Origin of the sequence: Cohnella sp. (assembly GCF_041640265.1) — a bacterium.
In the GTDB taxonomy this organism is placed as follows: domain Bacteria; phylum Bacillota; class Bacilli; order Paenibacillales; family Paenibacillaceae; genus Cohnella.
The window spans coordinates 1-57671 of record NZ_JBEQAP010000025.1 but is presented as its reverse complement, the minus strand read 5'-3'; the positions used below and the strand labels follow the sequence as shown (position 1 = coordinate 57671).

Below are 57671 nucleotides of genomic sequence, written 5' to 3'. Positions count from 1 at the left end.
ATTGGGTTGCTTTCGGACTTGCCCGTTCGGGCCAATCTGTGGGGAGTCGGTACTTGCCGCAAGCAAATAAAAGCGTGGGAGACGGAAGTCTCCGCTTGGTAACGGATTTAGCCAGGGTTGCGCTGGCCGTTAATGCGAGTGGCGGCAATGCCAGTGAGGTAGGACCGGGGAAAAGCAATTTACTTGCCAAAATCGCCAACTTCGAGAAGATTACTGCGCAAGGACCTAACGCGCCAGCTTATGCATTGCTTGCATTAGATGCAGCTGGTTATGTTTCAGCAGCTAACGATCGTTGGTCGCGTGATGACTTGATCGAGTGGCTGGTGAATCAGCGGAATTCGGATGGAGGCTGGTCGTTAACAGCAGGTAAAAGCGATGTGGATATTACGGCGATCGTACTAACTGCGTTAGCCCCATATAAAGCTCGCGAGGATATTCAAGGCGTGACAGACCTAAACGCCGTTATCGATGGAGCAATAGCTTGGTTATCCGGCGTACAGCGGGAGACTGCAGGGTTCGGTTACGGGGCGGAATCCAGCGAGAGCTCCGTACAGGTGCTGATTGCACTCACTTCTCTAGGTATTGATCCGGTAAACGATACGCGTTTCGTTAAGAATGGTAAATCGACATTAACTCGCTTGTTGGAATATCGTCTGCAGGATGGTCAATTCTCGCATCTAGCATCCGGCAAAGCCGATGGTATGGCTACCTTCTATGCTCTGCTTGGCCTAACGGCGGTAGAGCGGTGGATGGACGGGTTGCCGGGGCTATACTCAGGCGTTGCGGCGTCGGCAAAGACAAAAGTTACGGTCTACGGGGTATCCGGTCAATTAACTACTGGCACGGCAACGGGTAAAACTGCGTTAGAAGCACTTATTCATGTACTCAGGAATGCTAATATCTCTTACGGAGTAGATCGTCATCCACAGTTCGGTGCGCTGCTAAAGTCTGTAGCTGGCGTGGAGAACGGGAAGTTCGGCGGCTACGACGGCTGGCAATATGCGGTTAAACGCGATGGCGCATGGGTTATGATCACAGAGGGAATGGGTACCTTCTCGGTTAAAGCTGGAGATGAACTATCCGTTTATTACGGCGGAGGCGAAACAACGCTTATCCATTCCGTGAAAATGGAGCCGGCAGCTCCCCGCGAGGGACAACCCGTAACGGTGACAGTAGAGAAGGAAATGCTAGATTGGGATACAGGCAAGCTTGTGGTAACCCCGGCAGAAGGCGCGCAAGTGAAGGCGGGCATTCAGACTGTCCTAACGGACAAGGACGGGAAAGCACAGCTTAAAGCGCTAAAAGCAGGCGAATACGTCTTGGCGGTAAATGGCTATCGCAAGGACAATGCTCCGTTATATGTAGAGGCGAAGACAAAGCTTCAAGTCGCCTCTTATGTCAAGAAAGTATCCGTAAGTCTGGAAGGCGATGCTGGAGCGCTTGCTTCCGGTTCTGCACAAGGAGGAACGGCTTTGGAGGCGGTGGAGCACCTTCTGAAGACGAGCGGAGTGGCTAGCGATATAAAGGATTCAACTTATGGAAAGTACATTAGCTCTATCGGAGGAATTACGGCTGGCAAATATGGCGGATATGATGGTTGGTTATTCGCGGTCATGCGCGGGGGCAGTTGGATCATTCCAGCTGAGGGCGCCAGCACCTTCTTATTGGAAGAAGGAGATGAGGTAGTCGTTTATTACAGCGGGGATGCGACTAAGCTGGCAGATCCGATCGTTGTCTCTCCGGCACAACCTAAACCCGGTTCGGAATTTACGGTAACGTTGACTAATCGGGCATGGGACTGGGAAACGAACCAATTCGGCACGGCTCAACCCCTCGTTGGCGCTAAGGTTAAAGTCGGTGAGGTAGAAGCGATTACGGATGACAAGGGCCAAGCGAAACTTCACGGAATGATTGAAGGGCTGTATACAGTAGAAGTAACGGGTTATGTGAAGGACGGAGCGCCGAATATTGTTCGTTCGGTTACCTCATTGCCCATCGCGGGCAGCTATCAAGACCAAAGCTCGATTGCTGCGTGGGCGCTGGAAGCGGCAACCGCCTCGAGGGCCGCTGGACTTCTGCGCGGTATTAGCGATGGAACAACGACATTCAAGCCGAAGCAAGCCGTTACCCGTGCGGAGTTCGTGTCTGCGCTCGTTAGAAGCTTGGGCTTGGCAGGCAGCTTGAATAAGACCTTCAAAGATATTCCTGTTGCAGCATGGTACGCTAAGGATGTTGAAGCGGCTGCCGCTGCGGGACTTGTCAGCGGAGTTGGTGGAGGCAAGTTCGCTCCAAACGCAACTTTAACAAGAGAACAAGCGGCGATACTGCTTGCGCGTGCGCTTAAGCTTAAAGCCGCGGCAACAACTGTTTTGACAGATGAGAAGCAGATTAGTGCCGGTGCGGTTACAGCTGTTCAGGCCGTATTACAGCAAGGCTGGATGACTGCTTACGAAGGCAGGTTCTCGCCGAAGGCTTCCCTCTCGCGCGAGCAAGCGGCTGTCATTGCGGTGAGAATTCACAAGGCAAAAGGAACGGTAGCTCGATAAGCACATCGGCCTGACGAAACTGGTGAGATAACGGAAGCTAGAAGGAAGGAGGAAGCAGCTGTGAAGATGTGGGGATTAGTCCTGCTCGTTGTGTTTATGCTTTTGACACTCATAGGATGCTCGGGGGGGAAAGAAAATGTTAGCACCCCATCCAAGGCTCCTTCTAGTTCAGCTACTACAAATAGTGAGACATCACAAGCTTCGGCAACACCAACCGATGAAGGCACAAAGGAACAAGTGCCGGCACCATCGTCTTTCGCTGCTTCCTCTTCCGAAGCTGCGGAGTCCACAGAAGACAAGGATGTTAGCAAAGCAGAGACGTCTCAGCCTTCATCGCCTTCGGTGAAGCCATCCGTTAAGCCTCAAACTGAACCCTCTGCGCCCGTCGTGGATACGATCACCATAAAGATAATTGGGAATGCAGATTGGGGCACGGTGCTTGCTGAGGAAAAGGTTGAATTGAGCAAAGGGGATACGCCTGCGGATGTGCTCATCCGTGCTGCCAAAGCTCATCGGTTTTCCTATGAGATTCGGGGGAGCGGTGCGTTGACCTATGTCGAAGGGATCGACGGGCTCTATGAATTCGATGACGGGCCGACCAGCGGCTGGAAATATCGAGTGAATGGCAAGGTTGCCGGTATCGGAGCAGGCGCCTATGAGTTAAAGCCCGGAGACCATTTGGAGTGGTTCTACGGCTATGAGGATATCGAAGCAGAGGAAGACAAGGAGCCCGCATCATGAACGAGGGCTTTGGGATCCGTTCGCTGCATCCGATTGTTATATTGATCTATTATGCCGGAGGGATAACCTTCGGCATGTTGCTGTTTCATCCCCTTATTCTGCTGGCGGGCTGGGGAACGGCCGTAGTCGTTAACCTTCATCTGGACGGAGGCCGGGAATGGCGGAGATGGAGCCTGCCTATGCTTATCGGAGTAGTCCTCATCGTGGTGATGAACCCGATTCTGTCGCACAGAGGCCGGACGGTATTGTATTATTTAGGGGATATCCCTATCACTTTGGAATCTGTTATCTATGGAATCACATTAGCGATTTCTATGCTTAACTTGTTGACCTTCTTCGTGACGTATCGCCTCGTCATGACAGAGCAGAAGTTTCTTTTTCTATTTACACGTGTTTCACCTAAGGCGGCGTTGGTCGCGATGATGGCGATGGGGCTAGTGCCAAGATTGCGTCGGCGAATGCAGGAGCTCATGCTGATTCAGCGTACTCGGGGTGTAACGGTACTGGAGGGTTCCCTTGCTCAAAGAGCCAAAAGCGGAGCCCGTCTGGTCGGAACTTTGCTGTCGTGGACGCTGGAGGATGCCCTGCAGACGGCGGACTCCATGCAAGCTCGCGGTTATGGAACTGGGACGCGAAGTACTTATTTGGGCTTCCAGTTTCGCGGACGGGATAGATTAATGGCCGGCGGATTAATAGGGTGTGCCATTATCCTATTGACAGTGTGGGGGACGGGACATGGCTATTTGATGATCTATCCCCGACTGGGATCCTTCGCGTTGTCCATGGGGGATGGATTGGCACTTGCCGCTTATATCGCATATTTATTACTGCCGCTAGGCATGGAATGGAGGGATCGCAGAGCATGGCGCATATTGAATTACAGAGGGTAACCTTTACGTATCCGAATGAAGCTTTGCCTGCGCTCTCCGAGCTCTCCTTGTCCGTGAAGCCCGGAGAATTCGTCGTGTTATGCGGTCCATCCGGGAGCGGCAAATCGACGCTTCTTCGGCTGTTGAAGCGGGAAGTCTCTCCGGGCGGCCGAATAAGCGGCTCGATTCTGCTCGATCAAGTGCCGCTTCAGGAATGGCCGGCGCGCGAAGCCGCAGCAAAGGTGGGCCTTGTCATGCAGAATCCGGACAATCAGCTGGTCGTGGATACGGTTGAGCATGAGCTGGCGTTCGGGATGGAGAATTTCGGAATACAGCGGGATATCATGCGGCGCCGGATGGCCGAGCTCGCGGGGTTCTTCGGTCTTGAGCCGCTGCTTGCACGCAAGACTGATGAGCTGTCCGGCGGGCAGAAGCAGACGGTTAATCTGGCGGCGGTGCTTATGATGCAGCCGCGTGTGCTGCTGCTCGACGAGCCGCTCGCCCAGCTTGATCCCATGGCTGCTCGAGAGTTGCTCGGCATGATTAAGAGGCTTAACGAGGAATGGGGCATTACGGTCATCATGAGCGAGCATCGGATCGATGACTTGCTGCCGCTCACGGATCGAGTTGTTCGGTTAGAGCAAGGCATGGTTACCTTTAACGGGAATGCAAGAGATTTTGTATTGGAGGCATGGAACCGGCAAGAGGAGAGCTGGAAGAGCGCTCTTCCTGCGATTACGCAGTGGGCTCTCGCGCAGGCACCGCCCGAATCCCATCCGCTGCCTGCAGAGCCTCCGCTTTCGGTTAAGGAAACGAGGAGATGGCTGGAGCTTGCATGCAAGACCTCGAAGTCTGCTGCTGCCATGACTCATTGGGAGCGTAATTCCTCGAGCTTAACTCAACCCTTGCTTACGGCGAACGGGTTATTTTTTGCTTATGACAAACACTCGCCCGCTGTGCTTAAAGGATTGGAATGGCAAATCGGGAGCGGGGATTGGGTCGTTCTGTTCGGGGGAAACGGGAGCGGCAAGTCGACCCTGCTGCAGCTGCTGGCCGGACTCCGGCCTCCGCAGAGAGGTCATGTGAAGTGGGAGGGAGTTCTCTACTCTCGCATGACGTCGAAGGAGCGAATGTCCGTTATCGGATATTTGGCTCAGAATCCATTGCTTCATTATGCCTATGACAGCTTGCTCGAGGATTTGCTTCAGGCTGCAAGCCGAGCAGGGGCGGGCGACCCAGCTCAGGAAGCTGGAGAAATGGCTGAGCGATTCGGACTGTCGCATCTGTTAGCTCGCCATCCACATGATATGAGCGGAGGAGAGCAGCAGTTAGGGGCATTGGCTCTTACCCTGCTGGGCAAGCCGCAGCTGCTCCTATTGGATGAGCCGACCAAGGGGCTGGACCCGCAGGCGAAGCGTAAGCTGGGGGAGCATCTGCAGCGTATCCACGAGCAAGGAACGACCTTGTTAATGGCAACCCACGATGTCGAGTTTGCCGCAGCCTATGCAAATCGTTGCTCGTTGCTCTTCCACGGGGAGATCGTGGCGGACGGTGAGCCGGAACCGTTCTTTCAAGGAAATCTGTTCTATGCGACGCCCCTTCATCGCTTGCTGGCGCAAGGAGGCATGCCTACATGATGAGCACGGATAAGAAGAAGCGCTTTACAACCAAGCTTATCATCGTTCCTATTGCCCTTGCGTACATTGCGTTATCTTATCTATCGCTTCAGCGGGGTAACTCGCTGCTCATCGGAATCGTGCTTGTCCTCTTATCGATGATTCCGTTCCTGCTCCGCTTCGAGCGCCGTGAGCGCAAGGCGCGTGAGCTCATGCTCATAGCGGTCATGGCTGCGGTCGCTACGGTGAGCCGGATTCCTTTTGCCACGCTGCTGCCTGGATTTACGCCTGTTACGTTCGTCGTTATCGTGTCCGGAGTCGTATTCGGCGCGGAAGCGGGTTGGATGGTCGGCGCGGCGACGGCCTTGGTATCTAACTTCTTCTTAGGACAAGGAGCTTGGACGCCCTGGCAAATGTTCGCCTGGGGGATGGTCGGTTATACGGCAGGCTTGTTCGCCCACAAGAGCGTTTGGCGTCAAAAACGGCTTCCATTAGCTCTATTCGGAGCCGCGTGGGGATTTCTGTACGGGTGGATCATGAACCTCACGTTAGCGCTGGACCAATGGGTTCAAACCCGATCGTGGGAAGCGGTGCTGGGTAAATACCTAACCGGCTTGCCGTTCGAATTCATTCATGCGTTGGCTAACGTTTTTTTCATTCTCGTGTTTAGTAACTCTTGGATTGCATTATTAGAAAGATACAGGCGTAAATATGGAATGCTTGAACGTTTGGAGACCGTCGAGGAAGAGATAGCTATTCTAAACCCCAAGCAGGGAGGATGATTGCCATGGACCGACTACCGCTCTTAAATGAAGAGGAGCAGCAAGCCGCGTTAAAGGAGCTGTCCGGTTGGACGATTGAGGATGAGAAATGGTTGACCCGCAAGCGGATGTTTCCGAGCTTTCCCGATGCGATTGCTTTCGTTAATCATGTGGCGGACATCGCGGAGAGGATGAACCACCATCCTTTTATCGCCATCGACTACCGCAAAGTAACGATTCGAATCACCAGTTGGAATTCCGGCGGCTTAACCGTGCTGGACATAGACTCGGCGAAGGCGTACGATCAATTATAAATGAATGCAGTATGCTCTATGGAGGTACGCCCATGCTTCGCCGTTTTTTAAACTATTATCGGCCTTATACTAGATTGTTCACGCTCGACTTCTCCTGTGCCGTTGTTGTCGCTCTGCTCGAGCTTGGATTCCCGATGGGCGTCCAATGGATGATCGATACCTTGCTCCCGACCGGCAACTGGGGTCTTATCGCTTGGGTTTGCGTCGGCTTATTGGCACTCTATCTGATCAGCATGGGTTTGCAGTTTGTCGTCAATTACTGGGGGCATAAGCTCGGTATTAACATTGAGACAGACATGCGCAAGCAGCTTTTCCAGCATGTGCAGAAGCTTAGCTTCCGTTTCTTCGACAATACCAAAACCGGACAGATCATGAGCCGGATGACAAACGACTTATTCGATCTCGGGGAAATGGCGCATCACGGTCCCGAGGATATGTTTATTGCGCTCATGACCTTGGCCGGCGCATTCGGAATCATGTCGATGGTGAACTGGGAGCTTGCCAGCATTACCTTTATCATCGTTCCTTTCTTGGCTTGGCTCATTGTTTATTTCAATAAGAAGCTGAATCATGCCGCTACGCATATGTTCGAGAGGATTGCGGACGTGAATGCGCGCGTGGAGGACAGCATCTCGGGAATCCGCGTTGTGAAGTCCTTCGGCAATGAGTCCTTTGAGCTGGACCGTTTCACGAAGAACAACCAAGGCTTCCGCCTGGCGAAGCTGCGTTCTTATTTGACGATTTCCTTCAGCTCGTCCGGCATCTATATGCTGACGCGTTTAATAACACTTGTTGTGCTCGTCTTCGGCGCATGGTACGCCTATCAAGGAAAGCTTTCCTATGGCGAGCTGGTTGGTTTCTTGCTGTATGTGAATATTTTCCTCAAGCCGATTGAGAAAATCAATGCGTTGCTGGAGCTATATCCCAAGGGAATGGCCGGCTTCAAAAGATACTGCGAGCTAATGGATACAGAGCCCGACGTAAAGGATGCAGACGATGCGATTGAGGCTCCTCGGTTAAAGGGAGATATCGAATTCCGGAATGTGACTTTCGGATATGAGAATTACGCCCATGTACTTAAAGAAATCAACCTGCAGATCAGAGCGGGCGAGACGATCGCGCTAGTCGGACCATCTGGGGCGGGGAAATCGACGTTATGCAGTCTGATTCCGCGTTTCTACGAGATTGACGACGGCGAGCTGACCATAGACGGGATCGATATCCGCCATATGACGCAGCATTCGTTGCGCAATCAGATCGGGATCGTGCAGCAGGACGTTTTCCTATTCAATGGAACGATTCGCGAAAATATTGCTTACGGACGGCTGGAAGCGACGGAAGAGCAGATCTGGCAGGCGGCGCGACAGGCACACTTGGAGGCGATGCTCGTTGCTTTGCCGGACGGACTCGATACATTTATCGGCGAGCGGGGGCTCAAGCTGTCCGGCGGCCAGCGCCAGCGCTTGTCCATTGCCCGCATCTTCCTGAAGAATCCGACCATCCTCATTCTGGACGAGGCGACCTCGGCCCTTGATACCGAGACGGAGTCGATGATCCAGCAGGCGTTGGAGCAGCTTGCGCACAATCGTACGACCTTGATCATCGCCCACCGCCTGGCAACCGTGCGGCATGCCGACCGGATTGTCGTCGTAACTGAGGATGGGATTGCGGAGCAGGGGCGTCATGAGGAGCTAATGGCCGCAGGCGGGACTTATTCGCGCTTAAATGCGGCTCAGATCGGCGTTGTGCCGTCAATGTGAGGAGTATAAAAATTAGGGTTCCTTTTGAGCAACTAATAGCAAGAGTACCTTAATGTTGTCTCTAAAAGCCGAAACAGAGGTACTGTAGCTGTAGTTTTTATTGCTGCAGCCCCAACGGCGAGGTGCTAGAGGCACTCAAGTGGCTCATTTCGGAGCTGTAGGTACGGATTCGAGGCTGTCGGTTAATAGTTCATAACTTAGGAAATCTACGGGAGACCACAAAATGTATGCGAAAAATCATACAAAATGAGCAGCACACACATCGAATCAGTCGATTCTATGCGAAATTTCATACATAAAACGCGATTTGAGCCCGGATTCTGTATATGTATGTGAGAAATCATATACATTCTCTGCATGTGTACGTTCACATTAAAACTGTCCACAATTAATCGACAGAATCGATAAAGGCTATTCTCAAAATGCCTTTTTTTGTGCGTTTTCCGAAGTTTGATGCAGGTCAGATCGTTTCCTCATCGGATGCAGTTAGAAAGTTTGGTGAGCTGCGCAAAAAAGCGAAAGTGGAACCCCAAAAAAGCGGAGATCCTTGTGAGGGGCTCCGCTGTATCTGCTAAAGAATAGTCATTAATTGCTCGCGTCTAGGCCCTACTGAAACAATTGTGATTTTTACATGGATCTCCGATTCAATGAAACGGACATATTGCTGAGCTGCTTCTGGTAATTCCTCGAAGGAACGAACATGTGAGATGTCACATTGCCAACCCGGAAGCAGCTGCAGCAGCGGTTTAGCCGAAGCTAGCTTAGCCGTCACAGGGAATTGATCCGCCACCGTCCCATCGTCCAGCTCATAGCCGACACACAACGGAATTTGATCTAGATAACCCAGTACGTCAAGGTTCGTCAATGCAACCTCGGTTGCCCCTTGTAATAAGCATCCGTAACGAGTGGCGACTGTATCGAACCAGCCCATGCGGCGCGGGCGGCCCGTGGTTGCACCATACTCTCCCGCATCGCCCCCGCGCCGTCTCAATTCGTCTGCTTCTGTTCCTTCCAATTCTGAGACAAACGGTCCGGTGCCCACGCAGCTCGAATAGGCTTTGACTACCGCCAACACGTTAGTGATCGCATATGGAGGAAGCCCGGCCCCGACCGATGCAAAACCCGCTAAAGTGGAAGAGGATGTGGAGTACGGATAAATACCGTGGTCTGGGTCGCGAAGCGCACCAAGCTGACCTTCTAGTAATATCGCTTCCCCATTGGTATAGGCATCGTGCAGCATGGTTGTCGTATCACAGATAAACGGACGAAGCTTCTCAGCATGGTTAAGCAGCTCGGGGATCAGGGATTCCGGTTGAAGCGGCTGTCGTCCGTACAAATGCTGAAGCAGCACATTTTTGGCCTCAAGGGATTGTTCTAGACGTTTCCAAAGTAGCGCTTCATCGTACAAATCTGCAGCCTGAATACCTAGCTTGGCATACTTGTCAGCATAGAAGGGTGCAATTCCCCGTTTCGTCGATCCAAAGCTGCGAGCACCTAATCGTTCCTCTTCGAGTTCATCGAATAGTCGGTGTATAGGCAGTACGATCTGCGCACGCTCCGAGATGCTCAATCGGGGCTGTGGCACACCTCTCGCTAATAGCTCTTCCATTTCCCCTAGCATAACGTCGACATCAAGCGCGGTTCCTGGTCCGATCACGTTCATAACGTTAGGGTAGAAAACTCCCGAAGGCAGCATGTGCAGCGCGAATTTTCCGTAGCTGTTAATGATCGTATGCCCCGCGTTACTTCCGCCCTGGTATCTGACTACGTAAGAAGAATCTGCGGATAAGACATCTGTCATTTTCCCCTTTCCCTCGTCTCCCCAATTTGCACCAACAATCGCAGTTACCGTCATATTTTCCGCCTCCCAAGGCTTGATATGCTTTACAGTGGCTATTATAATCCTATTTGTAGGTATTAGAATAATTGATATTAATAATAGGACATATAAGATGGAGTAATGCCAAATGGAAATCAATATGGAATGGTACCGCGTGTTTTATTGGACTGCCCGAACAGGAAGTATGTCGAGGGCCTCGGAAAAGCTTCATATCACACAGCCAGCGGTCAGCCATACCCTTAAGCAGCTGGAAGGGAAGCTTGGCGGGAAGCTGTTTTTTCGTACGGCAAAAGGGGTTCATCTAACGACCGAGGGAGAGGTATTGTTCAGCTATGTAGAGCAGGCTTTCAGCTTCATGGAGGCCGGTGAGAAGAAAATGGCTGATATGCACAATCTGTTTCACGGGGAAATTAACATTGGTGCGAGCGACACGCTGTGCAAGTACTACCTGCTGCCGCATCTGGAGCATTACCATAAGCAGCATCCAGACATTCGGATCCGCGTGACGAATCGGACGACTCCTGAGACAATCGAGCTCTTGAAGGAAGGTAAAATTGATTTTGGAATTGTGAATTTACCCGCTGCAGATGCTAAAATCGAATTCCGCGAGAGCTCTCCCCAGCAGGACTGTCTAGTAGGCAGCGAGGTATACGGGGCTTTGGCGGGAAGACCATTAAGCTTGGATGATATGGCTCAATACCCCTTGCTTATGCTTGAACCAGGGGGCAGCACGCGGCAATTTCTTGATGAGTATGCCCTGTCCCACGGCAGCCGTCTTAAGCCTGAGTTCGAGCTTGGAAGTATCGACCTGTTAGCGCAGTTTGCACGCAGCGGCTTGGGTCTTGCCTTTGTTATACGCAACTATGTAGCTGAAGAGCTGGCTGCCGGTCAGCTTATTGAAATCCCATTAACACCCCCGATTCCGGTGCGTCATGTTGGGATTGCAACTCTCAGGGGTGTCCCGCTCTCGGCTGCATCCAAACGTTTTCTGGAGCTGCTGCCTTAATCCTGTTGAGTGAACAAGTTACGAAGACAAAAAGAAGCGGAAGCCTCGGTAGAGAGCGCCGCTGAGCGGGCATAATATGTCGTTCACGCAGTAAAAAGCCGAGACTAATTGCTTCTATAGCAATAAATCTCGGCTTGGCATTTCTAGGGCCGATTTAGTTTGGAATGGAGCAATTAAAAGGTTGCCATTTTACTGAAAGTAGAGCTTTCTCAGCTATCCTCTGCCACCTTGGGAAAAAGCGCCAGTGCATAAAGCGCGGCAATACCGACGACGGTATACACGATTCGCGAGCCTACCTCTGTTGTCCCCCCGAAAATTTCGCTGACCACATCGTACTCGAACAAGCCGACCAAAAGCCAGTTCAGACCACCAATGATGACGAGAATTAGGCTAACAACATTTAGCGCCTTCATTCAGAAACAGCCTCCTTATGGGGTTGTAACACCCTTATCTGGTGAAACTGCCTGACAGAAGCTTACTGATTCTTGGTTGTTCACTATAGATGTATGAAGAGCCTTCATCGGTTATGCTTCACTTGTTATTCCAGACCATGCAGAAGACGCTAACCGTGCCGTGAGTCGCTTGGCGGTCATATTCGTCCGTGATGATAAACCCAGCTTTCTCATAGGCTCTAATGGCGCGTTTGTTCCACTGCTCGACCTCTAGATCGATCTCTGCACCGGGCAGTCTGCGACTCGCCTCTTCTACCGCAAGAGCGGTTAAAGCGCTGCCCCATCCCTGATCACAGCAATCTGGCCTAAGTCCCATACCGATCCTCATCGTTTGGCCCATGGGAAAGAGCTGAATATAACCAACGAGCCGATGAGTATGCTTGTCATGAACAGCCTGATACTGAGCTTGGCGAATAGAGGGATCTCCGAATTCAAGGCCGTGCTCCACCATCGTCTCCCACACAGGCCATCGGTAGCGATCATAAGGGGCTGGGTAACGCCACTGAGAGATGGCATTGCCCTCTTCCTCGGTCATAGCATTCTTGGATAGAGATAGTTCCATTAAAGGGGCTCCTTTTTCTGGGCATAAAACTCTGTTGCAGCTATTATAATGGATCAAAAGGTAGGATAAAAATGGATTGTAAATAAACGACATCTGAAGTAATATTGTGTAGAATCATAGGGTAAAAAGTATTTTATTATACCAAAAGGTGGAATTAGTCGGATGCCAACAAGTGCTGAGATTCGCGCAAGTGCAAGAGAAAGTTTGTCTGGAAATTGGACGAGTGCAGTGCTTCATTTTCTGCTGTATTACGTCATCATTGGTGCATGCGGAATGCTATCGGCTATTCCGATTATCGGCTGGATCGGAGTTTGGATCGTAACGGGGGCTTTGACTTTCGGCGTGTTGAATTTCTATTTGTCCATCTCGCGCAGGGAGAATCCACAGACGGCAGATTTGTTCAGCGGCTTTGGCAGATTCGTTGATACGTTCCTCTTATATTTGCTTAGCACTATTTTTGTTCTCCTGTGGTCTCTACTGCTTATCATACCTGGCATTATCGCGGCCTTCCGTTACTCACAAGCCTACTACATATTAAAGGATAACCCGGGAATTAGCGCTTTAGAGGCTATCAACCGCAGCAAGGAAATGATGGTCGGGCATAAAGGAAGACTGTTCGTACTTGGGCTTACTTTTATCGGATGGTTCTTACTGAGTTGTGTTACGTTCGGAATCGGGCTGCTATGGCTGGCTCCCTATTTCTACACAGCTTTAGGGCATTTCTATAATGACTTGCTTACCCGTTCAGCCTCGGCACCTCTGCCGACTCCGCCAAGTCCCTACAAGGAAGCTGCTATTTAAGCGGTATTTACATCAATTGATCTGACTATGCCGGACCTCTTGGGGTTCGGCTTTTCTATTCACGATTCAGAAAGTATATAATTAGCTATACTTGTCCTGAATCGTCTCCGACATAAGCGTTGTACGCCGTGAAAGGACGGCGTCAGCCGTTTATACTTGGTACGAATGTTAAAGTGGTATGATGTTCAAGTGAAAAACTTAGGTGTTTGAAGGGGAAAATGAACCATGGCTCGGCTAGTCTTCTTAGGTTGTATCGCATATTTAGCAGTGGGATTGGGTCAATTAGTCATCGGTACAGTTATGGAACCGATGGTTACCGCATATGGCATTCAGTACGGCGATGGAGGCCAGCTCGTTATGAATCAATTCCTAGGCGGCATGGTCGGCATCATGCTTGCGCCTTGGCTGATTGGACGTATAGGGAAGAAGATTTTGTTATTATCGGCACTGGCCATCATGGTTGTTGCTCAGACGATATATGTACTCGGGCCTTCGTGGGAAACCATGCTGGCTACGGCGCCTTTCGCCGGCTTAGGATTCGGAACGGAAGCCGTTGTAGGCTCCTTCATTATCGGGGCGGCGGTCGGTAATGCTAATGTGGCTATGAGCCGAGTGGAAGTGTTCTTCGGCGTAGGCGCTTTACTCATGCCATTCGCGGGCGCTGCTTTAATATCTAGCGGTCATTGGGCGGCGGCTTTTGGAGTTGTTGGCGTCACGACGGCGGCTGCGTTATTGTTATGGGTTCTTTATTGGCCGAAAATATTGGACCGCTCGGGAGGACATGCAGCCGATGAGGCCGAGCGGAAAACGCCTGCCGGGAATCGATCGCGGGCGCAAGCTTGGACGGTGCTTGCAGCTTGTGCGCTATTTTTCGCGATCTATGTGGGCTTTGAAATGAGCTTTGTTCACTACCTGCCTTCTTTGCTTGTCCACAATAATGGTTTATCGGATTCTACGGCTGCGTTGTCTCTGAGTATTTACTGGGGGGCGATGGTTATCGGCAGATTGGTATCCGGCCATGCGGCAGACCGATGGGGCGGCGGGGTCTATATGCTGGTCACGTGTATCGCCACGGCGGTTTTATTCATCCTGATGGGCGGGCTGGAAAGCGTGTGGGCGACGTTTGTGTTGACCTTCTGCGCGGGACTCTCGATGTCTGGGATGTTCGCGATTGCACTTGTATTCGCTAACCGGGCGGCTCCCGGAATGACGGAGAGAACGACGAGTCTCATGATGGCATTCGGCGGAATTGGCGGTGCGTTAATGCCAAGGCTGACAGGCTGGTTCCTGGACGAGAATGGCGCCGATGCGACTCGCTGGCTGTTTGCAGGTTTTGCGGTGGTTATGCTGGCGGTGATCTTATGGGCTCTTATGGCGGCTAAGCCTGAGCGGAAGCTCACACAATCTCCATCACCATTGTCACCCTAAAAAATTATAAAAGACGGTTATCTAAGTATGCAGCAGCTTGTCCAAGCGAGAGACTAAACAAGTTCCATCAACATCGACATCCTAAAAATTCTAAAAAGGTGGTTATCCAAGTATGCAGCAGCTTGTTTCCGTCAGGTGGTTGTTGGCGCGATTGTATGAGCCGGATTTGGTTATTGTAGATTGCAGATTTCAATTAGGCAAGCCTGACGCGGGACGTCAAGCCTATGAAGAAGCGCATATTCCAGGCGCTGTGTATTTGGATTTGGAGAAGGATCTTTCCGCGCCTGTGGGCGAGCATGGGGGACGTCATCCGTTGCCGGACGTTGCCGAATTAGCAAAGAGGCTGGGGCAAGCAGGGATTAGCAACGATAGTCGAGTCGTTGCTTATGACGATCAAGGCGGGGCGATGACCTCGCGATTGTGGTGGCTGCTGACCTATCTGGGTCATTCCTCCGTCTATGTGCTGGAGGAAGGCTTCACCGCTGCATGGCTGAAGGCGGGGCTGATTGTTTCTTCGGAGGAGAAGGTTATATTTCCGAAGAATTTTGTGGCTGAAGTGAAGCCGGACATGCTGGCTGATATGCAGGAAGTGAAGGCGAAGCTGGGCGCGCCGGGTGTGAGGTTGATTGATTCGCGCGAGGCCCCGCGTTATCGCGGGGAGGTCGAGCCGATCGATCGCGTCGCCGGGCATATCCCGGGCGCGATCAATCTGTTCTGGGGCGAGGCCAAGCGGGCCGATGGCACATGGAAGAACGCGGACGAGCAGCGCGAGCGGTTCGCGGGGGCGGGGTTGGATGTGGCGCAGGACGATGATGAGATCATCGTGTACTGCGGCTCCGGGGTTACCGCGACGCCGAACGTGCTGGCGCTGCGGGCGGCGGGGTTTAAACGCGTGAAGCTGTATGCGGGCAGCTGGAGCGATTGGATTAGCTATGCGGGTAATCCGGTGACGACAGGAGACGAAGAAGAGGCGAAAGACATATAGTAGTATACGGTGGTTGTATACATTACCGCGCAAAGTAAATACCTTGGCGATATATCTCAGGGTTTTTGAGTCAACAAGGTGTCAACACTCATTCGTTGTATACTTGCGGCAAGTCGTTGAACCAAGAAAGTGTTCTTACAATCTGTATAGGCAAGCAGTAGGCTGGGAGCCCCTCACTTTGTTAGGTTAGGTTTTTACAATCGAATCAACAAGAAGTCAACAGAAAAGAGAATTCCTAAGTAATTGTCTTACCCGAGCCCATATGCTAATATGACAGTAGAAAGACCGAGTGCTGGTAACACTCGGCCTATACAATTGGCTTGGATGGGATGTCCCTTCAAGTTCAGCGACAAAAACCCACCTTTGGCAGCTAACCTTGGGGTGGGTTTTTACTTTCTCTTGTAGTTATTTGCGATGTAGGATAAAAGAGCAATAACAAATGTAGAGAATCCGATCATGATGAGAATTGCGTCTTTTACTTCCATAGCTTCACCTCCTTTCGAAGGGAAACTATGCCCACCCAAGGTATTCAATTGTACAAGCTAATTGTACCTTTTTCCAGATATGCGATCAAGTGTTCTCGTTTCGTGATAACCCTGTTGCCATTGTGGAAGAGTGTAAGCCGAGAGACCGCGTCTCAAGCGGATTTGGTTCGTTATGAAGGGTGATTATATGGAGAAAATAATTTATCCCGCGGCTCTTAGCAAAGGAGACTACATTGCAGTTACTGCACCATCCAGTGGTGTCGAAGAAGGACTTCACAACTTATTAATGAAATCAAAAGTTAATCTAGAAAAGTTAGGTTTTACAATTATTGAAGGCCACACGATCTGGACAAATGACAAGTGTGTAAGTGCTAGTAAAGAAGCCAGAGTCGACGAATTGGAAAGATATCTAGTTGAAGACAACATTAAGGCCGTCGTTCCTCCGTGGGGAGGCGAATTCTTAATGGAAATATTGCCATTGATTGATTGGGCATTACTAAGGAATCAACCACCCAAGTGGATTCTGGGTTACTCGGATATTAGCACGTTTACTTTTGCATACACATTGCTTACAGGACACGCTACAGCACATGGTCCAAACTATGTTGATATAGGTTCCGAACAAATCGATAGCGTGACTTCACAATGGCTTGATGTTCTCAGTACCGGGTCTAATGGGTTTATTAAACAATACTCCTCTATGTTCTACCGTTCCTCATGGGAGACTGCACCCGATACGCCGACTAAATGGAAGACGTTGGGTCGCAACAGCGGTGATACGCGTTTTAGCGGAAGACTAATTGGCGGGTGCTTAGATACACTATCCATTCTGGTAGGAACTCCATATGCACCAATAGAACACTTTTCCAGTACGTACTGTCAAGACGAAGGAATCGTATGGTTCTTGGAAAGCTGCGAAATGAACGCGGCAGACATTTACAGACACCTTTGGCAAATGAAAGTATGTGGATGGTTCAACAATACGAATGGTGTCCTGATCGGCAGAGCGGCAGGATATTTACCTCGTAAAAATTTCGAACTTATAGATGCTTTAGAAGGTGTGTTTGGCGTTATGGATATCCCGGTTATCTATGAAGTGGATATCGGTCATGTTCCCCCACAAGTCACCTTAATTAACGGAGCGCAAGCAGAGATAATCTGTCGTGACGGAAAAGGAGAAATTACGCTTACTCTTTCCTAATGATCGTCTCCCACCCATGCCCAGCATACCTGCAGATGGTACCCTGAGGAAATCCTAAAATTGGAGCGATTGGATTTCTTATGCGGAGAATCCGGTAGCGACGGGGGGAAGAGTAAGGATTAAAGACGAATAGCAGTATGCTGAGTTTGATACAGAGCATAGTGGAAAACGTTGTCTGGGTGAGTTTTTGGCCAAAAGTCAACATGATATTTAATCATTGAAATTGTAATCAACAAGAAGTCAACAGAATTGATGAATTCATTCTTCAAATAAAAATGATGCCAAATCAAGACTTATAGGATAAACATCCGATGTTCCGATATTACTGGATAAAATAATCGTAATGTCATCATCAACATATCGATGGAATTGATTTTGGAATCCGAATATTCCTCCCGAATGATGTATTCTTTTTCTTATGACGTTTTTGATTGATATTTGATCAATGTACCATCCGTAACCATAGTTATCTAAGTAGCCTGTAAAAAGTTTTCCAAGGGATGTTTTATTTAATATTTTATTTGTGTATAAAGACCGGTCCCACAAGTAGAGATCTTCCACGGTGGAGTAAAGGCTGCCTGCTCCTTTAGGGATAGACATGTCAATAAACTCAGAATTCTTCAAGCGGATGTCTATTACTTCATAACCAGAGGCACGGTTTTTCAGGATGGTTTTATAATCATCAAGACCGGAATTTTGCAGAAAACTCCAAAGGTAGATACTTGAAGCGATCTATCGTGCTGATTAGAGATGAATAAATTCCTTTGATATCCGAAAAATCAGGGAGTCGATTGAAGTTTGGTAATCCAGAAGAATGAGTTATTAAATGATGAAGCGTAATTGCATCACCATTTGGAAAGTTAGGAATATACTTTGCAATGGTGTCTTTAACATGCAGCAATTCTCGTTCTTCTAACAATAAAATAGACGCTGCTGTGAACTGTTTACTGATAGAACCTACCCGATATTTCGTTGAGGGTGTGTTGAGGACCTCATGTTCAAAATTAGCCAATCCATATCCTTTTGTAAGCAATTCTTGTCCTTTTCTCCCGATTAATACAGACCCATTGAAATCCCTCGATTTAAGATAATCATCCATTACTGAACGAAGCTCATTGTTAGAGATACATGCCAGCGCAAAGGGCAATCGAGGATCCGCAGCTGGAGACTTCTTTAAAGGGAGCTCATCAAGGCTTCGTTGAAACCATCGGGCAGAACATTGCCTTGGTTCGACGCTATATTCCAAACCGGGAACTGAAGGTCAAGCAGCTTAGGGTCGGAGCAAGAGGAAAAACCCAAATCTTGCTCGTGTACTTGGCTGATGTGGCGAATCCGGAAGTCCTGCAAGAGCTGGAAGACCGCATTGCGCAATTGGATGTGGACGCGATCGTCAGTTCGGGAGAATTGGCTGAGTTTATTGAGGACAACCCGTATTCTCCCTTTCCGCAGTTCATTTCAACAGAGCGTCCGGATGCGGCCGCTTCCCAACTGTTACAGGGCAGAATCATGGTCGTCATTGATGGGTCCCCCGTTAATTATTGTGCCGGCATCGATTTCAACGTTTTTTCAGAATGTCGATGATTATGGCACACGGTGGTTGGTGTCCTCTTCTTTGCGAATGCTCCGATTTTTCGCCTTTTTCGTCGCCCTCTTTTTGCCGTCCTTCTATATTGCATTGATTTCGTACAATTATGAGCTTTTACCCGTTACTCTGTTGTTAACCATCGGAGAATCGCGAGCAGGGGTTCCGTTTCCGCCGATCGTAGAAGCTTTGATGATGGAGATCACCCTTGAAATGATGCGCGAGGCCGGGGTCCGTCTCCCCGCTCCGATTGGGCAGACGGTAGGAATCGTGGGGGGCATAGTCATTGGCCAGACAGCCGTTCAAGCCGGCATTGTCAGCAATATCATGGTTGTCATTGTTTCTTTTACCGCGATCGCCTCCTTTATCCTGCCTAATTATGATATGTCTTCCAGCGTTCGATTCCTGCGATTCCCGATGATGTTGATTACCTTTATGTTCGGCATTGTCGGTATTATCATCGGGATGATGCTCCTCATGGCACATCTCGTTTCGTTAGAATCGCTCGGCACGCCGTACGGCAGTCCATTCGCCCCAATGCGTTTTGCCGACTGGAAAGATACGTTCTTCCGCTTGCCTGTATGGAAAATGAATAAGCGTCCTACAGGCGCAAGAGCGATTCAAACGGATCGACAAGGTTCTAGCCGTCCAAAGGGGGATGGCAAATGAACAAACAAGCAGGGGCGGATGCTTTATGCTGCTTGGAAAGGTGCTCTCATGAAGCGACTATTGTTCATTCCGCTAGTATTGTTGCTCGTTCTCATTCTGCCGGGTTACTGGGATCGAAGGGATTTGGAAGATACATCCTTCGTCTTGGTAACCGGTCTTGATCTTGATCAAGATAACAACCTGTTGATATATGATATGGTTCCTATCTACCATAAAGATGCGAAGGTGAAGGAAATTCCTGTCAAAGTAAGGGCCTTATCGCTTCGCGAGTCAAGGATGAAAATTGATGATATGTTTGAAGGTGCTTCCAGCGGAAGAAAGCTGCAAATCGTTCTTCTGGGCAAACGGCTGCTGAAGCATAAAGACTGGTTTCCCTTATTGGACGTCCTTTTTCGTGATCCAAAAAATGCGATAACCGCCGACGTCGTATATGTCAATGGCCCGGTCTCGCAAGTGATTTTTAAGAGGTTCCCGGAAGTACCTCATCTTTCCATTCACTTGTACGAGATGATCAAATCAGCAAGCAATAGACACGAGACGGTGTTGACGACGCACCCCTACCATTAGTGATCTGGAAATCGACGAGAAACTTGAATTGAAGGGAACCGCCCTGCTCACTGAGAAAGGAAAGTATGTCGATACCCTGCGAATTCAGGAAAATGTATTGCTGATGATTCTGCAGAAGCAAATCAAGAAAGAGCTTCCCTTCACGCTTCGGCTTCCCCAGATGAAGAAGAGCGGTGGCGGAATTTTTGATACCAATGTCATAAGCTTTACCCTTGCTGATATGAAAACAAAAATAAAGACGGCATACCGTGACGGCCGTTTTCAATTTAATATTCGAATCAGATCTTACATCACTTTATCGGAACGCGAGTTCCCGTTCGATGTAGAGAAAAAGAGCGGCAAGCTGGAAAAGATGATCGAAAAGCAGCTCGATAAGCAATTCGAGAACCTGATTAAAAAGATCCAAAAGCATAAAATCGACCCGATCGGATTGGGGCTTTACGCGCGCGCCCATGAATACAAGGAGTGGCAAAAGGTACAGGACGATTGGGGCGAAGCGTTATCCGAAGCGGATATAAAGATAAATGTGAAGGTCAAGGTGAAAAGCATGGGGCCGGTCAAATGAAGAAGTACGCCTATAATGAGATCACGACGATGCAGCCGAAAATCCTCATTGAAGGACTTCCGGCCTTTGTTCCCTGGCTCCAAGCCCATGAAGTCGCCGTCTTACTTAGTTTTCTTGAGCTGGTTCACCTGTTGTCCTTGCTGAACTCTCAGTTCTGGAGACATTGACCTTCTCTACTAGTTTACTCTTGTGTCCAGATAGGAACCATCCGGTTATGGCGATAAGCAGAAGCACCGCATAAAATGTAATCTTCCATCCTGTCGATACTGCAAAATCGTGCGGAATCACGTGTAGAGACGGATGTGCTAACGTATGAACTGCAAGCTTAACACCGACCCAGCCGACGATGAAGAAGGCGGCGATTTCCAGCGCAGGTCTGCTCTCCAGCAGCTTCACGAATAAGTTCGCGGCGAAACGCATGATCACAAGGCCAATAAAACCGCCTAGGAATATAACAATGAAATGCCCGCCGTCCATTCCACCAATCGTTGGTAAAGTCGTTGTAGGCAGCGCAACAGCAAGCGCGACAGCTGCTAGAATGGAATCAATGGCGAATGCAATATCTGCGATCTCGACCTTGAGAACGGTCATCCAAAACCCGCTTGGTTTCTTTTTTATCCCCGCATTTTGCTCTGCGGAATTTTCAGCTTTCTTAACAATGAGCTTTCGAAAAATGTGGTTCGCTGCAATAAACAGCAGATAAAGCGCTCCAATTGCCTGCACCTGCCACACATCCACCAAAAAGGATATGACGAATAACGAAGCAAAGCGGAACACAAACGCCCCTGTTAGACCATAGAATAAAGCCTTCTTTCGTTCTTTCTCAGGCAAGTGTTTCACCATAACCGCTAATACAAGGGCGTTATCGGCTGCTAGTAATCCTTCAAGCGCGATCAGGATAAGCAATACCCATCCATACTCCATTAATAATTCGAATCCCATACTTTCATCCCCTTTGATTGATATTGATGCACAAATCGCATGATTTTTCCAAAAATAAAGAGACCTTCGCCAAAACCAGGCAAAGGTCTCACTAACAGTGCCATTACAGCAATGCCAATAAAGCCGGAGATTGATGATCGCTCTCGTATTGACGACTTTATTGTGACAGTTACTCCCCTTTGGAGTTTGAGTTCTCTATACAATTGGAATGCATCTAATTAAACAATAATACGATTAACGGACACCTTGGTTTCAAAAAAAAATTCTGGAACCATGAACCGAGCGCGTGCTCTTCTATCTGAGAAAAAAGTTCGGGAATCCTATGCGCGAAGGATTTCCCGCCTTTGCTTTGTATATACTGTTATCCAAAGATATTACTTGGAATTAAGGATACGATTTAGAAAGGGCGCAATAAATGAAATATTGGTTATTAAAGTTAGGGATGTATTCTGCCAGTACTATAGCCATTACCTATTTGAAAGGGTTCAGATGGTGGTATTTAGTAATATGGGCAATTGTAATGATATTTGTGGATATCGCCATTGAAAAAAAGTTTGAACGTCAAAGAGAACAAAAAGATCGAAACAAGGCTAAAAAGAAATATCCGTTCCTGAATGAGTTGAATGAAGGACAAGTTATTACTGTTGAATTAAAGAATGGGGAAAAACTAACGGATGTAATTTTTTTAGATTACATTAAATCTGAGATGTTATTAGGTACGGAAACAGAATTTAATAATGAACTTGAAACATATGAAGTGAGTGAAATTCGTTGGATAAAACTTAAAAGAGTTGAATCAATTTTGCCGCGGGCAGATTAAGGTTGAGATGTCCCTGGCAGGAGACGAGTAAGAGGCGGTAAGCCAATAGCAGGATGTAGATCTTTAATACAGAGCATGGCAAGATAATTGCCGTTGCTCTGTATTTTATTTGGCTGAAGTCAACACGGAGTCAAACCAAAGGCCGTGAAGCCACCTTTTTATGATACAATTGGGTTTGGAACTACGGTAAATGCTCTTCAAAGTCAATCATCAAGTGTCGGCGCTCTTCTTTTCTACCTGAATACCGATTGCTCCTCCATGACTCCGCAAAAGGAAAGGAAAGACACGATGAAAAAGCTGTTCTTCCATCCACTTTGGTCGATACTTGTAATTCCGGTGTTAGGTCTGATCTATGTGACGATAAATCGCGAGCCTCCATTACCTAGAACCTTGTACACGGATCTGGATGATACGATTCCTTTCCTCAAGTATTTTATTATTCCTTACATGGTATGGATGCCGTTTCTCTATTTGACGCTTATTTATTTCTATTTTAAGGACCGAAGACTTTACTTTCATACATTGCTTGCTTATATAGGAAGCGTACTAATTTGCTACGGAATTTATTTAACATTTCAAACGACGGTCCCTAGATTAGAAATGCAGGACAACGATCTGTTGAGTCGAATGGTCATGTTTGTATATCAAAACGACGCTCCCTACAATTGTTTTCCGAGTATTCACTGCTTGTCCAGCTACCTTCTTTTCATTGCTGCCAGAAAAAGTCCGGCGATTCGCATTCGGGTAGTCGTAGTCATAGGATTCTTTGCAGGGGCTATTATTGTATCAACGGTATTCGTTAAGCAGCATGTTGTTATGGATGTATTGGCTGGCGTCATGCTAGGACACATTGTCTTTTCCTTTGTCTCTACTCTGCTGGGACTAAAAAAATTAGGTTCCGTCTGGATGGGCAAAGAAGAAATTTATGAAACTCGCTATTAATATTTTGGTTATCAACGAATTTTACTTTTGTTTCTGCGTCTTTTTCTGAGTAACGTGAGCAAGGGTAAGCGATATCGGTTGAGAACGGCTCGGATCACAAAGTAACCCGCAACAGTAAACAGGATACTGTTAAAGGCAGACCCGACAAGAAAGTCCATTCCGATGCTGCCGAGCGTACCCAGTTGGTCAGCCGTTTCCTCGTAATCGGTCTCAGCCATGGGACCAAAGAGTTCTTCATTAATTTGAACAGGATTTGAAACCACGATACTGCGAAGAATTAAGCCGATCTTATAGTTTAAATAAAATAGAAACGGCCACATCAAGGATCCTATAGTGGCAGATAGGACGGATGCCGGAACGTTGCCCCGAGCGAACCGGGTAAGCCCCACTGAAAATATCATCCCCACCCCGAATGTGGGGAACCAGCAGGGAAAAAAGCCGATGACAAGGCCGGTCGCAATAGCGTGATTACCGCCTGTGTTGCGTATCATCCTTAAAAAATAGTAACTTAGTTTTCTAAGCAGTTTTGAAATCAATGTCTGTCTACCTCCGAAGTATTCCCATGTTCATAGCATAACACAATTGTTGAACCGGAGCCTCATTGAACGATTTTTGGCGCGCAGGGTGAGGGTTCTCTACTTGTACAAGTTCATCTTAACTTTTGATTGACCTTGCCCCAAGGTAAACGTTGTAGACAGCGGAGCGATTGGATTTCGTACAGCGAGAATCCGATCGCGACGGGGAAGATTAAGTGTGGAGAGGCAGCGTGACCGGGTTGAAGAGCTGCAACAGGTTGCTGGGAGGCAGGCTGTTGCAGCTCTTCTTTGGGTTTTTCGTTCAATAGCTTTATGGCGCGACAAAATGAAATAAATCTCATAAACCTTTACAGCTATGCTCGTTTCAGATACCTTGAAAAAAGAAGAGGTTATCGAGAGGAGTCCGATATGAATCTAGAACAGAAGATGAAGAAGCGCATTGACAAGCCTATTCTCATTACGATCTGGGTTCTGCTCTTGTTGGCAACAATGCCGCTTACCGCGATTGCCGCGCAGGGGAAGTTGATTGCAGCGGAAAATGTAACGATCAAATTGGACGCGAAAGACGTACAATTAACTGATCCTGTGAGAGTAATGTCGGGCAGACTGTATCTGCCTGTCGCGCAATTATCTAAGATGTTCGGGGCACAAGTCAATTGGGATCAGGACAATGAAGAAGCTACGATACATACCGAGTACGGAGATCGCATTGTATTAGGCAACGGCGTGCCGGTCGTCTACTTTAATGGCACGCGATATGTGATGGATGCATTTCCATTTCTAGTAGAAGGGCGGATGTATATTCCGTTACGTGACACCGCGGAACTGCTGCATGCGAAGGTGAGCTGGAACGAGGAGGAGCGGATTGCTAGGCTTGAAACGGTTCCAATGGCCGTTGTGACGGAGCAATTCGGCTTGACTGAGATCAGCAAGCAGGTTGACAGCAGTAATGATGAGTTGTTAGAACGCAATGGTCTGGACAGTAAGATCAGCATCGACCCGGGCACGAAGCTTCGTGTAGTGATCCCGTCCATTTTTAGCCACGAAGCGGAGCCTTTCACTGAAGAAGATCGGCTGTTGCTGGCTAAGATTACGCAGGTCGAGGCTGGGAATGAGTCCTATGAAAGCCAGTTAGCGGTAGCGAATGTTATTCTTAACCGGGTGAGGGACTCAAGGTTTCCGAAAACAATCAGGGATGTGATCTATTCCGGAAAGCAGTTCCCGCCCGCTCATAACGGGTTATTGGATAGAAGCGTACCGAAAGCAAACGCGTTGCGCACTGCCAAGGACGCATTGAACGGCAAAAACAATGTTGAGGATGCCGTCTATTTCTATAATCCTAATGTAACCAAGGGTACGTTCTGGTCCAGTCTTACGGTGGTCGATACGGTCGGTTCTCATCGCTTTGCCAAGTAAGAGCGGACGGTGGGTTTGGGGGCTGTGGCAGATTGCCGGTGGGCAGGCTGTTGCGGCCCTCTTTGGGCTTTCCGTTTATCAGCTTGCAAACTTCAAAAGAATAGTTGCAATAGCATCCTATATGGCATATGCTTTAATTAGTTGCAATAACATCCTATTAAAGGGGCGCACATGAGTGGATGACGATTGGTTTCGATCCCCCGAGGACACTTCAGAGTCGTATGGGAAGTATATATCGGCTATTTACCGCCATATGCAGATTCTCATAGCGGCCGAGCTTGCTCCGTTCCGGATAGGGAGCGGACAGTATATCTTCCTGATGACGATTGCGGGCAAAGAAAGGATTACGCAAAAAGCGTTAAGCGAGGAGTTGCTCATTGATAAGACAACAACCACGAAGGCGATTGCCAAGCTTGAAGCCGAGGGGTACGTGCGAAGGGAGCCCGATCCCGTGGATAACCGTTACAATTTGCTGTATTTGACAGAAGCAGGCAGAGCGGTTGTTCCAAAAGTTCAGGAAGCATTGGATCAAATAAGACATAAAAGCCGCAACGGCATCAGTGACGAGGAGTACGTTTTCATGCTGGGCATGTTGAAGAAGGTGCTCCGCAATGTGAATGAACAGGTACGCAACGGGGAGCAGCAGTCTTAACCCGGGGCATTGATGATGGGGGTGTTGATTAAAATGCAGGCTGATCGAAAGACTATATTGACTGACGAATTGCTTACCTGGTCAGGGGTAACGGTTCAACCTCACCGATTTGGCGGAATTGAATTTTCAGTAGGAGGAAAAGAGATTGGACACCTGCATGGAGATCATCTCGTCGACCTGTTTTTGCCCAAATCCAGACGCGATGAGTTGATCGCTGGCGGAAGAGCCGAGCCGCATCATATTTATCCGGAGTCGGGCTGGGTGTCCATTTATTTGAGATCCGAGGCAGACGTTCGCAATGCGGTTGAAATTTTACGAGCCAAGTATGAGCATATGAATATTGGGAGGTCGAGTGTATGATAATCGCAAATCCTTTTGTCGTGGTGGACAATTGCAAGGAAGAAATTGAGTATTACCGGAGCGTGCTCGGCGGCGAGATCAAAATTTTAAGAAAACAGGACGATAGCGTGTTAAATGCGGAATTGCATCTCGGTAGCACCAAGATCACATTCGCTGATACTGCCGCTGCCAAGCCGTTTCTGAAGGGGGACTATGTGAAGGTCATGCTAAAGCTCGAGACTGAAGAGGAATTTCAGCAGGTTTATGAAGACCTGACGGCTGGCGGGCATATAAATGTTGAGACATATGAGGCTCCCTTTAACGGGCTGCTTGCCGTCATCACGGATCGAAACGGCATTGGCTGGGTGCTTTCCTATTATAGAGGTTAACCTGGGTTTGAAAGTAAGGGCTATCACATCCGTTATACCATGAATTATTTACTAGTATACAAAGGACTCTATTTCTTATTACGATTGTTCTATCTGAATGAACAGGAGTAATGAGAAATGCATCATATGAGAAAAATTTCAATCATCCTGATCGCAGCGCTGATCTTGGTACTCATTCCGATATCGGTTAATGCGGAAGATGACCAGCCCGACTTTGCCGCACTTTTTGAGGGAGCCATTATTCTCTATCTTGGAAGTCCGAACGCAGTGGACGATTTAAGTGACCGAATGATTGATGAAGACAATTTTAACGTGACGCCTTTCGCATATAAAAGCCGGACGCTTGTTCCCATTCGCTTCATCGGGGAAAGCCTCGGCGCAAACGTGAATTGGAACGATAAGACATCTACCGTTACTATTCAGGGAAAGTCTCGGTTAATCAAGATGAAGCTAGGCAGTACACAAATGAGCGTGAATGGTACCGTTAAAAAGCTGGATGTGCCTGCACAATTCACAAAGGGGAGATTGTTTGTCCCTCTGCGGGCGATCAGTGAAGCTTTCGGCAAGCAAGTGTTCTATGACCGAGGCGTTATCGTCATTAATGATTCCGTAACGCTCAATCCGGTTAAAGATCGGAACATCATCGATTATCTGATTTTTACACTAAAACCTTACCACAAGGATCCATACAATGGACGCACGCTTACCACGGAACAGCTGGCAGTCATGGATCAAAGTGTTGTTTTGCTAGAGTCCTTCGACCGCAATGGGCTGTCAACAGGCTTCGGCAGCGCGTTTGCCGTCGGTTACGGCTTGTTCCTGACTAACTATCATGTCGTTAATGATGCGAGCAGCTACCAGATCGTTACCCAGCAAGATCGCTACTATGGTGTAGAAGGCATCGTAGCAGTTGATCCGGAGGCCGATCTTGCTCTTGTGAAAACCGCGATGCGAACGAATGTGCCGCCTTTGCATATCGGGTCATCTAAGAGCTTGGCGAAAGGCCAGTCCATTATGACTATCGGAAACCCGGAGGGGTATCAGAATACGATCTCTACTGGCATTATCAGCGGATTCCGACAGAATGGTGCTTCCCCGATTATTCAGATTACTGCCCCTATAACACACGGCAGCTCTGGAGGACCTTTGTTGAACATGAAAGGAGAAGTCGTCGGGGTCACTTCAATGGGCGTTGAGGATAGCGGCAACCTGAACTTCGCAACTCCGATCGATTTGTTCAAAAAATGGAATGCAGGCAATGGGTCCATTCCTTTCGCAAATATTGCGGTCTTGGACCAAAGTCAGTTCGAAGAGCCGGACAACGAAGATGGGAGTAGTCCCGATCCGTCAGAGAGTCCCGCACCAAGTCCTGCACCTGAGTCTCCATCAACGTTGCCTAGCAAAAATGTGCATGTGTTGAACCGGATTGTCTCCGAAGCCGAATTGGATCCAGTCAAGCCAATCGTATATTTGTCCGATGATACGCAATCTCAGATCGTCGCTTATAATTACGAGGAAGAGAAGGAAGTGAGCGTTTCCAGTCGTTTTGACAAACCTATTCGGAAGATGACCTATGCAAACGGGGAACTATTCGTCATCCTGAGCGATGCGGAATTTAGTTCTTTTCGGTTCGATGGAGATCAGGGAGGCACGATTGCGGTGCTTGATCCGATTACACTGAAATTGAAGGATCAATGGCGAACGAGAGTCGACCCATACGACCTCGCAGTCGACAAATCGAATCATGTGTATATCGCATCTGGCTCCGGGCAATGGACATTCATTCTTAGCTTTGACCGGGCTACACATGAAGAAATTTCATCGCGCTCTATACGCAACGCAAGCTACATCACCTTGCACCCATTCGAAGACAAGATCTATACCGTTGATACGGACTCCTCACCAAGGGATATCCAAGTGTATAAGATTGAAAATGGGCTGTTTACCGATAGCTACGATTCTCCGTATCATGGAGATTATTCTTTCACCACGAGCATAGGCATTACCCCAGACGGAAAATATCTTCTGAACGGCTTCGGCGGCATCTTTACGGCAACCAATCAGAAGACGACCAACATGAAGTATTTCTCTAAAATAGATCCGTTCGATTTCATGGCAGGTGACCCGGCGCATCCCGAGACGTTTTTTACCAGTCGCCAAAGCACGGTACACCAGTATGACAGCGAGTCGTTGAACAAGACGAGAACAATCAATACGAACGGAACCATAATCCAGATCGCAGTAGTAAACCATCGTTTTATCGCACTGACCAAAGTGTCTATACCCGGTGTCTCGGCACCTAAGTATGCTCTAGAGGTTTTGGATTTGAACTGAACTTTATAAGCTGAAGAACCGAGAAGCCGCGTCGAACGCGGGTTTTGGGGCTGTGACAGGTTGTGAGCTTATGACCTGTTGCAGCCCTTTTTGTTATCTAATTTTTCTAAAGATGTATGGTTTCTGTGTTGAACTTCGTTTATTGAGTGTAATACTGATACTCATAATTGTGGAGGCAATAACATGGGAGTACAATCATTAGGAGCCATTTTTATTCGCGTAAGCAAATTGGAGAATTCGATTCCGTTCTATTCTGCACTTGGCCTGCGGAATAAACTTTTTCTATTTTGGGAGGAGCATAAAACATGAGCAAAACCTTATTTTACGGGGTAGGTATTTTCGTCCCGGTCAGTGACTTAAAGAGATCAACTGAGTGGTACACAAACTTACTAGGATTTGAAATAACCCACAATGACGAACCGAACGCAATGGTCACGATGATGAACGATGAGAAAATCGTTTTCTGCCTTGTAAGGTCCTATGATATTAAACAGCAGCCGTTTCCGAGAAATGAATACAGTGTAGAGCAATATTTCAATTTTCACACGACTGACGTAGATAATGTGCACCGAATTCTAAGGCAAAAGGGAGCCAATGTCGGAGATATTGTTGATTTTGACGGAATGCGAGGATTTTCACTGATAGACCCCGATGGCAACCGGTATGGAGTCGTGTAGTAATAAATGTTCAATTAATGGAGGATTGTTCCATGAGAAAGATAGTCAGTAAAGTCAGCGGTATCTTTATTCCGGTTACGAATATGCGGCGATCGGCTGAATGGTACATACGCGTATTCGAATTAGAGATTATTGAACATTCGGAAAGCTGCACAGGACTCGCGTTTCCGGGGGAGGCCACCTTCCTGAACTTATGGAAGGTTGACCGCCCTCAGCCGACACAATTCGAGGCGATTGGAGGCTATAAAATTCCCTATTACAACTTCGAATCTTTCGACATCGAATTTTCGCATGCATCTCTTAAGGAGAAAGGCGTGGAAGTTATGCCTATTGTGGATGACGCAGGCGGGGTCCGTTACTTCGATTGTCTCGACCCGGATGGTAATTTAATCGGGATTGTCGAAGAATTGCCGAGCTCCATCTACTACCCGCACAAACAGAAGTACCGACGGGATTGACATCGATGGTGCGCTGAAAAGAATGAAGGATGTGCAGATTATGGTAGAACCACTTCAAACCAAACGAGAACAAATAATAAGCGCGGCTGAACGGTTTTGTAGATCAGAATTGGAAAACGATCCAACTGGTCATGATTGGTGGCACATTCATCGCGTAGTACAGATGGCGGAGCGGTTGGCCAGCGAAGAAGGTGCCGATTCCTTCATATGTATGATCGCTGCACTTCTACACGATGTGGCGGACGAGAAGCTCAACGAATCGAAGGAAAGTGGACTTCATAAAGTACGTGACTGGCTCGAGGGGCAATTGCTTGCAGAAGAGGAGCGCCAGCACATTATGGAGATTATCTCCACAATGTCCTACAACGCCGGGACAAACCCGTTAATGCGTACGTTGGAAGGGAAAGTGGTGCAGGACGCAGATCGTCTCGATGCGATCGGGGCGATAGCGATTGCAAGAACGTTTCTATATGCCGGATGGAAAGGTCACCCCATTCATGACCCGCAGCTGCCACCTCGCGACTCCATGACACCTGCGGAGTATCGGCATGATAAGAGTACGGCCATTAATCATTTTCATGAGAAGCTTCTAAAGCTCAAGGACTGTGTAAACACGTCATCTGCTAGACGAATCGCTGAGGAGCGGCACAGCTATATGGAGAAATACGTAGAGCGGTTTTACCAAGAATGGGAAGGACAAGTGTAGATGTCTATTTCCTTGGGAGCTGAAAATTAATGTATTTACGAAGCCTTGAGATTCTGAGGAATGCAAATACGGATCCGAAATCCTATCCATTTTCCATACCTGCTATAAAAGCGTTAAATTCGCTTTCTTTTCGAACGAACGTCACCTTTTTTGTAGGGGAGAATGGTTCGGGAAAGTCGACGATTCTTGAAGCAATCGCCTATCAATGCGGCTTTAATACGGCTGGGGGAGGAAAGAATAATAACTATGACGTAGACTCTTCCTCTTCCGCTTTAGGAGACTGCATTAGACTCTCCTGGCTGCCCAAAATTACGAATGGGTTTTTTCTGAGATCAGAAACCTTTTACCATTTTGCATCTCATCTGGATACTATGCCAGAGAGCTTGCAGTATTATGGTGGTCGATCCTTACATAAACAATCGCATGGAGAGGCTTTTCTGTCACTCTTTAATCACCGGTTCGGTAAAAAAGCGATATATCTACTGGACGAGCCAGAGGCGGCACTCTCCCCAGCACGGCAATTGGCATTATTACGTGTCATCAAGGACTTGGAGAATGAAGCTCAATTCATCATTGCTACGCATTCTCCGATTCTTCTTGGATATCCAGATGCACAAATTTTGAATTTTGATGCTCAACAATTAGAGGAGATTCGGTATGAAGATACGTTGCATTATATTGTTACCAGACGTTTTCTTGAAAACAGGAAAATAGTTTTAGACGAATTATTTAACGATTAAAAGGGGAAACACTAGTCCGAAAGATGGAGTATTACAACATATGAGGACAAAGTTGACTAAACTAATCGAAATAAATAAGGAGTTGAGTGGTATGAAGAGACGATTCTGTTCGGTATACAGATTAATAATTTATGCAGGACTAGCCCTACTCATCTAATGATATGTCCAATAATCATCATCACCAGACCAAAGATGGCAGCTCCTCGTTTCACGCCTCGGTTTGCGCTTGGTTTCAAAAATAGGCTGATGATAAATCCTAGCGGAATGACAAGACCGTTTAGATTAAAGTTAAATGACCCTAGAAAATAGTATCCCAAAAGCTTTAATACCAACAATTCCTCTACTTGATCGCGGTTTTTGTACAGTAGGGATACGCCGATAATCAAAACTAAAGTCCAAAATAAAAAGTACATTATATCCCCCCTGTATATAACGCGCGTTCCATTTTCCGAAATAGATAAGATCGCTGCTCTCCAGCGGACTTCTCAAGGTGTAAATATTGAAGGTCGCATTATCGCCTTTCGCCCGCTGCGTATAAGTACCTTTGTCGCAGGCCAGGTAGCCGAGTTTCATACCCGGCTCCAGGTCTCTTTCTCCAATGGTTTTCAACGTATACGTCTTCTTATCCCACATAAAAGTTTTGGGCGGGTCCTGACAAGACGGGGTGGATACAGCTTTATCCGTGCCGCCGACTGCTTCTTCGACCGGGGTGCTGCTCTCCCGGCTAGTGCAGCTGGTCATGATTGCAATCATGACAAGTAAACTAACTGCTGCTATCGCACCTTTCAATTGATGCTGCCTCCTCTATGCTCTATGTCTACTTGGACGGAGGAAAGAAGGGAATAGTTACATGAAATTGATCATTGCAGCAGTTATGCATATTTTAAAAGAAGGCTTCACCGTCTCATGGACGGTGAAGCCTTCTAACTTAGTCACACTTTTAATCGATGAAGCGAAGGTGTACGAGCAATCGCTTCATTATTGAAGCAGTTTGAGCTCGGGTCGCAAGATTGGTTGGCTGGAAAGTGTCGGATTTCATACCGCTGATAATTCCTGCCTCAACGGCAAAGGATACGGCATCTTTGGCCCAAGGACTAATTGAAGCTTGGTCATTGAATCTCGCTAATACTTGTCCCTGCGAAGCTCTGTCACCAGTGTCCTTCTGAGCGAATTTGATCGCATTCACAATCATAACCGCTATTTGCTCTCTCGTAATCTTGTCATTTGGACGGAAGGTGCCGTCTATAAAGCCGTTAACTAAGCCTGCTTGTACCGAAGCGCCGACGTAACCGGCGAACCAATCGGTCTCCTTCACATCCGTGAAGCCAGCCTTTGTCAGATCCTCGCGAATGCCAAGAGCTTGAGCCAGCAGGGTGACGAATTCCGCCCGAGTAATCATTTGATCTGGAGCAAAAGCATTCTCGGTTACCCCTTTAATCAACGTCTTGGAAGCAAGAAGTTCAATTTCTCTCCGAGCCCAGTGATTCTGAATATCGGCGAATGTTTTGTAGGCATAGATGACGGTGTATATACTGTTGCCGTTACGTTTTATTGTAACGAATGTTTTGCCGTCGGCTACGGAGAACGTTGCTGGTACAAAGGACAATTTCCCGGTTTGCGGTTCGTAGACAACAACGGAAGGAATGAGAGCGTTCACCGATTGGTTTAGCGTAATGGTACGGGCAATGTAATTGCTGCCGTAATCCGTAATGTCTTTGGAATTTCCGTTACCAGTAACCGTTACGCTGAATTCGACGGATGTGCCAAGTACCTTCAACCCGGAAGCTTGTGCCTTCTGAGCAATCTCTTCCGCTAATTTGCCGGCGACTAGCTTCAAGGTAACATTTATCTTGGTGTCTTTAAGGTCAGCACCCAGACTTTGGGTAATTGCTTTCCAGTCAAGAACGTTAACTGGCAGATCATAAGACGCCCTGTCAGAAACAAGAGAGATGATTATAGCCGGCGTTTGTTTAGACGATTCTGACAGCACTTCTGCCGGAAGCTCAACGGTTGTCGTTGTATTGGCGGGCAAGGTAATCGGAATTTCGATTCGTTTAACGGATTCATCCGCATCATTTATGAAATCGATGGCCTTTTGCAGCAAAGGAGAATCTATTATCCAGGTTTCAGCCGCTGTTCCGTCCTTGTCCTTACCAAGCTCAGGTTTTACTTGCGATATAATGACCCCGTTGCTGCCATTTAAGCTGACCTGAGGACCAGAAGGCTGTGATGGTATAGTGATGGTGATCGGCGGTGGTGGTGCGATCGGATCTTGGAAATCGATAGAGAATGCGTTTGAGCTTATGTCGCTTGATGCTTCTACGATTTTGGCCTGCGCCACTGTCACGGTGACATTATTTACATCATTGGCATTCGCGTGGTTAGTCGCATTGCCCGTGAACGCGATGTTCAGAACAGTGGGGCTTGTTAGTGTGACCGTGTAATCTAGGCCAGCAGGCAAGTTGATGATCGTCACATCAGCTTTGGCGATGGCTGGATCGAACGTTCCGTTCGATACAGTCACCGTCTGGGCAGCCGTAATACTGCCGTCATTGGCTGCTGCTTCACTAATGGTCGCGCTGTCGGCTGTTAGAACAGGCATCGGCTTCGGAATCGGATCCGAGAAGCCAATGGAGAAGGTATTCGAAGTAACATTAGATGAAGCTCCGACGATTTTGGCCTGCGCCACTGACACGCTTACGTCACTTAAACTATTAGCATTCATATGGTTCGTCGCTTTGCTCGTGAAAGCGATGGTTAGAACTGTAGGGCTCGTTAACGTGACCGTGTAATCTAAGCCGTCAGGCAGGTTGTTGATCGTGACATCGGCTTTAGTGATGGTTGAATCGAACGTACTATCCGTTACCGTAACCGTCTGGGGAGTCGTAATACTGCCGTCGTTGGCAGCTGCTTCGCTAATGTTTACGCTTCCGACAATTAAAGCAGGAGATACAGCGGTTAGGAATTGGTGAACTATTGAATCACCTAAATGCCCATTTTCGTCCACACCGATTAAATATAAATCATAGCTAGTATCTACAGTTAAGCCGTTAACTGCTATGATGCTTGGTGTGCCTGCGCCTGCGGAAAGATGACCAGACAGCGTTACAGGGTTTCCTAAACTGTCCTTACCTTCAAGAAGATTGTTGAGATCCGGAGGTGTTGCTCCGGCGGGAAGGACTTCATAATAGACAGTTGCCGCTTCATTCCACTGCGTAGTATAAGTTAAGCTGGTTGATGAAGAGCTTACGATTGGGATAGCCGTAAAAGCAGGCCCTGTTCCTGCTTTTATAGTCATCATATTGGATGAAACCTGCGAGTCTAGAATGGAGATTCCTGAGGGTGTTCCATCAGCGTTATATGAGCTATTCGGCACAGAGTACATATTAAAAACGTAGCCGTCGTGATAGAAGGGGTTACCGGGGAAGTTGTCGTACCCTTCAAGATCGACGCCTTTAGGATAGGTATCATTAACGCTTTGATAATTACTCTGCCGTATTTTATTCATATCAATATGCCAGATGGCTATTCCGCCGCTGCTGGCAAAGTTTTGTAAGCTCTGATCAAACCCGTTGTCTATTCCGTATTGTCGATTTTCCAGCAAGAAATACTCATCGGGAATGCCCGTTTTTATTTTATAAATATTGTAAATGTCCGGATTCGTTATATTATTTGCATGTAAAGTTGCTATTATATCCGTTCCGTATGGGATATCGATTGGGTTCTCAAAACCCAAAAATATTTTTGACCAAGCGTCAAAATGCACGGGTGTAGCTCCTAGATGTTCTCCAATCAGGCTCGCCCAATTGCCGCTCCCCATTATGCTATAGCTGCCAACCCCATTCGTATTCCCATTGTTAGAAAAAACATCATACAAGTCAGGCAAATCCAAATCGTGGCCCAACTCATGGGCAATGGTTCCAATAGTTGCTTGGTGATTGCCTTGTTTCTCTCCGAATTGGGTGTATCCTCCACCACCGGCTATACTCAGCAGCTTAACGTCGTCGATAACGGGTGAAAAAAAATCAGATAGAACCCAATGGTGTGCCCACACGCTTGGAATGTCAGCATACTCGGGATCGCCATAGGCTGCTTCTTGCCCGGCTATGATCGTCATAATATGCAGTTCTTCCATGGAAACATACTTATCGTTGTTCTTATCATAGGACGCAAAGTCTACCTGCGAATTTGCCGCGTTCAATGCTTGTTGCACGAGTACGCGATTAACATTGTTAGTTTTATTACGCGTATTGGGGTGATTCCGGTCAAGAGCAACCGTAATTATGCCATCATTGGCACTTCCATCGGTTTCATTAGCAGGGGAGAAATAGAATTGGTTGTTGGAGGCTTCTTTATAGTAGTTGTTGAGAGTTTTGCCTGACGTACCGAATATAAGGTTCTGCCAATCCGCTTGAGTGGTTGACAAGCTCACGTCATTAAAACTCACCAGCAGAACAAGCAAAGGGTGAGGTGCAGATAGGTCCTGACTCGTCCGAATGTCTTGGCCATCGAATATAGGGGCTCTTGAAGGTTGTGAGCTTTGTAAGCCCTCGATAATCTCAGCTCGCTTAGATTCGCCATAATATTGATAAAGTGAAGCGACGTCTCTTGAAGTTACGGGTTGGGGCGGCGGTAATTGTACAGCATACTTAACCGTACCGGCAACGAGCTGACGGCTCTGTATCTCCGCGTAATACCAGTAACCATCTAAGCTCTGTGCAATAACGATGTCATCGCTTGCTGCTGTCCAGTTAAATGTTTCGTCACCGTGTTTTTCGGCGTAAAAGGTTGTTCCATCAGGCTGCGTATATAATGCCTTAAATGGAGCGGCAGGAGCTGCTTCAGCGGTTCCTCCGATTGATAATAGGAGAAAGAGGGAGGCAAGAATAAATACATAGAGATGATAGTTTCTGAATAATGGCGAAGGGGCTAAGTTATTATTGAGCAAGAATGGAACCTCCCAGTTCATAGTTAAATTGACTGCAATAAAAGTATACATTTTGTATCCCTATTCTGTAAACGCTTTAAAAATGATACATAATGTTTCATAAGTTTCACCCACTTGACGTATAAATGAAGTCAGATTTATACTGAGATTGTAAAAAAGCGAGTACTTACTCATTTATCGATGAGGGAGTGAATGAGATGGCGAAGGAGAAAGAAATATGTATCCAAACCCGGGACGTCTTCCGTAAATTCGGCGACAAGGAGGTTCTTCACGGTATTAGTCTCGATATTAGCAGAAGCGAGATATTCGGCTTGCTAGGTCCATCGGGTTCCGGCAAAACTACGTTTGTTAAAATGATCGCCGGCATCGACGCAGCGACAAGCGGCCGAATCGAAGTGCTGGGCACTCCGATGCCGAAGCTTACGATGATGGAGCGAATCGGTTACATGGCACAATCCGACGCTATGTATACGGAGCTGACAGCCAAAGAAAATTTGGAGTTTTTCGGCTCTCTCTTCGGACTCCGCGGCGAAAAACTGAAAAAGCAGATGCAGAAGGTGATGGAGCTTGTTAACTTGACCGATCATCTTAAACGCTCCGTCGGCACTTATTCAGGCGGAATGAAACGCCGATTATCTCTGGCCATCGCGCTTATGCACGAACCGGAAGTGCTTATTCTCGATGAACCGACCGTCGGCATCGATCCCGTTCTTCGCAAATCCATTTGGGATGAGTTTGACAACCTCAGTAAAAAAGGCACGACAATCGTGGTTACAACACATGTCATGGATGAGGCTGACAAATGCCACCGTCTCGGCATGGTTCGCGATGGAAGCCTAATCGCCGTTGGAACTCCGGAAGCGCTGAAAGAGGAAACCGGCAGTGCCAATATCGAAGAAGCATTCCTGTTCTACGGAGGTGTCCGCGCATGAGAATTCGAGCCCTTATCCTCCGAATTATTCGCCAATTCATACATGACAAGCGATCCATGGCGTTATTGATCGTCGCTCCGCTCCTGGTCTTATCCCTCATGTACTTAGTGTTTAACGGCGATACGTATCAACCGAAGCTCGGCACGCTGCAGCTTCCGGAATCCGTATCGCAGAGCTTGAGTAAAAATAAAGCCATCGTGACAGCCTTTAACACGGCAGAAGATGCGGAGGCCGCACTCGCCGATCAGGAAATCGACGCGATTATCCAGCTTGACGGCGCCGTTCCCCATGTGAAACTGGAGGGCAGCGACCCTGCCAGAAACCGTGCCGTTATGATGCTGATCCAGAAAGCCATGCAAGAGCAGGCTCCTGCACTCAATCAGGCAGCCAAAACTCCTGTTTTCGACTATCTGCATGGTGCTGAAGACATGACTTCCTTCGACAATTTCGGTCCTGTATTAATTGGATTATTTGCCTTCTTCTTCGTTTTCCTCATTGCTGGAGTCTCCTTCCTGAAGGAGCGCACCAGCGGAACGTTGGAGCGCCTCTTAGCCACTCCGCTGCGCCGCTGGGAGATCGTTGTCGGCTATATGGCGGGCTTCGGAATTTTCACAAGTCTGCAAGCTGTTCTGATCGCGGGGTATACGATCGGAGTGTTGGGAAGCTTGATGGCAGGCTCCTTCTGGTATGTGATCCTGATAATGCTGCTCTTGTCCATGACGGCGCTCAGCTTCGGCACCTTCCTGTCCGCTTTCGCCAACTCGGAATTCCAGATGATTCAATTTATTCCGCTCGTCATTGTGCCGCAGGTGTTTTTCTCAGGCCTATTCGATCTCGACAGCATATCGCCGTGGCTGCGCTGGCTTGCCCATATCACGCCGCTGAAATACGGTGCCGATGCTCTCCGGAATGTTATGATCCGCGGCGAAGGTTGGAGCTCCATCGCAATTGATATATACGTTTTGCTGGGGTTGTCCCTGATCTTTATGGCGGCCAATGTTCTCGCGTTGCGTAAGCATCGGAAAATATAGTAATCTAATTTAATACAATTGTGAGCAAGTGAAAGGGGAAACGCCTCGATGTCGGATAAGCAGGAACAATGGCTGGTGGACCTTATCCGCTTGACCGAGGGGGACGAAAAGAAGAAAACCGATAAACAAGCCAGAATTCTAGAGGCTGCTATCGAGATCTTCTCGGAGAAAGGCTTCGCCGCTACGTCCACCAGCGAAATCGCGCAGAAGGCTGGTGTCGCGGAAGGCACGATTTTCCGGCACTATAAGACAAAGAAGGATCTCTTGCTGTCGATCGCCGGGCCGATTGCAATCAAGATGGTTGCTCCTTTTCTCATGCGCGATTTTGCCAAGCTGCTTGATCTTCCCTATAGCCAGACCGATGATTTCTTTCGCGCTATTGCCCGGGACAGAATTGTATTCGCGCGTAAAAACATAAAGCTTATCAGAATCCTGTTCCACGAGGTACCCTTCCAACCAGAGCTGATGGATCAGGTTAAAAGCTTGGTGACAAACGTTGTGGTAAATCGGATCGAAAAGGTCATTAAACATTTTCAGGAGCAAGGGCAGATTATTAAAGCGCCGCCTTGGCGTATTATGCGTTCCGCCGCCAGCATTTTTATTGGCATGATTATCTTTCACGTGTTTCTAATGCCGGAATTCCCGTTCGACGAGGAAGAGGAAATCGATCGTACTCTGGACATTCTTATGCACGGAATAGCTGGTCGGACGGTGTAATGAAAGGTATCTCAATAAAGTTCTCAGGATAAAGATCACAAAAAGGCCGGGAACCTCATCTAAAGAGGACTTCCCGGCTTTTTCCGTGTTTGTATAACTCACAGATAGATTATAATGAGAGCGGAAAGGGGATTTTCAATTGAATATCGATTCAGGTCAAGCCGTTTCCTCTGCCCAATCAAGCTTAAGAGGTAAAAAACGTGGAAAGTGGCTGATATTGACCGCGCTGATAGCAATGTCCGCCACTTATATATGGGCAGATGCCCGTTTGTTAGCAAGATGGATTCCAATTGAGTTGTTTCGCGATGTTCCTGAAGTTACGCAGCTGCACCCGGTGGTAAAGCTAAATAAGGACAAACTAATAGAAGAGAGCAAGAAGATTGGAATCCCGATCCGAATAACGAGCGATTTCCGCAGCTCATATGAGCAGGATGCTCTGTACCGCCAAGGTCGGGAAGAAGAAGGAGCGATTGTGACCCATTCTAAAGGCGGAGAATCCTATCACAACTACGGTCTAGCTATTGATTTTGTCTTGCAGCTCCAGAAGGGCCAAGTGTCCTGGGATATAGAGTATGACGGGAATGGAAACGGCAAATCAGATTGGATGGAAGTCGTAGCGATTGCGAAAAACCTGGGTTTCTCCTGGGGCGGCGACTGGGAAAGCTTTCCCGATTATCCTCACCTGCAAATGGATTTCGGATATTCCATACGGGATTTGCAGTGGGGATGGAGGCCTCCTGAGAATGATACGCAGAATACCCCGATCACGGGACGAAGTTAAAAAAACGAACAAAATGTGTGAAAATGTGAAAAGACGCCAGGTGCCAACCTCTCTATGATGAAAGTGAAAGCTGACGGATAGCACCGGTCGTGACGACCGACTCGCGACTCCAGAGGCGCGCTGACTTGGTTCGCACTCCAAAGGAGGCTTTTAATGAAGAAACCACTCTTGCTGATCGTATACGGTTTGGTTACAGGTTTATTTGTGTTGTTTTTCTGGTACTTTGGTATTCGCGAGGAGAAGCAGGATAATTGGAATGAGAACCCAATTGGTTTAGTGGGAGACATTGAAGAGAGATATGTCATGGTTACTTTTCAGTCAGGACTGGATTACTGGAAAAGTATTATGAAGGGATTCGAGGACGCCGCACAGCTGCTGAACGTGTCCGTTGAATTCCGCGGAGCGATCCAATATGATGCAAATGAAGAAATTACAGTCCTTGAACAAGTCATTGCCAAGAAGCCGGCGGGAATAGCCGTTACCGCGATCAATCCGGACGCATTAGTTGGAACGATCGACAAGGCTATTAAAGCTGGTATTCCGATCGTACTCTTCGACTCAGATTCACCAGAGAGCAAGGCGTACTCCTTCTTAGGTACGGATAACTACAATGCGGGTGTGATAGCGGCTCGTGAATTTGGCAGGCTGCTTAGCGGACTGGGGGAAGCGGCGGTAATCACTCAACCCAATCAATTGAATCATGAGGAACGAACCAATGGGTTTGTTGAAACGTTAAACAAGGAATTCCCAGACATTGAAATCGTATCAATTGCAGATGGTGAAGGAAACATTCAACAATCGGAGAATAGGGTCATGACCCTATTACAGCAATATCCGGGCATTGACGGCTTTTTCGCAACACAGGCGAACGGAGGAGTGGGGGTCGGACAAGCGCTTATGAAGCAGGGACTGGCAGGCAAAAAAGTCATTGTCGGATTCGATACGGACAAAGGAACGTTGGATATGGTCAAGGACGGAACGATAAATGCGACACTTGCTCAAGGAACATGGAATATGGGGTACTGGTCTTTGCTTGAACTGTTTCACCATAAGCATGATTTGGTACAACCCGATAGCGAGGGTATGCATGGCGCTCATCCGCTCCCTCCTTATATCGATACCGGTGTGACAATCGTTACTCAAGCAAACGTAGACAACTACTATGCCAAATAAATGGAGTTTGGGGAGGATCGCGCATGCAACCGTTTGAAGGCCGGGAAGGACGTTCGTTTTTTCGTCGTTTGCTGCCGAAAAACTTACCTATTAGATATAAATTGCTTGTTCATTTTTTGCTGATCACGATTTTGCCATCGTTAGTGCTGGGAATTCTGACAGATTGGGTTGTTAACCGGATCATTGAAAGGCAAATGAACGAGAATACGCTTCAGTTAATCGCGAAGGTCAATCGATCCCTTGAATTTTATGTCGGGAACGTGCAGAATACGACCTATCTAATTTCGTATAATCCGCAAATTCGCGACTTTCTTTACCAGGAGAAGCCTGATCAAGCAGCCCGCGATGAAGCATTGGAGTTTATGAGAGGGTTTCCGACGCTTCAGACCGAAATCGCAGGAATTATGGTTGTGAACTCGCAAGGGGAATACTTGAGTAATGACATGTATTCGCGTTCCTCAGCCAAAGATTTAACTTTGGAGCAATGGTATCAGGAAGCGGTCTCGGGAAAAGGAATTTTCAAGGTGATCGGTCATCCCTTTGAACGTAACGTCACCACGCACGCCAACTATAAAGACAATGAAGTCGTATCCGCCGTACGGGCTATTCTTGATCCGGAGACGCAGAGGGTTATGGGCGTCGTGCTAATCGATTTGAAGCTAAGGGTCATTGTCGAGACAGCTCAAGATGTCCGTTTGGGCAAAACCGGTTTGCTTATGGTCATGGACGAAAAAGGAGAACCCGTCTATGTGCCTAAACAGCTGGGGTTTCAATCCATTCCGTTGTTGTGGCTGAAAGGACAACCCTCCGGACAATTCGTTGAGACGATTAACGGACGGGAGCTTCAATTTATTTTCCGTAAATCCTCTTTCACTAACTGGTCAACAATCGGGGTGTTTTCCACCGAGGAGGCTGCTCCCGAGGTTCGTCAAATCCGCCTTTATATCGGGACTTTCGTTTTTATTGTCTGTTTACTGGGAATAACGGCATCTTTTGCTTTGTCCCATGGGATCTCTCGACCTATTCATAGGTTAATGGCGTTCATGCAAAAAGCGGAATCAGGAGATCTAACAACCCGTTACTGGGGTGATGGGATGGATGAAGTCGGGATGCTCGGACGAAGCTATAATAGAATGTTGACCAAGGTTAGCGACTTGCTCCAACTGACGGAGAAACAGGAGAAGCAGAAGCGGGAGGCGGAGCTGCGTATTCTTCAGGCGCAAATCAAACCGCATTTCCTGTACAACACGCTGGATACGATTCATTGGATGGCTCGCAAGCAAGGGGCGCAGGACGTATCGGATATGGTGGAAGCATTATCGAAGCTATTCCGAATCGGTTTGAGCAAAGGCAATGAGTTCATTCCGCTCGCGGAGGAATTCGAGCACATTCGAAGTTATTTGCAAATCCAGAAGCTGCGCTACAAAGACAAGTTGATATACACGCTGGATCTTGATCCGGAAATTTCGCATATTCTCGTGCTTAAGGTCATTCTGCAGCCAATCGTAGAAAATTCAATCTATCACGGTATTAAAGAGAGGCGGGGACCGGGTCACATTACGGTCAAGGGAACGCTTCAGGGAAATCGGATTCATCTGTCCGTAAGCGACGATGGAGTGGGTATCAATGAAGAGACTTTAATCCGAATGCGGGAGCGGTTGGAAGATCCAATGAATGTCCAGATGGAAACAGCTGCTTCCGGTTATGGACTGGCGAATGTGCAAGCGCGGATGAAGCTGACCTACGGCACTCCGGATTGCGGCATTTCCATCGAAAGTAAGCCGGGGATCGGAACCACTGTATCACTTTTCTATCCGATCCATACAGAGGAGGGATAGTTATATGCAGCCATCCATGTGGAAAGTCATTATAGCAGACGATGAACCTATTATTCGCGAAGGTATTCGAGAGGCTATCGATTGGAAAGCTCTCGGTATGGAAGTTGTGGCCGAGGCGGAGGATGGAGAAGAAGCACTGGAGCTTGCGATTCAGCATGAGGTTGAAATAATGCTGGTTGATCTCAACATGCCGATTAAGAACGGTCTAACGTTGATTCAGGAGGTCAAGCAGCAGCTTCCGGGCTGTCGGATCCTGATCGTGACCGGACATGATGAGTTTAACTTTGCCCAACAAGCCGTACACTTCGGGGTGGATGAATATATTCTGAAGCCCGCCAATCCGGCGCATTTGACAGAGGTGCTGTACAGAATAAAGCTCCAACTAGAACAAGCCAAAGAACAGGATAAGCATATGGAGCATGCTTCCCGTCAAATCCGCAAAAATATCCCGCTGCTTCGGGAAAGATTTTGTAACGAGTGGATTGAAGATGCGATCAGCAAACAAGAGGTGCTGGAGCAATTACGGTTTCTTGACTTGCCGGATTCTCCACCTGCTCTTATAGGTATCATTCGCTGGCCGGAGATTGATTTAGGGCAATCCCTAAGGTCGGAGCGGGATCGCCAGCTTATGCTTTTCGCAATCGAGAATATCGCGGTAGAAATCGTTTCTCCTCATACGCTTGTTCTTTTTCGGGATCCTCTCGGATTTATTTGTCTAATTGTATGGGAGACGACAGATGTTTCTTTATTCACAACGATTGAACTCGCCGTAACTCAGTACCTCAAGCTGCAGGTAATTGCTCATGCCGAACCGATCGGGAATGGTCTGGACGAAGTTGCCGCTGCCTATCGCAAAGCACGAGCGGGCGTCTACAAGGAAGCATCCATTTCTCCCCTCGTACGGAGAGCTAGGCAATATTTGCGCGATCATTATGACGATCCGATATTATCCCTCGAAGGTACGGCCAAAGCAATCGGGGTGTCATCCGTCTATTTGAGCCGCTTATTTAAGCAAGAGCTGGGAATTTCATTCGTGACGCTGTTAACCCAAATCCGCATTTCCAAATCCGTGCAATTGTTAAGTTCGACGAACCGCAGCATTGCGGATATTGCGGAAGCCGTCGGTTTTGACTCGCAGCATTATTTCAGCACGACATTCAAAAAAACGGTAGGCGTATCCCCAATCCGCTATCGAAAAGGCGAAGCCTCTGAGGAAGAGTAAAGGGGGAAAAAATTGCATTAAAGGCCGATAGAGCATGGGCTCCTTCGGCTTTTTGTTGTGCAGATCAGCTTGTTTGGAAATAAATGAAAGGTTTGTTTTTTGAAAAAAGTTGTACGATTTGTCGAAAGACCGGTACACCTCCCTCGTGATAAATTCAATCTAGGCAAATACGAAAGGGGAGTTTTACTTGAAAAAATATTCAATAATCGCATTAATGCTGGCGTTTGTTCTGGTATTGGCAGCATGCGGTGGCAAAGAGAATGGTAACGCGTCAGAAGGCGGCAATGCAGCTGGTGGGGATAAAGGAACAATCGGTATCGCTATGCCGACGAAATCTTCCGAGCGTTGGGTAAACGACGGCGCCAACATGGTGAAAGAATTCAAAGCGCTTGGCTACGGTACGGACCTCCAATACGGAGAAGACGTCATTGAAAACCAAGTTTCCCAAATCGAGAACATGATTACCAAAGGCGTGAAATTGCTCGTGGTCGCATCCATTGACGGAGAAGCCTTGACAGACGTGCTGCAAAAAGCGGCAGATGCCAACATTCCTGTTATCGCATACGACCGTTTGATCAAAAAATCCGAGCACGTCAGCTACTACGCGACATTCGACAATTTCAAAGTCGGCGTACTGCAAGCTTCCTATATTGAAGAGAAGCTGGGCCTGAAAGACGGCAAAGGTCCTTTTAACATCGAATTGTTCGCCGGTTCTCCCGACGACAACAATGCTTACTTCTTCTTCGACGGCGCGATGAGCGTATTGAAGCCTTATATCGACAGCGGCAAGCTGGTCGTCAAGAGCGGCCAAACGAAATTCGACCAAGTCGCAACCCTTCGTTGGGACGGCGGCGTAGCTCAATCCCGTATGGACAACTTGCTATCAGCTAACTACACTACCGCTAATGTCGACGCAGTCTTGTCGCCTTATGACGGCATCACGATCGGAATCCTGTCCTCCCTTAAAGGCGTGGGATATGGCTCCGCCGACAAACCGCTGCCGGTTACTTCCGGCCAAGATGCGGAGCTCGCATCGGTTAAATCGATCATTGCTGGCGAACAAACTTCTACCGTATTCAAAGATACTCGTGAGCTTGCAAAAGTCGCGGTAAATATGGCCGATGCCGTACTTTCCGGTAAAACCCCGGAAATCAACGATGAGAAAACTTACGACAACGGAGTTAAGGTTGTTCCTTCCTACTTGCTCGTACCGGTTTCCGTTGATAAAGCCAACTACAAAGAAGTTGTGGTCGACAGTGGTTATTTCACTGAGGACGAACTGAAATAAGAGCTGAACCAAGGAAATAATCCGAACGATTTAGTGATGGCCGGCATCCGGCTGTCACTAAATCGTTTCTACTTTCAAACAGAGGGCCGGGTGAGGAAATGGCAGACTATATCTTGGAGATGCGCAATATAACCAAGACATTCCCCGGCGTCAAAGCGCTAGCGAATGTCAATCTTAAAGTCAAGGAAGGCGAAGTTCACGCCCTGTGCGGCGAGAATGGAGCCGGCAAATCAACCTTGATGAAAGTGCTGAGCGGAGTGTACCCCCACGGAACTTATGAAGGGGATATTTTATATAAAGATCAGGTTTGTGAATTCAAAGATATCAAGCAAAGCGAGAATTTGGGTATCGTTATTATTCACCAGGAGCTTGCGCTTATTCCTTATCTTTCGATTGCGGAAAACATTTTTCTAGGAAATGAACAATCAAACAGAGGCATTATCAATTGGAACGATACGATCATTCGGACCAGAGAACTGCTCCATACGGTCGGTCTCAGCGAAAATCCGAATACGCTGATAACCAACCTGGGAGTCGGCAAGCAACAGCTTGTGGAAATCGCTAAAGCATTATCCAAAAAAGTAAAGCTGCTCATCCTGGATGAGCCTACGGCTGCATTGAATGAAGAGGACAGCGAGAATTTGCTGAAATTGATTCTTCAGCTGAAGAAGCAAGGGATTTCGTCCATTATTATCTCACATAAGCTGAATGAAATCGCCAAAGTGGCTGATTCGATTACGATTTTACGAGACGGGAAAACGATTGAAACGTTGGACATGCAGGGAGATGAAGTGACCGAGGATCGGATTATCAAAGGGATGGTCGGCCGGGATCTGACGAATCGTTATCCCGAGCGGACACCCGAGATTGGCGAAACGATCCTTGAGGTTAACAACTGGAATGTCTATCATCCCCAGCATCTTGACCGCAAAGTCATCGACAACGTTCATTTTCATATTCGCAAGGGTGAAATCGTAGGGATTGCCGGACTAATGGGTTCCGGACGCACGGAATTGGCCATGAGTATATTCGGTCGCTCCTACGGCCGCAATATTAGCGGGCAAATCAAGAAAGACGGCAAAGAAGTCCATTTCAAGGATATTAGCGATGCGATCGATAACGGTGTGGCTTATGTTACGGAAGACCGCAAGCATTACGGCCTAATCCTGATGGATGATATTAAACGCAATATTTCATTAGCGAGCCTAAAGAAAATTTCGCGCAGATCCGTCGTTAACGAGAACGAAGAAGTGGTCGTCGCCGAAACATTCCGTAAGAAAATGAACATCAAAACACCAAGCGTATCGCAGAAAACGGGTAACTTAAGCGGCGGAAACCAGCAGAAGGTCGTACTCAGCAAGTGGATTTTCTCTGAACCGGATATTCTTATGCTGGATGAACCCACAAGAGGAATTGATGTCGGAGCTAAGTACGAGATTTATACGATTATCAATCAATTGGCTTCTGAGGGCAAAGGCATTCTGATCATCTCCTCGGAGCTGCCGGAAATTCTCGGAATGTGCGACCGCGTCTATATCATGAGCGAAGGCCGAATGACCGGGGAAGTATTGCGAGAAAATGCCACACAAGAAACTCTCATGAGATATATGACGAAGAGCAAGGGGGAATAACCGATGGATATCATAAAAAATATGTTAAAAAATAACGTCAGGCAGTACGGCATGATTTTGGCGCTTGTGCTCATTACGGTGCTGTTTCAAGTTCTATCAGACGGGATTTTACTTATGCCTTTGAACGTAACGAATATCCTTCAGCAGTATGGCTTTATCCTTATACTAGCAATTGGAATGGTACTGGTTATCATTACAGGGCATATCGACCTTTCGGTCGGATCAATCGCCGCGTTCGTGGGTGCCGTATCCGCCATTATGATGGTGGACTACGATATGCCTTATTCAATTGCCATCCTATTGTCGCTCCTTATCGGAGCGTTGGTGGGAGCATGGCAGGGCTTCTGGATCGCCTACATGAAGATTCCGTCCTTCATCGTTACTTTGGCGGGAATGCTGTTGTTCCGTGGTTTGACGATGGTCATACTGGAAGGGAAGTCGATTTCTCCGTTTCCGAAAGTGTTCCAAAAGATGAGCTCCGGATTTTTGCCCGACGTCGATGGAAGCTCTTCGATCCACATACTGACGATCATCATCGGCGTGTTCCTGTCAATCGTTACTGTCATTCAGGAATTCAGAAATCGCAGCACGCAGCGGAAATATGAGTTCGAGGTTCTGCCATTCCCTTGGTTTATCGCTAAGTTGGTTGCGATAGTCGCGGTTATTAACTTGTTCACTTATGTGCTCGCGATGTACAAAGGAATTCCGAATATTCTGATCATCTTGTTCGTACTCGTTGTCGTATATAGCTTCGTGATGAAGAAAACCGTCATGGGCCGTCATACGTATGCGCTTGGCGGCAACGAAAAAGCGGCAATTCTGTCAGGTGTCAAAACAAAACGGATAACCTTCTGGGTATTCGTGAATATGGGCGCCTTGGCCGCTTTGTCGGGATTGGTCTATGCTGCGCGCTTAAACGCGGCAACGCCGAAAGCGGGTCTGAACTTCGAGCTTGACGCCATTGCGGCTGTCTTCATCGGAGGCGCGTCCGCATCCGGCGGGATCGGTACCGTTATGGGGGCCATCATCGGAGGTTTGGTTATGGCCGTCATGAACAACGGGATGTCGCTTATCGGCCTCGGAATCGACTGGCAGCAAGCCATTAAAGGTTTAGTCCTGCTGCTTGCGGTCGGATTCGATATCTATAACAAGAACAAATCAGCTTAAGAAGCTGTAAAATTTGAAATGCATCCCTTAGAATGGACATTGGAAAAGCCTTGGGTATTCCGATGGCTTCTAGGGGGTGCATTTTGTTTTACTTGTCATTACTCATCCGTTTGCCCGCGCAAGTGATTGAGAAATTGGTTTGCCCGTGTAGTCTGGGGATTATTCAATACCTCTTTCGGGGGCCCTTGCTCAATAATATATCCCTCATCCATGAGAATAACATGGTCTGCAACATCCGCAGCGAATTTCATCTCGTGCGTTACGATCGCCATGGTCATTCCTTCGGAAGCCAGCTGCTTCATAACCTTGAGAACTTCCCCAACCAATTCGGGATCAAGTGCAGAGGTTGGCTCGTCGAACAGCAGTACTTCCGGATCGATAGCCATTGCCCTCGCAATGGCAACCCTTTGCTGTTGGCCTCCAGACAGCTTGTGCGGATAGGAGCTGGCTTTCTCAGCTAGGCCTACCTTAGCCAGCAGGGTGTCAGCACGTTTTCGAGCTTCTTCCTTGCTCTTCCTCTGTACGGTTATTTGCGCTTCCATTACATTCTCAAGCGCAGTCATATGGGGGAACAGATTAAACGATTGGAACACCATTCCCGTATTTTTGCGCAGGGCTAGAATATCCTTCTGCGGAATCTTCGCGCGTTCATGGAACTCAAAGGTATTCCCGCCCAGCTTGAGCGACCCCTTATCGGGCATTTCCAGCAGGTTGAAGCAACGCAGAAGTGTCGTTTTACCTGATCCGGATGGGCCGATGATAACGAGAACCTTACCCTTCGGGAGGTCGAGATCGACACCCTTCAGCACTTTCAGAGAACCGTAAGATTTATGCAAGCCACGAATTTCGATCATCTACACGGCCTCCTTAGCTGGCAGAGAAACGTTCTAGGCGTTTCTCTACGTAATTTTGCAATACGGACAGAATGGAGCTGAATACTAAATAAATGACAGCAACTTCGCTATACACAATCAACGGCTCGTAGGTAAAAGCGACAATCTGTTGTGAAGTTCTGAACATCTCAACGAAGGTTATGATAGATACAAGAGAAGTATCCTTAACGAGACTAATGAAGGAATTGCCGAACGGTGGAACGGATACTCTCGCGGCTTGGGGAAGAATAATACGTCTCAGTGCCTGCAAACGGGTCATCCCGAGCGAGTAGGCAGCCTCCCATTGACCCTTCTGTATCGATAATATCGCCGCACGTACGATTTCTGAGCCATAGGCGCCCACACTTAATGAAAGTCCGATAATGGCCGACAAATAAGGACTGAGCGTAATACCGACACTTGGGAGTCCGTAAAAAATAATAAAAAGCTGTACCAATAATGGTGTCCCACGGATAATCCATACGTAGATGCTTGCTATATATTTGAGTACCGTCCAGGAGGACAATCGGATAAGTGCCGTAATGATAGAAATAATCAAGCCTAAAGTAAAGGTAATCAAGGTAAGCGGTATGGTATAAATAACCCCTGCTTTAAGCAGGGGCCAGAAGGATTCGAGTACAATTTGTATTTGACGATCGTCCATCGTTCAGACATCCTTTGTGCAGCCTTATTTATTTGGAAACGTCTGCTCCGAAATATTTCTCGGAAATAGCCAGGTAAGTTCCATCGCTCTTCATTGCAGCGAGAGCTTCGTTCACGGCTTTGACTAAGTCTTCATTGCCCTTCAGGAAAAGCGCTGCACTGTGCGAAGCTTCAGTTGTCTCGTCGACCATTTTAATCTTCACATCCGGCTTCTGCTTCTTAAGATCCAGGTAAGACAAGCCGTCATTAATCGTAGCATCGACACGCTTCGAAATCAACAGGTCGATCGCTTGATTAAAGCCATCCGTGCCTACGATTTCAGCTCCATTCTCTTTGGCAATAGCCGTCAGATTACTCGTTAACGACTGAGCGGACTTCTTGCCTTTAAGATCAGCAAGCTTAGTGATCTCATTGTTATCCTCATGGACCAGCAGTACCGCTTTGGAAACAATGTACGAATCTGAGAAATCGTATTTTAGTTTACGCTCATCCGTAATCGAAACTTGGTTGAAAATGACGTCGAATCTCTTAGCATCAAGCCCAGCAATTATTCCATCCCATGGCGTCTCGATAAATTCAGGCTCGACCCCTAGACGCTTGGAGACTTCTTGTGCGATTTCCACATCAAAGCCGATTAGCTTACCGTCTTTGTCATGGAAAGTAAAGGGTGCATATGTTCCTTCTGTACCGATTCTGATTTTACCGCTGGCTTTAATCGCAGCAAGCGAGCTTTCAGTTGCAGGGCTTGCCGGATCAGTTGGCGTTGCTGTGGTCTCGGCAGGTGCCGCGGAATTCGAATTATTACCGCAAGCTGCCAGGAAAACCACGGTCAGCGCGAGTAGTAAGGTTAGTAAACTAGTTCTTTTCATGCAAATTACCCCTCTCATCCATCCTCTTTATGGTCTGACTTTGGTCAGTAAATTGAATAGTACACCGTTAATCGTTCTTCGTCAAGAATATTCCGATAAAAATGATAGGAATTATTGTATATTTAAAGTTATCCATAGAATTCTCTGAGGGTGACTTTTCCATTCATGTCCATAAAGAAGGCCGAGATTCCCCTCAGGGAATCCCGGCCTTCTCTCTATATTCGCGGCAGCCTCTTATTTAATGATATCCTTTAGGTTTGCCACATTGTAAAGGCCCGATAAGTGTTCTCCTCCGTCATTATCGACTGCAGCCCAAACCTTGCCGTTAGGCGTGACTGTAAGACCTTCAAGCTTCTCGAAAGGAGAGATGGTTGCTTTGAGCTCCAGAACCTTGGATTTCTTAACAACCGAACCCGTAACCGAAGAGGTTTCTTCCGTAAGTTCATTGAAAGGCTTGAGATCCTTCAGGGTAAACGTGTAAACCGCCTTGAGCGCAGCTGCTCCACCGATCAATTTATCCCGTTCAATAACCGCGTATTTATCTTTGCCTAGGTTCACGATTTCAGACAAGCCAATCCAATCGCCCTTGGTATCTGTTTTCTCAAGCGGGTAGAGGAAGAAGTCCCATGCGCTGTTTTTCAAGTCATAACGAGCGATACGAGCATAGCTCACTCCGTTTACCTTGGCATCCTTCGCATATTCGCGTTGAATCGGAGCTATCAAATAACGACCGTCGGAGGAGAGGGTTACCCCCTCGAAGCCATTATTGCGAATGACTCCGCCGTCTGCTGAATCAATCTCTGCAGGTAATGTAACCTTACGCAGAATAGTGCCTTTGCTGTCAACTTGAACGAGTAAGTTAGCCATATACTTTTCATCCTTGAACTTGGCATTCCCTTCACTCGCTAACCAGAAGCCTGCTTGCTTGCCTTTCACGATAGAGGTATCAACAACGATGCCTTCCATATCGATATTAGCCAGCTTTCCGTTTTCTTTTACAGCAACATGATGGGAAAGCTTCGCTTCACCTTGCTTCAGGTCAAGCTTATAAATATATGGCTCCATAGCGACGTCTGGCACAGCGTACAGAATATTGCTGTTCTTGGCGTCCGCAGCTAAGCCGGAAATCGCTGCCCAGGATACGCCCGCTTTAGATACGATCGTCGGTTTATTCGCTGGAGCTTTGTATACACCGGAAACTCCTTCGAAAATCGTAATCGTGCCGGTAGTTTCATCCGAGGTCAGGAACAAATTCTTCTGCGGTAGAGCCAGCAATCCTTCAGGTCTCATTCCGGTAGGCAGCAGCTGAACCAATGCAGGTGCTGTCGGTTTCGAGATATCGTACAGAGCTACGAACGAGCCGCGCTCCGAGCCTACGAATGCGAACTCTTTTTTGCCGAAAACAGCCGTCTCTATGCCTTCCACTTCAATGCCTTTGGCTTCAGAGCGCGAATCGGCATAATAGCCGTATTCAGAAGCTTTCTGCTCAAGCGTTCCTTTGTCGCTCCACAGCAGCTTGCCCGCCGCACTCCATACGCTCCAGCCGCGGCCGCCTGTATAATCAAGCTCGCCTTCATCTGCTGTGTAGAGGGTTGTGCCGGCTGCATTCCAGGCGATGGCATCGGACATTCTGGAGCCCGCATGCTCTTCCTTGCTGACATCCTCAGGATAGGAGCCAGTGAAGGCGATTTTGCCGTCTTCCGTCAGGTCGGCCTTCTGTTTAATAGGCTTTCCGGAAGAGAACAGGCTGGTCAGCTTGGAGGTTTGCAGGTCAATGATCGCAACTCCATTGTTCTCTTGCAGCGTTACTGCGGCTTTACCTTTACGAATATCAACGAACTCAGGCTGCGGATCCTCCGGATACAGAAGACCCTTGGCTTTCAGTTGCTCGGGAGTGAACTCGATGCTTCTTAGTGTAGATTTGCTGATATCAGCGTTATTGATATTCACGATCTGTACAAGGCCAGGACCGCTGATGTCGCCTTCCAAACCTGGCTCTTCCTCGTCCGTTCTTACGCCTTTATCGTCCAAGTACAAAGGCTCGTTCTCTATGGCGATAACTGCGACATATTGGCCGTTAAGAGTAGTAAGTGCTATAGAATCGGGATGATTGCCAATGGCTCGTTCGCCTTTGATTTTCAATGTTTGCGTATCGATCGCAACCAGCTTGCCTGGCTTGATCTCAGGGACTTCGCCGATTTCGCGTTTGGATGCGATAACGACAACCAGAGCCGTCTTTCCGTCTGGGGTTACCGTGACGCTTGTAGGCTCTCCGCCTACCTCGATCGCGCTAAGCTGCTTAGGCTTCGCAGGTATAGTCAAGTCCACGACTCCGACACTGCCGAGCCCTGCGCTTGTATAGAATAACCGGTTGCCATCAGGCGTTGCGGAGATGATTTCCGCGATACCGCCGCCAGGAACGGCGAAAGTGGTGAGTGGCCGGAATGAATCGATCTGTTTGGTCTTGGATGCTGCAAAGCTTCCCGCAGAGAATAGGGTTGAAGCAACTAGAGCGAGGGATAAAGCCGCAACGAGTTGTTTTTTCATGAATCTGCATTCCTCCATTAATAGAATACCCTCAGTATCAGCTATGAATATAAAGTCTGTGTGAATGGAGGTGGTTGTTTTTGTAAACTAAAAAACCACCCTCGGATTCAAACTTTGGATGGTTTTTAGTACATTTACCTTCGCCTAACATTCTATTAATCTAACCCGAATAATCGAGAGACATAATCGCATTAGGGAGGTGAAAACATGTATTATGAAGAAGACCGGGAGCCTTACGAGGTCGAGGTTAAGGAAGAGTCGGAGTAATCATCTCATCAGCGACAGTTAGAACGACTGGGCAATGATCGCTGCCAAGTACATCGCAATCAATAGACGCGTCAACCAATAAAGGAGCCAATCGGGAGGAAGTAAGGAAGTAATCGATTCTCCAGCCCACGTTCCGATCTCTCACTCCTGGCATATTGGACCACCAAGTAAAGGAATCCTCCTTCTCCGGGTAGAAATATCTAAAGGTATCGATAAAGCCGGCGTCTAGCAAAGAGGTCATTTTATCCCGTTCCTCTAGGGTAAAGCCGGAGTTACCTCGATTGCCTTTGGCATTTTTCAGGTCAATCTCCTGATGGGCGACATTCAAATCCCCGCAAACAATAACAGGCTTATGGGCATCCAGCTGCCCAAGATAAGCTCGAAACCGATCCTCCCATACCAATCTATACTCCAGCCTTGATAGATCGCGCTTGGCGTTCGGGGTGTAGACCGTCACGAGATAGAAGGTATTAAACTCCAAGGTCAGGATTCTTCCCTCGGGTTCTTCATCCTCTTCCATACCGTAGCGTACCGACAGCGGCTTTATCCTCGTAAACACAGCCGTTCCGGAATATCCTTTTTTAACCGCGTAATTCCAATATTGGCTATACTCCTCACCATGATCCAGACTGATTTGTCCTTCCTGCAGCTTCGTTTCCTGAATGCAGAATATATCCGCTCCCGTTTCCGCGAAGTAATCTTTAAAGCCTTTATTTACGCATGCTCTTAACCCATTAACATTCCAGGAAATTAGCTTCATTTACTCCGTTCCCCCGTTTTCTATATTTTTTGTTAGCGCATGAATATAAGAAGCAAGATTCCGACAATAAAGCAGTAATAGGAGAAATAAATCAGATTCCCCTTCGCCATAATGTTCATAAACCATCTCATAGCAAAATAAGTAACGAATAATGTCGTCAAAAAGGCGATTACATAAGGGATGAATAAGGTGGAACGGTCAGGATCGTTCGCCATATCCGATACCCCTAGCACAAGCCCTCCTAAGCTAACGGGAATATAGAGCATGAAGGAAAACCGCAAGGCGGTATCCTGCTTCATTCCAACCGCGATCGAGGTGATAACGGTGGAGCCGGAGCGGCTAATTCCTGGGATGAGGGCCACAGCCTGAGCAAGTCCCACGACAAGAGCGTCTTTGTAGGACAAATCTCCATCTCGTTTGCGTCCATTTAGATTGCGAATCAACCAGAGCGCAACACCTGTGACTAGCAGTCCAATAGAGACGGTATGTATTGAAGTGAAATAAGCATCAATCTTGTCTTTGAATAATAATCCGATAATAACTGCGGGAATCGTACCCGCGATGATATACATGATGAACATAAAATCTGCCTTGTATTGTGTCTCTCGTGTTCGAAGGTACTGTATTCCGTTCACGAGCAGTCGTGCTAGATCCTTGCGGTAAATGAAGCAGATGGCAATCAAGGATGCAGTATTCGTGAGGATCTCGAATGAAAGTCCGGTTCGGTCTACGCCGAGAAAATGCTGGAAAATAACGAGATGGCCGCTAGAGGATACAGGGATCGGCTCCGTAGCGCCTTGGACGATTCCTAGCAACAAATACTTTAACCAGAGTACAATATGATCCAACATAAACCCAACTCTCTACTTTTTTTTACTAGTGCTAGTTTACTTGCTGATCCTTGCGAAAATCAATCTGAGCAAGGGAGGAACGGCGAAAAAGATAAAAAAAGTGCGGAAAAGCTGATAACCCGTAACAATGGAGACGTTTGCGTTGATTTCGTGGGCGATAATACCCATCTGATCCATTCCGCCGGGTGCTAGACTAAGCAACGAAGTAGCGGGAGAAACAGGATGTAACTGGGCTAGCAAGTAACTCAATCCGCAGGAGCTAATAACGAGTATAGCTCCGCTGACGATAGCAAGTGTGACAAGACGGCTCTTGTTCGGTAAGTTCTCAAGCTTCAGCAGCAGCCCCACATAACAGCCGATCATCAATTGCGCTGCGTTCATTAAGGATGAAGGCAATACAGGCCCATGTAAGCCAGAGAGATGGAGCAACGCTGCGGCAATGAGCGGCGCTAATAAGAAAGTCGTTGGGAAATGAAACTTCTTGCCAAGCAGAGCGCAACCCGTACACATAATCGCATAAGGAATGATTGAGGGAAACAATTCGCCCCAGCTTGAGGATACGCTTGGAATCAATGCTGACAGTTCCTCGGAGTGAACACCTCCGAACAATGGGCTGAAGATAAGGAGCGGAACGAAAATAACGATCATCATGAGCCTTGAAACCTGGAGGAAGGTGACGATTGTGATATCGATTCCCTTAGTCTCCTCCGCCAGCACGACCATCTGCGTAAGCCCGCCGGGAATGCTGCCTGTCAGAGCCGTTGGATAAGGAGTACCTGCTAGCTTCGACACGCCGTAAGAGATTAACAAACAAAGCAGAAGCAACAGTAAAGTCATTAGCACCATCGAAGGCAACTGATGCACAATTTCTGTCAGTGTTTCTTGAGTGAATGTAAGGCCGATCGCGTAACCCGCGATAATTAGTCCGGCATTCTGGAAATACCTTGGCCAATAAAGTACGTAGGACTTCATCACTCTGGAGAAGAGACAGACTCCGAGCATGGGTCCGAGCAGCCAGGGGATCGGCATATGAATGAATGTGAAGAGACAACCGAATCCTAACGCGATGAGCAAGGTGATCCCTGTGGGAAATCGTTTTGTTGCGATAGTAAATATGTTCATGAAGCTAACGATACTCCTCTAGAGATGTTTGAGTCAATAATTGTACGCGTTTAGCAGCGAGCAAGTCATCAAGTGTTTCCGAAACTTCCCTCAGTAGGAGTTACTGGAAACGACGATGGAAGAGAACTTCTCTTGCCCTAGAGGCTCATGTCGCGATATGCTAGGAGTATCTTATTACTTCATAGTTAGGAATCGGATGCGCATGAGAATTGGTTTTTTTGACTCGGGGATTGGCGGGCTTACGGTTCTGGCGGAATCGCTCCGCAGGCTCCCTGCCGTAGATTATCTCTATATGGCTGATACGCTCCATGTCCCTTACGGAACTAAGTCGAGGGATGATGTGAAAGCATACATTCTTGAGACCGTAGGCATGATGATGCGTGAGGGTATCGATGCGCTTGTCGTGGCATGTAATACGGCGACCAGTATTGCAGTGGAAGAGCTGCGAAACCTTTACTCAGTTCCCATCATCGGGATGGAGCCAGCGGTTAAGCCTGCAGTAGAAATGAATCTGGCCACTGGAAAAAGAGTGCTTGTATTCGCAACGCCCTTAACCCTGAGACAACCTAAGTATTATGCACTTGTCTCTCGTGTAGACGGCGGGGGCATCGTGGATTCACTGCCTATGCCGGAGCTTGTCACGTATTGTGAGAATCTGCAGTTCGACAAGGCTATCGTGGGCGAATACTTCCGTTCGAAGCTAGCTCCGTATGACTTGGATCAATACGGAATTATTGTGCTGGGCTGTACACATTATCCTTTCTACACGAATATTCTTCGTGAGATCCTGCCGCAGCATATTCAGATCGTAGATGGTAACGTCGGGACGGTGAAACGGCTGGCTGCGCTCCTTCACCGGTATGGGATTTCAGGTGGACGGGGAAGCGGGAATGTGAGGTTCATGTGCTCCGGAGATAATCCTGATTATATTGAGAAAATGCTGACAGCGCTTGCGATTCTTCGAGAGGATGACGTTCAATCTGAGTGATCGGGATGTAATAGGTCATCGTTCGCTATCAAAATAATACAAGAATGGTGATGCAGAGGGATATTCCTGCACCACCATTCTTTAATTTCCAAACTAGCGGTATATGCACCACTATTTGATTCTGAAAAGCCGATTGTTGAGCGACTAGCTGTAAAAGTACCTCTAATAAACACCGTTTCCACCTTATTCGATGACGTAAAATTGTTTGTGTACCAAGATTTGGAGCCTTTTCAGGTAACAAAAAAGTAGGGTATTCTCGGGATTGCGACACCACCAAGAAGGAGCCCTACTCAATGACTAATA

General features: G+C 47.8%; 54 protein-coding genes and 1 pseudogene (1 of these 55 running past the window's edge). 38 read left to right on the top strand and 17 right to left on the bottom strand.

Translation table 11 applies throughout. The features are described from left to right. The 7 genes from ACESLK_RS17825 to ACESLK_RS17795 all read left to right on the top strand — a co-directional run. On the top strand, positions 1 to 2546 hold the 3' portion of the coding sequence (locus tag ACESLK_RS17825) for an S-layer homology domain-containing protein (protein WP_373231048.1). It extends 229 nt beyond the left edge of the window; only the last 2546 of its 2775 coding nucleotides appear in the window; its start codon lies beyond the left edge, outside the window; it ends in the stop codon at positions 2544 to 2546. 66 nt (positions 2547 to 2612) lie between these two features. Next, positions 2613 to 3287, top strand: coding sequence for a DUF4430 domain-containing protein (locus ACESLK_RS17820; protein WP_373231067.1), 675 nt, complete (start codon positions 2613 to 2615; stop codon positions 3285 to 3287). Then, positions 3284 to 4177: an energy-coupling factor transporter transmembrane component T gene (locus ACESLK_RS17815; RefSeq protein WP_373231047.1), complete on the top strand. Its 894-nt coding sequence runs from the start codon at positions 3284 to 3286 to the stop codon at positions 4175 to 4177. Before ACESLK_RS17820 ends, ACESLK_RS17815 begins: the two co-directional genes overlap by 4 nt. After that, positions 4150 to 5793, top strand: coding sequence for an ABC transporter ATP-binding protein (locus ACESLK_RS17810; RefSeq protein ID WP_373231046.1), 1644 nt, complete (start codon positions 4150 to 4152; stop codon positions 5791 to 5793). Before ACESLK_RS17815 ends, ACESLK_RS17810 begins: the two co-directional genes overlap by 28 nt. After that, on the top strand, positions 5790 to 6554 hold the full coding sequence (locus tag ACESLK_RS17805; protein WP_373231045.1) for an ECF transporter S component: 765 nt from the start codon (positions 5790 to 5792) through the stop codon (positions 6552 to 6554). The genes ACESLK_RS17810 and ACESLK_RS17805 overlap by 4 nt, the downstream gene beginning before the upstream one ends. Before the next feature lie 5 nt (positions 6555 to 6559). Beyond that, positions 6560 to 6847: a 4a-hydroxytetrahydrobiopterin dehydratase gene (locus ACESLK_RS17800; protein WP_373231044.1), complete on the top strand. Its 288-nt coding sequence runs from the start codon at positions 6560 to 6562 to the stop codon at positions 6845 to 6847. A 32-nt stretch (positions 6848 to 6879) separates the two neighbouring features. After that, positions 6880 to 8607, top strand: a complete 1728-nt coding sequence (locus tag ACESLK_RS17795; protein ID WP_373231043.1) for an ABC transporter ATP-binding protein — start codon at positions 6880 to 6882, stop codon at positions 8605 to 8607. Between the two features lie 571 nt (positions 8608 to 9178). Here ACESLK_RS17795 and ACESLK_RS17790 read toward each other — a convergent pair. Further along, positions 9179 to 10462, bottom strand: coding sequence for an adenylosuccinate synthase (locus ACESLK_RS17790; RefSeq protein WP_373231042.1), 1284 nt, complete (start codon positions 10460 to 10462; stop codon positions 9179 to 9181). A gap of 112 nt (positions 10463 to 10574) precedes the next feature. Here ACESLK_RS17790 and ACESLK_RS17785 point away from each other — a divergent pair, with 112 nt between their 5' ends. Next, positions 10575 to 11453, top strand: a complete 879-nt coding sequence (locus ACESLK_RS17785; protein ID WP_373231041.1) for a LysR family transcriptional regulator — start codon at positions 10575 to 10577, stop codon at positions 11451 to 11453. A gap of 209 nt (positions 11454 to 11662) precedes the next feature. On the opposite strand, the gene ACESLK_RS17780 is transcribed toward ACESLK_RS17785, so the two are convergent. Next, positions 11663 to 11866 carry a DUF378 domain-containing protein gene (locus ACESLK_RS17780; RefSeq protein ID WP_373231040.1) on the bottom strand — a complete coding sequence of 68 codons (204 nt, stop codon included), beginning with the start codon at positions 11864 to 11866 and terminating at the stop codon, positions 11663 to 11665. 118 nt (positions 11867 to 11984) lie between these two features. After that, on the bottom strand, positions 11985 to 12467 hold the full coding sequence (locus ACESLK_RS17775) for a GNAT family N-acetyltransferase (protein WP_373231039.1): 483 nt from the start codon (positions 12465 to 12467) through the stop codon (positions 11985 to 11987). A gap of 162 nt (positions 12468 to 12629) precedes the next feature. Here ACESLK_RS17775 and ACESLK_RS17770 point away from each other — a divergent pair, with 162 nt between their 5' ends. The 3 genes from ACESLK_RS17770 to ACESLK_RS17760 all read left to right on the top strand — a co-directional run bounded on the left by ACESLK_RS17770 (position 12630) and on the right by ACESLK_RS17760 (position 15681). Then, entirely contained in the window at positions 12630 to 13268 is a 639-nt protein-coding gene (locus ACESLK_RS17770) for a DUF975 family protein (protein WP_373231038.1), read from the top strand. Positions 13269 to 13493: 225 nt separating this feature from the next. Continuing rightward, a complete protein-coding gene (locus ACESLK_RS17765; protein WP_373231037.1) occupies positions 13494 to 14696 on the top strand; it encodes an MFS transporter in 1203 nt (400 codons plus the stop codon). Between the two features lie 112 nt (positions 14697 to 14808). Beyond that, positions 14809 to 15681: a sulfurtransferase gene (locus tag ACESLK_RS17760; protein ID WP_373231036.1), complete on the top strand. Its 873-nt coding sequence runs from the start codon at positions 14809 to 14811 to the stop codon at positions 15679 to 15681. A gap of 389 nt (positions 15682 to 16070) precedes the next feature. Here the strand turns inward: ACESLK_RS17760 and ACESLK_RS17755 are convergent, their stop codons facing one another. Continuing rightward, entirely contained in the window at positions 16071 to 16166 is a 96-nt protein-coding gene (locus ACESLK_RS17755) for a putative holin-like toxin (protein ID WP_373231035.1), read from the bottom strand. A 187-nt stretch (positions 16167 to 16353) separates the two neighbouring features. On the opposite strand from ACESLK_RS17755, the gene ACESLK_RS17750 reads away from it, so the two are divergent. Next, complete coding sequence (locus ACESLK_RS17750; protein ID WP_373231034.1) at positions 16354 to 17367, top strand: S66 family peptidase; 1014 nt, start codon at positions 16354 to 16356, stop codon at positions 17365 to 17367. 258 nt (positions 17368 to 17625) lie between these two features. On the opposite strand, the gene ACESLK_RS17745 is transcribed toward ACESLK_RS17750, so the two are convergent. Further along, positions 17626 to 17967 (bottom strand): serine hydrolase domain-containing protein, encoded by a 342-nt coding sequence (locus tag ACESLK_RS17745; protein ID WP_373231033.1) that lies wholly within the window; start codon positions 17965 to 17967, stop codon positions 17626 to 17628. An 82-nt stretch (positions 17968 to 18049) separates the two neighbouring features. Further along, a complete protein-coding gene (locus ACESLK_RS17740) occupies positions 18050 to 18466 on the bottom strand; it encodes a serine hydrolase domain-containing protein (RefSeq protein ID WP_373231032.1) in 417 nt (138 codons plus the stop codon). Positions 18467 to 18504: 38 nt separating this feature from the next. On the opposite strand from ACESLK_RS17740, the pseudogene ACESLK_RS17735 reads away from it, so the two are divergent. The 3 genes and pseudogenes from ACESLK_RS17735 to ACESLK_RS17725 all read left to right on the top strand — a co-directional run. Next, a pseudogene (locus ACESLK_RS17735) lies at positions 18505 to 19618 on the top strand (spore germination protein); the annotation flags it as partial. Positions 19619 to 19666: 48 nt separating this feature from the next. Further along, positions 19667 to 20185: a Ger(x)C family spore germination protein gene (locus tag ACESLK_RS17730; RefSeq protein WP_373231031.1), complete on the top strand. Its 519-nt coding sequence runs from the start codon at positions 19667 to 19669 to the stop codon at positions 20183 to 20185. Between the two features lie 28 nt (positions 20186 to 20213). After that, entirely contained in the window at positions 20214 to 20750 is a 537-nt protein-coding gene (locus tag ACESLK_RS17725; protein ID WP_373231030.1) for a Ger(x)C family spore germination C-terminal domain-containing protein, read from the top strand. A gap of 105 nt (positions 20751 to 20855) precedes the next feature. Here ACESLK_RS17725 and ACESLK_RS17720 read toward each other — a convergent pair whose 3' ends face one another. Next, the gene (locus ACESLK_RS17720) at positions 20856 to 21692 is read right to left on the bottom strand and encodes a TerC family protein (protein ID WP_373231029.1); all 837 of its coding nucleotides are present in this window, start codon (positions 21690 to 21692) and stop codon (positions 20856 to 20858) included. Between the two features lie 415 nt (positions 21693 to 22107). Between ACESLK_RS17720 and ACESLK_RS17715 the strand changes: the two genes are divergently transcribed. Further along, the gene (locus tag ACESLK_RS17715; RefSeq protein WP_373231028.1) at positions 22108 to 22512 is read left to right on the top strand and encodes a hypothetical protein; all 405 of its coding nucleotides are present in this window, start codon (positions 22108 to 22110) and stop codon (positions 22510 to 22512) included. Between the two features lie 144 nt (positions 22513 to 22656). Beyond that, entirely contained in the window at positions 22657 to 23454 is a 798-nt protein-coding gene (locus ACESLK_RS17710) for a phosphatase PAP2 family protein (protein WP_373231027.1), read from the top strand. 11 nt (positions 23455 to 23465) lie between these two features. Here ACESLK_RS17710 and ACESLK_RS17705 read toward each other — a convergent pair whose 3' ends face one another. After that, positions 23466 to 23990, bottom strand: coding sequence for a DUF2062 domain-containing protein (locus ACESLK_RS17705; RefSeq protein WP_373231026.1), 525 nt, complete (start codon positions 23988 to 23990; stop codon positions 23466 to 23468). 408 nt (positions 23991 to 24398) lie between these two features. Between ACESLK_RS17705 and ACESLK_RS17700 the strand changes: the two genes are divergently transcribed. From ACESLK_RS17700 to ACESLK_RS17660, 9 genes are all read left to right on the top strand, one after another. Further along, positions 24399 to 25406, top strand: a complete 1008-nt coding sequence (locus tag ACESLK_RS17700; RefSeq protein ID WP_373231025.1) for a cell wall hydrolase — start codon at positions 24399 to 24401, stop codon at positions 25404 to 25406. 175 nt (positions 25407 to 25581) lie between these two features. After that, positions 25582 to 26058 (top strand): MarR family winged helix-turn-helix transcriptional regulator, encoded by a 477-nt coding sequence (locus ACESLK_RS17695; protein WP_373231024.1) that lies wholly within the window; start codon positions 25582 to 25584, stop codon positions 26056 to 26058. 33 nt (positions 26059 to 26091) lie between these two features. Beyond that, complete coding sequence (locus ACESLK_RS17690) at positions 26092 to 26418, top strand: luciferase domain-containing protein (RefSeq protein WP_373231023.1); 327 nt, start codon at positions 26092 to 26094, stop codon at positions 26416 to 26418. Next, positions 26415 to 26786 (top strand): VOC family protein, encoded by a 372-nt coding sequence (locus ACESLK_RS17685; protein ID WP_373231022.1) that lies wholly within the window; start codon positions 26415 to 26417, stop codon positions 26784 to 26786. The genes ACESLK_RS17690 and ACESLK_RS17685 overlap by 4 nt, the downstream gene beginning before the upstream one ends. Before the next feature lie 117 nt (positions 26787 to 26903). Then, positions 26904 to 29120 (top strand): stalk domain-containing protein, encoded by a 2217-nt coding sequence (locus ACESLK_RS17680; protein WP_373231021.1) that lies wholly within the window; start codon positions 26904 to 26906, stop codon positions 29118 to 29120. A gap of 305 nt (positions 29121 to 29425) precedes the next feature. Next, on the top strand, positions 29426 to 29797 hold the full coding sequence (locus ACESLK_RS17675) for a VOC family protein (RefSeq protein WP_373231020.1): 372 nt from the start codon (positions 29426 to 29428) through the stop codon (positions 29795 to 29797). A gap of 32 nt (positions 29798 to 29829) precedes the next feature. Then, positions 29830 to 30255, top strand: coding sequence for a VOC family protein (locus tag ACESLK_RS17670; protein ID WP_373231019.1), 426 nt, complete (start codon positions 29830 to 29832; stop codon positions 30253 to 30255). Between the two features lie 40 nt (positions 30256 to 30295). Beyond that, complete coding sequence (locus tag ACESLK_RS17665; protein WP_373231018.1) at positions 30296 to 30961, top strand: HD domain-containing protein; 666 nt, start codon at positions 30296 to 30298, stop codon at positions 30959 to 30961. A gap of 29 nt (positions 30962 to 30990) precedes the next feature. Beyond that, positions 30991 to 31701 carry an AAA family ATPase gene (locus ACESLK_RS17660; RefSeq protein WP_373231017.1) on the top strand — a complete coding sequence of 237 codons (711 nt, stop codon included), beginning with the start codon at positions 30991 to 30993 and terminating at the stop codon, positions 31699 to 31701. 288 nt (positions 31702 to 31989) lie between these two features. Here ACESLK_RS17660 and ACESLK_RS17655 read toward each other — a convergent pair whose 3' ends face one another. Further along, positions 31990 to 32490: a hypothetical protein gene (locus tag ACESLK_RS17655; protein ID WP_373231016.1), complete on the bottom strand. Its 501-nt coding sequence runs from the start codon at positions 32488 to 32490 to the stop codon at positions 31990 to 31992. A gap of 61 nt (positions 32491 to 32551) precedes the next feature. On the opposite strand from ACESLK_RS17655, the gene ACESLK_RS17650 reads away from it, so the two are divergent. Beyond that, the gene (locus tag ACESLK_RS17650; RefSeq protein ID WP_373231015.1) at positions 32552 to 32686 is read left to right on the top strand and encodes a hypothetical protein; all 135 of its coding nucleotides are present in this window, start codon (positions 32552 to 32554) and stop codon (positions 32684 to 32686) included. Here ACESLK_RS17650 and ACESLK_RS17645 read toward each other — a convergent pair. Further along, positions 32642 to 36649 carry a M6 family metalloprotease domain-containing protein gene (locus ACESLK_RS17645; protein ID WP_373231014.1) on the bottom strand — a complete coding sequence of 1336 codons (4008 nt, stop codon included), beginning with the start codon at positions 36647 to 36649 and terminating at the stop codon, positions 32642 to 32644. The two genes, ACESLK_RS17650 and ACESLK_RS17645, sit on opposite strands and share 45 nt — an antisense overlap. Positions 36650 to 36846: 197 nt before the next feature. Between ACESLK_RS17645 and ACESLK_RS17640 the strand changes: the two genes are divergently transcribed. From ACESLK_RS17640 to mmsB, 10 genes are all read left to right on the top strand, one after another. Next, positions 36847 to 37581, top strand: a complete 735-nt coding sequence (locus tag ACESLK_RS17640) for an ABC transporter ATP-binding protein (protein WP_373231013.1) — start codon at positions 36847 to 36849, stop codon at positions 37579 to 37581. Continuing rightward, positions 37578 to 38612 (top strand): ABC transporter permease, encoded by a 1035-nt coding sequence (locus ACESLK_RS17635; protein ID WP_373231012.1) that lies wholly within the window; start codon positions 37578 to 37580, stop codon positions 38610 to 38612. Before ACESLK_RS17640 ends, ACESLK_RS17635 begins: the two co-directional genes overlap by 4 nt. 48 nt (positions 38613 to 38660) lie before the next feature. Further along, the gene (locus ACESLK_RS17630) at positions 38661 to 39329 is read left to right on the top strand and encodes a TetR/AcrR family transcriptional regulator (RefSeq protein ID WP_373231011.1); all 669 of its coding nucleotides are present in this window, start codon (positions 38661 to 38663) and stop codon (positions 39327 to 39329) included. A gap of 139 nt (positions 39330 to 39468) precedes the next feature. Further along, the gene (locus tag ACESLK_RS17625) at positions 39469 to 40110 is read left to right on the top strand and encodes a M15 family metallopeptidase (RefSeq protein WP_373231010.1); all 642 of its coding nucleotides are present in this window, start codon (positions 39469 to 39471) and stop codon (positions 40108 to 40110) included. A gap of 153 nt (positions 40111 to 40263) precedes the next feature. Next, on the top strand, positions 40264 to 41283 hold the full coding sequence (locus ACESLK_RS17620; protein ID WP_373231009.1) for a substrate-binding domain-containing protein: 1020 nt from the start codon (positions 40264 to 40266) through the stop codon (positions 41281 to 41283). Between the two features lie 23 nt (positions 41284 to 41306). Then, the gene (locus tag ACESLK_RS17615) at positions 41307 to 43121 is read left to right on the top strand and encodes a cache domain-containing sensor histidine kinase (RefSeq protein WP_373231008.1); all 1815 of its coding nucleotides are present in this window, start codon (positions 41307 to 41309) and stop codon (positions 43119 to 43121) included. A 4-nt stretch (positions 43122 to 43125) separates the two neighbouring features. Then, positions 43126 to 44343, top strand: a complete 1218-nt coding sequence (locus tag ACESLK_RS17610) for a response regulator (RefSeq protein ID WP_373231007.1) — start codon at positions 43126 to 43128, stop codon at positions 44341 to 44343. Between the two features lie 214 nt (positions 44344 to 44557). After that, positions 44558 to 45631 (top strand): multiple monosaccharide ABC transporter substrate-binding protein, encoded by a 1074-nt coding sequence (gene chvE, locus ACESLK_RS17605; protein WP_373231066.1) that lies wholly within the window; start codon positions 44558 to 44560, stop codon positions 45629 to 45631. Between the two features lie 98 nt (positions 45632 to 45729). Continuing rightward, on the top strand, positions 45730 to 47262 hold the full coding sequence (gene mmsA / locus ACESLK_RS17600) for a multiple monosaccharide ABC transporter ATP-binding protein (protein ID WP_373231006.1): 1533 nt from the start codon (positions 45730 to 45732) through the stop codon (positions 47260 to 47262). Positions 47263 to 47265: 3 nt separating this feature from the next. Continuing rightward, positions 47266 to 48429 (top strand): multiple monosaccharide ABC transporter permease, encoded by a 1164-nt coding sequence (mmsB, locus tag ACESLK_RS17595; protein ID WP_373231005.1) that lies wholly within the window; start codon positions 47266 to 47268, stop codon positions 48427 to 48429. A 98-nt stretch (positions 48430 to 48527) separates the two neighbouring features. Here the strand turns inward: mmsB and ACESLK_RS17590 are convergent, their stop codons facing one another. The 7 genes from ACESLK_RS17590 to ACESLK_RS17560 form a co-directional block, all read right to left on the bottom strand. After that, positions 48528 to 49283 carry an amino acid ABC transporter ATP-binding protein gene (locus ACESLK_RS17590; RefSeq protein ID WP_373231004.1) on the bottom strand — a complete coding sequence of 252 codons (756 nt, stop codon included), beginning with the start codon at positions 49281 to 49283 and terminating at the stop codon, positions 48528 to 48530. Positions 49284 to 49296: 13 nt separating this feature from the next. Continuing rightward, positions 49297 to 49965: an amino acid ABC transporter permease gene (locus tag ACESLK_RS17585; protein WP_373231003.1), complete on the bottom strand. Its 669-nt coding sequence runs from the start codon at positions 49963 to 49965 to the stop codon at positions 49297 to 49299. 28 nt (positions 49966 to 49993) lie between these two features. Further along, positions 49994 to 50833 carry an amino acid ABC transporter substrate-binding protein gene (locus ACESLK_RS17580; protein ID WP_373231002.1) on the bottom strand — a complete coding sequence of 280 codons (840 nt, stop codon included), beginning with the start codon at positions 50831 to 50833 and terminating at the stop codon, positions 49994 to 49996. Between the two features lie 234 nt (positions 50834 to 51067). Next, complete coding sequence (locus ACESLK_RS17575; protein ID WP_373231001.1) at positions 51068 to 53380, bottom strand: esterase-like activity of phytase family protein; 2313 nt, start codon at positions 53378 to 53380, stop codon at positions 51068 to 51070. Positions 53381 to 53627: 247 nt separating this feature from the next. Further along, on the bottom strand, positions 53628 to 54407 hold the full coding sequence (locus ACESLK_RS17570) for an exodeoxyribonuclease III (protein ID WP_373231000.1): 780 nt from the start codon (positions 54405 to 54407) through the stop codon (positions 53628 to 53630). 32 nt (positions 54408 to 54439) lie between these two features. Continuing rightward, the gene (locus ACESLK_RS17565) at positions 54440 to 55255 is read right to left on the bottom strand and encodes an undecaprenyl-diphosphate phosphatase (protein ID WP_373231065.1); all 816 of its coding nucleotides are present in this window, start codon (positions 55253 to 55255) and stop codon (positions 54440 to 54442) included. Positions 55256 to 55294: 39 nt separating this feature from the next. After that, positions 55295 to 56380: an AbrB family transcriptional regulator gene (locus ACESLK_RS17560; RefSeq protein WP_373230999.1), complete on the bottom strand. Its 1086-nt coding sequence runs from the start codon at positions 56378 to 56380 to the stop codon at positions 55295 to 55297. 202 nt (positions 56381 to 56582) lie between these two features. Between ACESLK_RS17560 and murI the strand changes: the two genes are divergently transcribed. Next, positions 56583 to 57368 carry a glutamate racemase gene (gene murI, locus ACESLK_RS17555; RefSeq protein ID WP_373230998.1) on the top strand — a complete coding sequence of 262 codons (786 nt, stop codon included), beginning with the start codon at positions 56583 to 56585 and terminating at the stop codon, positions 57366 to 57368. The last annotated feature ends 303 nt before the right edge of the window (positions 57369 to 57671 follow it).

Bases quoted from the DNA above. Each gene is read 5' to 3' on its own strand.
- ACESLK_RS17620 (WP_373231009.1), top strand. From the start codon at position 40,264: ATGAAGAAACCACTCTTGCTGATCGTATACGGTTTGGTTACAGGTTTA.
- ACESLK_RS17755 (WP_373231035.1), bottom strand. From the start codon at position 16,166: ATGGAAGTAAAAGACGCAATTCTCATCATGATCGGATTCTCTACATTT.
- ACESLK_RS17805 (WP_373231045.1), top strand. From the start codon at position 5,790: ATGATGAGCACGGATAAGAAGAAGCGCTTTACAACCAAGCTTATCATC.
- ACESLK_RS17685 (WP_373231022.1), top strand. From the start codon at position 26,415: ATGATAATCGCAAATCCTTTTGTCGTGGTGGACAATTGCAAGGAAGAA.
- mmsB (WP_373231005.1), top strand. From the start codon at position 47,266: ATGGATATCATAAAAAATATGTTAAAAAATAACGTCAGGCAGTACGGC.
- ACESLK_RS17790 (WP_373231042.1), bottom strand. From the start codon at position 10,462: ATGACGGTAACTGCGATTGTTGGTGCAAATTGGGGAGACGAGGGAAAG.
- murI (WP_373230998.1), top strand. From the start codon at position 56,583: ATGAGAATTGGTTTTTTTGACTCGGGGATTGGCGGGCTTACGGTTCTG.
- ACESLK_RS17800 (WP_373231044.1), top strand. From the start codon at position 6,560: ATGGACCGACTACCGCTCTTAAATGAAGAGGAGCAGCAAGCCGCGTTA.
- ACESLK_RS17740 (WP_373231032.1), bottom strand. From the start codon at position 18,466: ATGGATGATTATCTTAAATCGAGGGATTTCAATGGGTCTGTATTAATC.
- ACESLK_RS17715 (WP_373231028.1), top strand. From the start codon at position 22,108: ATGAAATATTGGTTATTAAAGTTAGGGATGTATTCTGCCAGTACTATA.
- ACESLK_RS17770 (WP_373231038.1), top strand. From the start codon at position 12,630: ATGCCAACAAGTGCTGAGATTCGCGCAAGTGCAAGAGAAAGTTTGTCT.
- ACESLK_RS17580 (WP_373231002.1), bottom strand. From the start codon at position 50,833: ATGAAAAGAACTAGTTTACTAACCTTACTACTCGCGCTGACCGTGGTT.
- ACESLK_RS17670 (WP_373231019.1), top strand. From the start codon at position 29,830: ATGAGAAAGATAGTCAGTAAAGTCAGCGGTATCTTTATTCCGGTTACG.
- ACESLK_RS17635 (WP_373231012.1), top strand. From the start codon at position 37,578: ATGAGAATTCGAGCCCTTATCCTCCGAATTATTCGCCAATTCATACAT.
- ACESLK_RS17775 (WP_373231039.1), bottom strand. From the start codon at position 12,467: ATGGAACTATCTCTATCCAAGAATGCTATGACCGAGGAAGAGGGCAAT.
- ACESLK_RS17585 (WP_373231003.1), bottom strand. From the start codon at position 49,965: ATGGACGATCGTCAAATACAAATTGTACTCGAATCCTTCTGGCCCCTG.
- ACESLK_RS17665 (WP_373231018.1), top strand. From the start codon at position 30,296: ATGGTAGAACCACTTCAAACCAAACGAGAACAAATAATAAGCGCGGCT.
- ACESLK_RS17690 (WP_373231023.1), top strand. From the start codon at position 26,092: ATGCAGGCTGATCGAAAGACTATATTGACTGACGAATTGCTTACCTGG.
- ACESLK_RS17680 (WP_373231021.1), top strand. From the start codon at position 26,904: ATGCATCATATGAGAAAAATTTCAATCATCCTGATCGCAGCGCTGATC.
- ACESLK_RS17750 (WP_373231034.1), top strand. From the start codon at position 16,354: ATGGAGAAAATAATTTATCCCGCGGCTCTTAGCAAAGGAGACTACATT.
- ACESLK_RS17795 (WP_373231043.1), top strand. From the start codon at position 6,880: ATGCTTCGCCGTTTTTTAAACTATTATCGGCCTTATACTAGATTGTTC.
- ACESLK_RS17675 (WP_373231020.1), top strand. From the start codon at position 29,426: ATGAGCAAAACCTTATTTTACGGGGTAGGTATTTTCGTCCCGGTCAGT.
- ACESLK_RS17560 (WP_373230999.1), bottom strand. From the start codon at position 56,380: ATGAACATATTTACTATCGCAACAAAACGATTTCCCACAGGGATCACC.
- ACESLK_RS17730 (WP_373231031.1), top strand. From the start codon at position 19,667: ATGAAGCGACTATTGTTCATTCCGCTAGTATTGTTGCTCGTTCTCATT.
- chvE (WP_373231066.1), top strand. From the start codon at position 44,558: ATGCTGGCGTTTGTTCTGGTATTGGCAGCATGCGGTGGCAAAGAGAAT.
- ACESLK_RS17700 (WP_373231025.1), top strand. From the start codon at position 24,399: ATGAATCTAGAACAGAAGATGAAGAAGCGCATTGACAAGCCTATTCTC.
- ACESLK_RS17570 (WP_373231000.1), bottom strand. From the start codon at position 54,407: ATGAAGCTAATTTCCTGGAATGTTAATGGGTTAAGAGCATGCGTAAAT.
- ACESLK_RS17660 (WP_373231017.1), top strand. From the start codon at position 30,991: ATGTATTTACGAAGCCTTGAGATTCTGAGGAATGCAAATACGGATCCG.
- ACESLK_RS17820 (WP_373231067.1), top strand. From the start codon at position 2,613: ATGTGGGGATTAGTCCTGCTCGTTGTGTTTATGCTTTTGACACTCATA.
- mmsA (WP_373231006.1), top strand. From the start codon at position 45,730: ATGGCAGACTATATCTTGGAGATGCGCAATATAACCAAGACATTCCCC.
- ACESLK_RS17640 (WP_373231013.1), top strand. From the start codon at position 36,847: ATGGCGAAGGAGAAAGAAATATGTATCCAAACCCGGGACGTCTTCCGT.
- ACESLK_RS17575 (WP_373231001.1), bottom strand. From the start codon at position 53,380: ATGAAAAAACAACTCGTTGCGGCTTTATCCCTCGCTCTAGTTGCTTCA.
- ACESLK_RS17810 (WP_373231046.1), top strand. From the start codon at position 4,150: ATGGCGCATATTGAATTACAGAGGGTAACCTTTACGTATCCGAATGAA.
- ACESLK_RS17610 (WP_373231007.1), top strand. From the start codon at position 43,126: ATGCAGCCATCCATGTGGAAAGTCATTATAGCAGACGATGAACCTATT.
- ACESLK_RS17785 (WP_373231041.1), top strand. From the start codon at position 10,575: ATGGAAATCAATATGGAATGGTACCGCGTGTTTTATTGGACTGCCCGA.
- ACESLK_RS17720 (WP_373231029.1), bottom strand. From the start codon at position 21,692: ATGGGATTCGAATTATTAATGGAGTATGGATGGGTATTGCTTATCCTG.
- ACESLK_RS17650 (WP_373231015.1), top strand. From the start codon at position 32,552: ATGAAATTGATCATTGCAGCAGTTATGCATATTTTAAAAGAAGGCTTC.
- ACESLK_RS17765 (WP_373231037.1), top strand. From the start codon at position 13,494: ATGGCTCGGCTAGTCTTCTTAGGTTGTATCGCATATTTAGCAGTGGGA.
- ACESLK_RS17760 (WP_373231036.1), top strand. From the start codon at position 14,809: ATGCAGCAGCTTGTTTCCGTCAGGTGGTTGTTGGCGCGATTGTATGAG.
- ACESLK_RS17745 (WP_373231033.1), bottom strand. From the start codon at position 17,967: ATGTCTATCCCTAAAGGAGCAGGCAGCCTTTACTCCACCGTGGAAGAT.
- ACESLK_RS17615 (WP_373231008.1), top strand. From the start codon at position 41,307: ATGCAACCGTTTGAAGGCCGGGAAGGACGTTCGTTTTTTCGTCGTTTG.
- ACESLK_RS17780 (WP_373231040.1), bottom strand. From the start codon at position 11,866: ATGAAGGCGCTAAATGTTGTTAGCCTAATTCTCGTCATCATTGGTGGT.
- ACESLK_RS17590 (WP_373231004.1), bottom strand. From the start codon at position 49,283: ATGATCGAAATTCGTGGCTTGCATAAATCTTACGGTTCTCTGAAAGTG.
- ACESLK_RS17815 (WP_373231047.1), top strand. From the start codon at position 3,284: ATGAACGAGGGCTTTGGGATCCGTTCGCTGCATCCGATTGTTATATTG.
- ACESLK_RS17630 (WP_373231011.1), top strand. From the start codon at position 38,661: ATGTCGGATAAGCAGGAACAATGGCTGGTGGACCTTATCCGCTTGACC.